The organism is Phycisphaeraceae bacterium (assembly GCA_020851465.1).
Classification (GTDB): domain Bacteria; phylum Planctomycetota; class Phycisphaerae; order Phycisphaerales; family Phycisphaeraceae; genus JADZCR01.
In genome coordinates this window covers 692059-749729 of sequence record JADZCR010000006.1, presented here as the reverse complement: position 1 = coordinate 749729, position 57671 = coordinate 692059, and the positions used below count along the sequence as shown (strand labels likewise).

Here is a 57671-nt window from a genome sequence, read left to right as displayed (position 1 = left end):
GTCTGCTCATCGCAGCCTGTACGACATTCGTCTGCCTTGCGATGACGCTGCCGCTGGCTCTGATTTCGGTGAAGTATGAGTTCCCCGCCAAGGGACTTTTCAGCGGGCTGATTCTCGTGCCGCTGATTCTTCCGCCGTTCGTTGGAGCGATCGGCATGCGTGCGATCTTTGGCCGTATGGGTGCGATCAATGCCGCAATGATGTATCTGGGGCTGCTGCCCGCCGATCAGCCGGGTATCGATTTTCTCGGCGGAGGGCTTGGCGGTCGCTTCTGGGGTGTGTGCATCACCGAAGCCCTGCATCTCTATCCGATCCTCTATCTCAATCTCGTCGCGGCTCTGGCGAACTTGGACCCAGCCCTGGACGAGGCCGCCGACGGTTTGGGAGCCGGGCGTTGGCGGCGGCTCTGGCGCATTACGCTGCCGCTCATCACGCCGGGCATCTTCGCGGGCGGGACGATCGTCTTTATCTGGTCGTTCACCGAGCTGGGCACACCCATGATGTTTGATTTCAACATGGTCACCCCCGTGCAAATTTACGCGGGGGTGCAGGAGGTGGCGAGTAACCCCCGGCCTTACGCGCTGGTCGTCGTGATGCTCGCGACGGCTTTGATCCTCTACGTGCTGGGCAAGGTGGTCTTCGGCGGACGCGCTTACGAAATGCAGGCTAAGGCCTCAATCGCCAGCGGAACGACGCGCCTGCGCGGGCTTAAGGGGATCGCGGCTGCGGCCCCGTTTGCCCTGCTCATCGGCATCGCAATCCTGCCTCACCTGGGGGTGGTGCTCTCGTCCTTCAGCACCGATGGCTCGTGGTACCGCACCATCCTGCCGAGTCACTGGACGACGCAGAACTACATCAACGCACTTTCGCATCCGCTGACGCTGAACTCGATCCGCAACAGCCTCTGGTACGCATCGGGCGCGATGGTCATTTGCGTGATAATGGGTGTAGCGATTTCCTATCTGGTCGCACGGGTGAAAATCCGCGGGGGGTGGCTCATCGACAGCCTGTCGATGCTGCCTCTGGCGGTGCCCGGTCTGGTGATGGCCTTTGGCTATGTGGCGATGTCGCTGTCATGGCCGTTCTACGGCAGGATGCCGGCGTGGATCGCCTGGAGTCTCGACTGGATCATGCCTCACGCCTGGGTGCAGCCCCTCGCCGAGTCCAACACCGCGCCGTTGAGCGGCTGGTTCGATGTGCTCGGCCAGTCGCCCAATCCGGTCCCGTTGCTCATCATCGCCTACGCCATTCGACGGTTGCCCTATGTGGTGCGTTCAGCGTCGGCGGGACTGGAACAGACTTCGGGGCAACTGGAAGAAGCTGCGCTGAATCTCGGAGCTTCAACCACCTATGCGATCCGCCGCGTGGTGCTGCCGTTGATTGCCGCCAACCTTATCGCCGGGGCCATTCTCGCGTTCAGCTTTTCGATGCTGGAAGTGAGCGACTCGCTCATTCTCGCGCAGCGGGAAGAACACTACCCGATCACCAAGGCGATCTTTGATTTCTTCGGGCGGCTGGGTGACGGCCCGTACATCGCCAGCGCGATGGGTGTCTGGGCGATGGTGCTCTTGACGGTGACGCTGGTGGGTGCTGGGATCATGATGGGTAAAAAACTGGGCGCGATCTTTCGAGTGTGACAGATGTGACGGCACGGCGAGACGATATACTGTCGCCCCATGCCACACGACGCTGAACTGGTTGTTTTCACCAACAAGACACTGGGTACTCTCGACGGCGCAATCTGGGGACAGTTCATGGAACTGGCCGGCCGATGCGTCAACGGCGGTATCCATGATCCTAAAAGCTCCACCGCACGTCCCGACGGCACACGCGGGGATGTTTTCGAGATCATCCGCGACCTGCGACCCAGCTACATCCGCTATCCCGGCGGTTGCGCTGCCGCTTACTGGGACTGGCAGGAACTGGTCGGCCCGCGTGAAAAGAGACCGCGCGCCAAGTTCTTCCGTGTGCCCGGTGTTCCGCAGTCGTCCGCCTTTGGCATCCCCGAAGCCTACGAGTACGTGCGCCAGATGGACTCGGAGCTTTATCTGACCATCAACGCCCACACGCAGACGCCCGAAGACGCCGCCAATCTTGTCGAATACCTCAACTCATCCGAGCCGACCAAGTGGGCGGACCTGCGCCGCAGTCACGGTCGTGAGGAGCCTTTCGGCATCAAACTTTTCGGACTGGGGAATGAGATTTACGGCGACTGGCAGCCCGGCGCGAAAACCGCTGAGGAATATGTCGCCTGGTGTAAGGAAGCGATCAACCAGATGAAGCGGGTTGATCCGACGATCAAAATCATCTGTGTCGGCCTGGGCAGGCCGGGGCCGGACTGGGACCGAAAGGTTCTCAAGGGCCTGATCGACCGCATCGACTACATCAGCGTCCACAACTATTTCGGACGGCCTAATTTCAAGGACTGCATGACGGCCGGCCTGATCTTTGAGGAAATGATCCGCTGGGCCAACCTCGCGATCGACGAAGCACTCGACACACTGCTGACCCGCAAGGATCGCCCCGGCCTCTGCTGCGATGAATGGAACGTCTGGTATCGCTCGCAGCATCTCCGCGAGGCGGATGTCGAGGAGATTTTCGATTACGCCGATGCGCTGACCGTCGCCACGCTCTTCCATGCCGTGCTGCGAAACACGCGCACCGTGAAGATGTCCAACATTTCGATGCTCGTTAATACGATGGGGGTGCTGTTTACCCGCAACGATCAGCTCATCAAGCAGACGATCTACTACCCGCACAAACTTTTCCGGGACAAGTTCACGGGCCGGGCGGTCGAGTCGGTTTTCGATGGCCCGACATTCGACGCCAAGCACGAGCGATACTTCTGCGGAATCGTGGACGTGGAAAAGGCCAAGGATGAAAACCTGCCCACGCTGCTGAAGTTCAAGGATGTGCCCGCGATTGATGCGCTGGTCACCATCGACGAGCCGCATCATCGGATGTGCGTGTCGGTGGTGCAGAAGTTGGAGGATCGACCGCTGAACGTGAAACTTGATTTCCACGGCAAGGTCAAGCCGCGAAGCAACCGCGTGAAGGTCCACCGTCTGACCGGCAAGTCGCTCAATGCCAGCAACACCGCGGAACATCCCAACGAGGTCGGTCTGGAGATGCAGGAGCAGAACGTGGGTGATACCTTCACGTTTCCCCCGGCCAGTCTGACGCTGCTGGAGTTTGAGATCTGAGATTTTGCGCCTCGCCGACCTCTGAGCGGGGCATTCGGCCAGTGACATCGCCACGCAACCCTGAAAGGTGCAGAGATGAAATACCGCGCACTCGGAAAGACCGGCGTGAAAGTTTCGGAAGTGGGGCTGGGTACCTGGCAGCTTGGCGGCGGTGGTTGGGGAGACGGCACCTTCGCGGAAGATGAGGCTCTGGCGATCCTGCGCCGCTCCGTCGATCTGGGGATCAACTTCTTCGACACCGCTGATGTTTACGGCGACGGCAAGAGCGAACAGACCATCGGCCGATTCCTCAAGGAAACCAAAGGCAAGGTTCACGTCGCCACCAAGCTCGGCCGCAGAATCTGGGTCGAAAGCGGATGGCCTAAATCCTTCTCCGTCGATCTGGCGCGCCGCTACACGCAGGACTCACTGAAAAAGCTCGGCGTCGAAACCATCTTCCTCCAGCAATGGCATTGCATCCCGACCGAGATGCTCAAAAGCGGTGAAGCCTTCGCTGCGCTTGAGCAACTCAAAAAGGAAGGTCTGATCCAGAACTGGGGTTGCAGCATCGAGTCGGTCGAGGAAGCGATGATCTGCATGAATAATCCCGGCTGCGCGACGCTTCAAGTGATCTTCAATCTTTTCCGTCAAAAGCTGGTGGATGAGCTTCTGCCGCGGGCGAAGGCAGCCAACGTCGGCATCCTCGCGCGCGTGCCGCTGGCCAGCGGACTGCTTTCGGGTAAGTTCAAGTCCGGCCACCGCTTCAACGACAAGGACCACCGCCACTTCAACGCGGACGGCCAGAAATTCAACGTCGGCGAAACTTTCGCCGGAGTGCCCTTTGAACAGGGCGTCGCTTTCGCACGAAAAATGGAGGAAATCCTCAAACCCGACGCTTCCTCCTCGATGGCGCAGAAAGCTCTCCGCTGGGTACTTGACCACGACGCGATTTCCACGGTGATTCCCGGAGCGACGAAGCTGTCACAGGCCGAATCGAACGCCGCTGCCTCCGACCTGGCTCCGCTGGGTGCCGCAACGCATCAGTCGCTGCGCGACCTCTACAAGCGTGAGATCGCCCAGACGATCCGCGGGAAGTATTGATCCGACACGAGCTGCGAAAACCAAATCAACGGGAGCTGTCCCATGTTTGAACATTACGTCATGTTCAAGCTCAAGGAACACAAAGCCTCTGAGCTTCAACCTTTCATCGCCCGACTCAAGCAGCTCAAGGATGACGTGCCGACGATCCGCGAATTGAAGGTGATTCCCAATGAGCGAAAGGGGCGGAAATCTCACGACCTGCTCTACATCGCCCGCTTTGATGATGTCGCCGGTTTCGAGGCGTACATGACTCACCCCCGACACGTGCCGGTGATTCAATACGTGGATGAGATTTGCAGCAGCGTGGCGGACGTCGATTTCACCACGCGGTGAGAGGCTTGCGCCTGAGCGCACCGCGCAGCCGGTTCATTCCGGCTCGATTGTCACCGTCAGATTGCGGCTGGCAAATTGTGTCTGGTACAGCTCCGCCCGTTCCTGGTGTGTCGTCAGCAGAAGGGAAAGCCCGGAGTTGTGCGCTTCAGCTACGCACTGGGTTGCTTTCTTCTTGTCGAGTGTCGTGAGCATCAGCACCGTCTCGATGACGTAGAGAATGTCGTTGACATCGTCGTTGTGAAGGATGACCTTCCAGGGCGGTAGTTGCTTTGGTTTCGGCTTGGATGGCGCAGGCTTGGTCTGCACAGCAGTCCCCGTCTGCGACTCACGCGGCTCGGCTGGGGCGCTCGACTTTTCCGGGGTTTCCGGGGTGTTCGGATTGTTGTCGTTATCAGGCATGGCTCTCTCCCTTTCCAAATAGTTTATTTCGTCGGGAATAGCGGGGCAAGCTGACTCAGTGCGGCTGGTTCTGCGTCAAGCCCAGAGCCGACAGGATCGCCGCTGCCTTATCGAGTGTCTCCTGGTATTCCCGCGCAGGCTGGCTGTCCGCGACGACACCTCCGCCGACAGAAAAATCCAGACGGCCCGCGCCGGTCAGGTCCTGCTCGACCAGAATCGTTCGGATGGCGATGTTCAGGCACGCCTCATCCCGCGACAGGAGACCGATCGCGCCGCAGTAAGGGCCGCGCCGCACGGGTTCGAGTTCGTCGATGATCTGCATGGCTCGCACCTTGGGCGCACCGGTGATGGAACCGCCGGGGATCGTCGCGCGGAGCAGGTCCACGATGTCCTTGCCGGCATGAAGCTGTCCGGTCACGGTGGCGACGCCATGATGTACGGTCGGGTGGCTTTCGATCACGCGCTGCTGAGGTACCTGCACTGAGCCGTAGGTACAGACGCGCCCCAGGTCGTTGCGGAGCAAATCCACGATCATGTTCAGCTCAGCCGTATCTTTTTCGCTGTTGCGGAGTTCTTCAACCGAGGCCGTTGCGGGGCGGGTGCCTTTGATCGGTCTGGTAACGATGCGGCCATGCACATCAAGTTCCAGAAATAATTCGGGCGATGTCGAGAGGATCGCCGGACGCGGCTGCTCTTTCGTACCCCATAGCTCCAGATAAGCACCGTACCACGCGGGAGAAATCCGCATCAGCCGCATGAAAAGGTCGCGCGTGCCCAAGGCAATCTCGCCGCGGATATCAGCCGTGAAGCGCTGCGCGAGGTTGGCCTGAAAAATATCACCGGCAGCGATGTATTCGATCACCCTTGCGACCGACCGCTCGTAAGTTTCACGGCTCACCGCGCTGCGCAGATGGTTGACGCTCAGTGGAGGATGGATGCCGGGAGAGTCGATGAGATCGAGTCGCGGAAACCCGCCGCCTTCCCAGGCGCCGCACGCATGCCATCGCCGTGTCGCCAGGTCATAGGCCAGATAGCCGGGACAAAACGCCAGCTCGATGATCGGCCAGCTTCTGTCCCGGATCGCATGACTGGGGAGATTCTCCACCCAGCGTCCCAGATCGTAGGAAAGGTGGCCGATCCACGGGCCGTCGTTCCAATAGAGCAACTCTCGCAGATCATGAAAGGGCGAGTGCGTGAAGTTGACACCCAGCTCTGCCGGGCCGTCACACCATTCGCTGCGGCTGGAGGTTCCTTCACCTGCGGTAAAGCGATAAGTCCCGCGCGGTTCGGTCAGGATCGACCAACGCGCCCAGCGGGGATGATGTCGCCCGGAGTGCAGCAGTGTCACTCGACGGTCAGCAGGCCAGCGGCGCAGTGCCTCCAGCGGGTCGAAGTTCCAGTTAAGCTCGCAGCCGCGCCCGATCATGCGGGGAATGATAAGGAAAACTGCATCGCCTCATACGGACGAATACGAATACCAGCCAGGATGAACCGTGGAATCGTTACGGATGTTTGCAGAGATCGACGGGAAAATGTCCGCGACAGGAGTCGAACCTGTAACCTTCGGCTTCGGAGGCCAACGCTCTATCCAATTGAGCTACGCGGACGCTGAGGCGATTCTACGAGTGTGACTGACGGCTATCAAGCGAGTCAGCAAACCCCGACGAGCAGCAGAAGTTGTGCAGCGATGATGCAATCCTGCGGGCAGTCCGCTATTTTTCAATGTGGAACACTTCACGGATTTCGACGGATCGCGGGCTGTTATCCGCGTTCGTAGGCATCATGTCCCGCATGTAGGCCCACCATTTACGGCACTCCGGCGTCTGCGCGATCGCGTTCCACTTCGCCTCGTCTTCAATTTCAGCGTAGGCGAATAGCTGGTTCGTCCCTTCGTGCAGAAAGATCGAGTAGCTCGTGACGCCGTGCTTTTTGAGGACAGCTTCGAGTTCAGGCCAGATCGGTCGGTGACGGCGCTCGTATTCGACTTCGCAGCCCTTATTGACCGACATCACGAATGCTTTGCGGATCATCACACGCTCCTGATGGATCAGTTACGAAAATCAAAGATAGCCGTGCTCAACTAAATCCTCATGGAAGAAGTCGAAATCATGAACGCCTTTATCGGTTTTCCATCGACCGACCGCTTCGGGTTTCACGGGGATTTTGCAGAGGGGAAACCCGGTAAACGTCGCGAGCTTGCGGAGTGTCTCATCCTGCTTCAGAACAAAGTCCTCAAACCGCACGGTGTAAAAGTGTTTCGGTCGCGGAGTCGCTTTGACCAGCGCCTGCTGATAGTCCCACGAGATTGCGCGGCGCAGCCGTTCATCGTCGGTCTTGTCATAAGGCACGCCGAAGTCGGCCAAGTCATCCGTGATGTGCGTACCCAGGATGCAGTCGCGCGGGTCACGGATCCAGTAGATGTATTTGATCTCCGGGAACATCCGCACGATCCACGGATAGATCAGCGTTGTCTCCGGCAGCTTCCAGCCGCGGAAGGGCATCCGACTCGACAGCACGGACGCTAGGTATGTTTCGACGAGCCGTGTAAAGGCCGGGTCGATCGGCATCGTGTGCAACTGTGAAAAGTCCCAGTTCAGCCTGCCGAGGTGCTTGACGTATTTGGCCATGACGCGGCAGGCCTCGTAGAGGTTATCCGGCGGAAGCAGATCCCATGACTCGTTGATCTGCGAACCCATGAAGACACCGCTGGCACCGAGCGTCTGCGACATCGCCCGCGTGCCGGAGTGTCCGCGGCCGATGACGGTGAACATGTTCGTAATCGAAGCGTGAGACAAGACGAATACTCCTGTTACCTGCTTTTTTCCTGAAGTCTTGATGCCTGTTTCGGATCGCCGATGTGCATCGTGTTATACGCCTGTTCGCTGGTTTTGAAGGCGCCGACACCAGCATGGCCGTGCCAATCTCCCTGAGTGAGCATGGGGTTTTCGATATTCAGCTCCTTAGTCCGCGCAGCGATCCAATTATCCATCCGTCGGCGCAGATCCGCGACGATTTTCGGGTACTTGCCCGCGACGTTGGTGTTTTCACCCGGATCCTTGATGAGGTTGTAAAGCTCGATCTCCGGCTTGTAGTGGAAATCCGGCTCCAGCGCGACCATCAGCTTCCATTGTGGCGTGCGCCAACCGTGCTTGCGCATCCATGTGCATTCGGTGATGTAGAACTCGCGGTCAAAGCCGCGCGACTTTCCGCGCAGCAGGTTCAGTGCCGAGATGCCGTCGAACTTGAGCTTCGTCTTGATACCCGCCAGTTCGAGGATCGTCGGCACAAGATTTTTGTGTTGCAGATAACCCTTGACACGCCGGCCGGCCGGGACTTTTTTCGGGTAGCGAATAATCAGCGGCACGCGCAGCGTCACGTCGTACAGGCCGTGGTGGTCGTACCAGCACTCGTGATCGTGGAGCGTCTCGCCGTGGTCTGCATTGATGATGACGATTGTGTCATCGAGGATGCCGAGTGTTTCGAGCTTGGTGAAAATCGACTGGATGCACGAGTCCATGTACGCCACCGCGCCGTCATACTGCGCGATGATGTAGTCCTTGTCGGTGCATCCGGGCGGGAACCAGGAGCGGAAGTAGTCGGCGAACGGCTTGAATGCGTACACCGGTTCGAGCGATTTGTTGTTCGGATCGCACTCGTTGCCCTGATAGAACATTCGTTCAAACGGGACGGGCGGCAGGTAGGGCGAGTGCGGGTCCATGTGTCGGAGCATGACGAACCACGGCTTGCCGTCCTTGTGAAGTTCATCAAGATGAGGAAGGAACACGTCGTTGAGGTTCTGAGCCTTAGGGCTGCGGCCTTCGTTCCACGTTCCCCAGCCGGCGTAGTCGAGATATTTATCGAATCCGCGTGAGGCCGGGTTTCCTGTGAAGCCGACGCAGGTTGTCATGTAACCCGCTTCACGGCAGATTTCCGCGAGGGTTTTGACCTTTGGTGTCAGCCCGCCCTTGTGGCGCAGCGCGACAACCTCGGTACCAAAGCAATCGCGGCCGGTGAGCATGGACGAGTAGGCCGGCGTCGTCGGAATGTGGGCTGAGTAAAGCTGCTCAAACAGCGTGCCTCCCTGTGCGAAACGGTCGATGTGCGGCGTGGTCTGCCGGTGGTAGCCGTAGCAGCTCATGTGCGGCGCCAGCAGCGAGTCAATCGCCAGCAGGAGGATGTTGGGTTTGGATGCTTTGCGTTTCTTAGCCATGGTTGGCTCCGTTAGTGTGAGCGTGGCTCACCGTCATTCCCAAGGGGCGGACAGCGTCCACCCTATTTGATCTCACTGAGTAAAACTCGGCGGCCCAGTTGGGCGGCCTGATAGGAAGCCAGCACCATTCGTAATGCGGTGCAGCCTTCCCGCGCGGTGGCGATCGGGTCGCGCAGTCCCCGGAGAAAATCGAGAATCGGTCGCGCCAGATCGGCGATCCGGGCAGCGTGGCCGGCGGGGGAGGGAATCAGGCTGTCAGTCCATTCCTTGCCGGCGTTGGTAATCCATTTGAGGCCAATGGCGTCGGCGGCTCGCGGAAGATTGCAACTGACCGCATCGCCGTAGTTCTGGATGATCGTGCCTTTCTCGCCGACGATTTCGGTCGTGTTTTCGGAAGCCGTCGCGGTAAAGGAGCAAGACACTTCCGCCTGGAGTCCATTGGGGTAGCGAAAGATCGCCACGCCGTTGTCGTCGGGTACTTTCGGGTTGTGGAGTGTGTCGATCTCCGCGATTACGCTCGCCGGTTCGCCGAACATCCAGAGCATCCAATCGATCGGGTGCGCCGCGTCATCCGCCCACATGCCCCGATTGAGCTGCCTGCTGGTGTGCCAGGAGTTTTCAAAACCCGGCCACTGGTGCGTGCTCAGGCAGTGTCTCCGGCGGACCTGATACACCCGGCCCAGAACGCCCTCGGCGATCAGGTTTTTCATTTTCAGGTTCTGCGGATCGACACGCATCTGCCAGGCGATGGTGAACTTTACTCCGGCCTTGTTGACCGCCGCGATGATCCGCTCCGCCTCAGCCAGCGTCAACGCCATCGGCTTCTGGAGGACGATGGCCTTTCCCGCTGCTGCGGCCTTTTCACACAGGTCGGCGTGCATCGAGGTTTCCGCCCCGATGACGACCGCATCGAGATCGCTCCGTGAAAGAATCGCATCGACGGATTCCGTCGCGGACAGATTGAACTTGTCCGCATTCGTTCGCAGACGTGCTGCGTCGTGGTCCCAGCCTGCGATGAGTCGAACCTCATCAGGCCAACGCAACCACTGGTCGGCGTACATGCCGATATGGCCGTGGGCGAAGCCGAGGATGGCGATGGTCAGGGGCATGATCGGATCAGTCGCAAAGTTCGTGGGGTCGATGGTGAGAGGCTGGGTAGTCGGCCGGACTCAATTCTCCGCGATGATCGCTGATCTTTGCATAACCTACCGTGCGCCGCACGCCTGAAGACACGCCTGCATATGACCGCGTGACTCGGCGGCAACCGCGACGCACAGCGGCAGCTCCAGTTGCTTGGCTCCAATGACTTCGAGATTTACCGGCCCCTGATAGCCCGACTGATGCAGCACCCGGATATAGTTAATCAGGTCGATGTCACCGCGTCCGTTGGCCTGAAGAGCCGGCGTGCCCGGACCTTTCTCACGCCCCTTACAGTCGCGGATATGAACATGCTTGATCCGCTTGACGACCGCACTGATCGCCTCGACCGGATTCTCATTGGCGCGGTGAATGTGGCTGGGGTCCATGTCCAGACCGAACGACGGCGACTGAATCGCCTCAAGCAGTCGGAGCGTGGTGGGGGTGTTGTAAACGACGCTGCCGACGTGCGCCTTGACGCACAGTGTGACGCCATGATTCTGCGCCATGTCGGCGAGCTTTTTCAACGACTCGATAACCGGCCCGAAAGTGGACTCGTCATCGGATTTCCCGCCGGGTCCGCAATTGATGATCGGAATGCCGATGGCCTGTGCCGCCTTAAATGCCAGTTCCATCCGAGCGGGATCCTGCGACGGCTGCTCCATCGCGGTGATGGGCAGGTTGTATTTCTGGGACAGGTCCTTAATGGCCGGTGCCTGCTCACGCCACTGGTTGAGATCGATGTGCTGGCTCATGCCGTCGATGGCAGAGAGTTCGATCGCGTCGTATCCGCACGCGGCGGTGTATTTGAAGGCGGTTTCCAGATCGAACCCGCCGAACAGCACGCTGTTGACACCAAGTTTCATGATTGCTCCTGCGAATCTACGAATGATCGGAACTGGCGCGATCGAGTCGGATGAAACTGTCGCGCATCACGGGTGCTGCACTTGCCCGGCTTACTTCACCTCGACGACGGTTCCCTTGTCCCAGGATTCGACAGCCGCTTCGATGACCAGTTGAGCCTTGAGCGCGTCTTCGCCCTTGGCGTCAATCTTGTCGATCGGGGTCTTATTCATGAGGTCGTCGATCCATGCGTTGATGCGAGACGGGAAAGTCTCACCGAAGCTGCGCATGCCGCCGAGGTATCGGTACGTCTCGGTTTCGATGCTCTTTCGCGGCTGGAACTCCAGCACTTCACACGCATCGGTGAGGACGAATCGTGCGTCCTGTCCCATGACTTCGCATCGCTCCAGACTCCACTGGTGGCCTGGACCGCCGCCGTCATAGCTGCCCATGAGGTGACCGATCACGCCCGACTCGAATTGCATGTTCACGTGGACGTTTGACCAGCACTTGCGGCCGGGGCCTTTTTTGAAGAAGGCATGAACCCGTTTCACGTCTCCGCAGAAGTAGCGCATCACGTCGATCGAGTGCGGGTGAAGCGCCCGAATGTGGAAGTGTTCTGCCGTCTCGTTGGGATTGTTGATCCACATGAACATGCTGATCATGTTGATCTCACCGAGCCGTCCGGCCTGCATCCATTCCCTGGCGCGTTTGGACGCGGGTGTGAAGCGGTGATTGAGGTTGATGCCGTAGGGCAGGTTTTTCTTCTTCGCCAGCTCGACCATCTCGCGTGCCTTGGGTACTTCATTGGAGATGGGTTTCTCACCGAGGACGGGAATCCCGGCGGCGAGGAGTTCCATCGTGGGCTGGTAGTGGTCTCCGCCGTTCTCCCGGCCGGCAGTGGTGACACTGGCGGCATCGATCTTCACGCCGCTCTTGAGCATGTCGGCGACGGAGTAAAACGCCTGCGCGTTGTGTGCCGCGGCAGCTTTGTCGGCACGCTCCTTAATGATGTCGCAGACGGCGACGAGCTTGGTGTTGGCGTTCTTCTTGTAGCACTCGGCGTGGTTGTTTCCGATACCACCGAGGCCGACAATCGCGACGTTAAGCATGTTGATCTCCGGTATGCCGGGAATCCCGGCAGTGCTAATCCTTGGTTGTTACCTTAACGACCGTTCCTTTTTCTATCGACTCGATCGCCGCCGCCAGAACCTGTTGCGCCGCCAGTCCGTCGGCACCTGAGCCGTCGATCTGTTCGGGGCTGACGCCGTTGCGGACCTGCTCCACAAAGCGATGGAGGCGGTCAGTGAAGGTGTCTTCAAAATCACGGAACCCGCCGAAAATCGGATTGGTGTAAACGAGCTTCGTCGGATCACCCGCGGGAAAGAGCGTCGCTTCGCGCCACATGTCGTCGATAATCAACCGGCCCTTGGTCCCGGCGACCTCGCATCGCTCCATGGGGTGGCCACGCTCGATGTCGTAGCTGCCGGTGAGGTGGCCGACCGCACCGTTCCGAAATTTCATGTTGAAAGATGCGGTGGACCAGATATTTCTTCCCGGTGCTTTGGTGGCGAAGCAATGAACCTGCTCGATGTCGCCGCAGAAGTACCGCATGATGTCCACGGTGTGCGGATGGAGGGCTTTGATCTGGAACCAGGGCGAGGACTCGTTGGGATTTTTAATCCACATCGCCATATTCATGAACAGCAACGTGCCGAGTCGTCCTTCGGCCTGCCATTGTTTCGCCAGTCGGGCCGCGGGTGTGAAACGGTGATTAAGGTTGATGCCGAAGCAGCGATTCATCGCGCGTGCCTTGGCGACCATCTTCTGAGCTTTGTCGATTTCGTTGCAGATGGGTTTTTCACAAAGGACGTGGGCGCCTGCTTCGAGTGCCTGCATCGTCGGCTCGAAGTGATCGCTGCCGTATTCGACTCCGCCGGTGGCGACGCTCACGATGTCGGGCTTGAGCGCGTCGAGCATTTTTCCGGCATCGAGAAATCCGGGAACACCCAGTGATGCAGCGGCCTTGTCGCAGCGATCCTTGACGCGATCGCAGACGCCGACAAGCTCGGCGAGAGGATCAGCGGCATGTAGCCGCGCGTGGCGGTTACCGATGGGGCCGAGGCCGATCACACAGACGCGCTGTCGAGCCATGGTGTTGGAAACTTAATGGAGGCGGGTGAGGTTCCGAGGTTTAGGTTCGGTCTTCCGTGGCACTGCCGAGCGGTTATTTTGCCGATCCGGGGGCGAGGATCAATCGGGTCGGACATTGCGAGTCTGGAGATCAAACCAGCCCTTGGTCGGGTCGTACACGAATTTAAGCTGGCGTTTCTCGAAAGCCACCGCCCAGTCTTCCCAGTCGAGCAGTTCAAGCTCCTCGGGTTCAGTAAAGGGTGAGCCACCGATGCGGATGCGGTCGGGCTGTCCGGGGAGGCACGCCGGCCAGTAACCGCAGCCTTCACACCAAACGCGAATCTGTTCAGGATTGATCGTTTCGTAAACGGTCATGGTGAGCGGGTACGCCAGGGGGTGAAAGTCGCAGATTGTGGGCTAAAGCGGGGCAAGTCGCAACCGGCAGCACTGCTGATCTTCCTCCACTCGTCTGCCATTCGTCGCATGGGGCGTGGCATGAAATCGCGTTCGATCGCTGGCGGGTGAGCCGGTTTACCGTGGACAGGCTATTGTTGTCACTTTCTCCCGCCGCTAAACTCTGGCCCTCGTCAGGAGACCGCCCGTGATTAAATGTATCAGCTATTGGTCGATGAAAGACGGCTTGTCGAATACGCACCCGGTCGATGATGCCCTGCGCCAGGCGAAAGATGCCGGCTTTGAGGGCATGGAAGTTTCCGTTGGGACCGATGGCGTCCTCAACACGCAGACCAGCCAAAAAGACTGCGAAAAAATCCGCGCCGCTGCCGCCAAGCTGAAGCTGAAGGTGGAAACGGCGGGGGTCGGCATCACCTGGGGCATCAATCCGCTTTCCAACGATGCCTCCACTCGAAAAAAATCCATCGAGTTGCACGCAGCTGCGCTGCAACGCTGTGCCTGGCTGGGCGTCAAGTCGATGCTCATGGTCCCCGGCGTGGTCAAGAGTCCGATCTCGCCCGACCTGGTCCGCTACGACCACGCCTTGTCACGCCTGCGTGACGGCGTGAAAACATTACTCGAAACTGCGGAAAAGGTCGGCGTCGAGCTGTGTCTCGAAAACGTATGGAACGGCCTGTTCTACTCGCCGGTGGAGTTCGCAGCTTTTGTGGATTCGATCAAGAGTGACAAGCTGGGCATTTACTTCGATGTGGGTAATGTGCTCGGTTACCACCAGCACCCGCCTCATTGGATCGAATTGCTGGGCAAGCGGATCAAGCGGATCCATGTCAAGGATTACACGGAAAACTTCAACTGGACCGGCGGGTACTCGTTCTGTGCGCTGGGTGCTGGTCAGGTACCCTGGCCGGAGACGATGGCCGCGATCCGCGCGATCGGCTATGACAAGACGCTGGTGGCGGAACTGCTCCCGTGGGATCCGGCAAACCTTGCCCGTACCAGCGCTGCAATGGATGTCATCATGAAGCTCTGATCGTGCCTTGCTGATTCTGCTTGCCGCCCGCGCTGATCTGCTTAAATCGAAAAGGAAACTCTCATGCTACGAGTCGGAGTCATCGGCCTGGGAATGATGGGGAATACACACCTGGACGTTTACGCCAAGCGCACCGACGTGCAGGTGGTGGCGATCAGCGATGCCAACCCGCGCCGATTGTCGGGTGAGGAACGCGCTGCGGGAAACATCGAGGGACAAGCGAAGGCATCCTTCGACATCAACGCCGTCAAAAAGTACGAGGAAGGGAAGAAACTGATCCGCGACAAGTCGATCGACATCGTGGATATCTGCCTGCCCACGCCGCTGCACGCCCGGTACCTCAAGTACGCACTCAAGGCGGGCAAGCATGTGATGCTCGAAAAGCCCGTAGCTCGGACAGCTAAGGAAGCGTTGCGACTGGTGAAGCTGACGCAGAAGACGGATCGGATGGTGATGGTCGGAATGTGCATGCGTTTCTGGCCCGGTTGGACCTGGCTCAAGGATGCGGTGCAGAATCAAACCTATGGCAAGGTCTATGCGGCTCAATTCCGCCGCGTTGCCAATCATCCCGGCGGGGCGTTTTACAGCGATGGTGAGCAGTGCGGCGGGGCGATCCTCGATCTGCATATCCACGATACCGACTTCATCCAATATCTATTCGGCATGCCTCGTGCGGTGCAGAGCGTCGGTTACACCAAGCTTACCGGCCACACCGATCACGTGATGACGCGATACATCTATGAAGGTCCGAACGCGCCGCCGATGGTCGTCGCCGAGGGCGGCTGGGTCATGTCGCCGGGTTTTGGATTCTCGATGCGCTACACGGTCAACTTTGAAAAAGCGACCGCGATATTCGATCTGGACAGCAAGGATGTGCTGACACTGGTGGAGAACGGCCAGCGTCGCGGTATTCCGCTGGAACAGGCGATGGGCTACGAGAAAGAGATCGACTACTTCATCAACTGTGTAAAGACCGGACAGAAGCCCTCGATCGTGACGGTCGAGTCGGCGGCGAACTCGGTGAAGATCGTCGAAGCGGAAATCAAGAGCGTCCGCAAAAACAAGACGGTGAAAATCAAGTAACACCAGCGTCGATCAGAGGGCACGATGCCTATCAGCATGAGTACCGAAGCTCAACCGCGCTGAGATCGAAATCGCTCAGGCTGATTCTGAGACGGCGGTCATGCGGGAAAAGCGGATCGGTGCCAGCGCAGCTGAGTCGTCTTCCTCAAGCGTCGCTTCGATCAGGTCTTCTTCCTGAGGAGTCGCAGCCTCGGCAGGTTCTTCCACGTAGCTGCCGTAACGCTCGGTCACCTGCACGATCATGTCGCGCCAGAGCGATAAATCCGCCGCTTCAGGATCGACATACTCGGTTGCAATGAAGACCGTCTCGCAGTTGAAGCAGCGAACTTTACGACCTTGATATGTCTGAGGAACTTTGAACTTTTTTTCGCACTTGGTGCAGCGAATCTTCATCTGGCACCCCTTGATCGGATATCCCTCCGGTCATGCCATGGAGACGCATTCATTTCTGCATAACCAGCTTACCAGCGTAACGGAATCAGGAAAAGCTCCAAAACCCGGTAGTGAAAAAAACATTGGCACACGTTACCGCAAAATCAGGATTTGCGAGAGCGGACTGGATTCAGTGCCCGCTGATTCCTGATGCAGAATTAGCAGTCGCGGAGGTTTGATGTTCGTGACGAAGTTGCCCGCACGCAGCTGAGATATCACGACCGCGGCTGGCGCGGATGTGGGTGTTGACCCCTGCCTTGCGGAGGATCGCCTGGAATTGATGGACATCATCTCCGGCCGGCCGGCTGAAGGGCATGCCTTTGACTTCGTTGTAACGGATGAGGTTGATGTTGGCACGAAGCCGCCGGGCGATCTGGGTGAGTTTGTGAGCGTGCTCAGGTTGATCGTTAACGCCACCGAGCAGGATGTATTCCAGAGTGATTTCGCGGCCGGTCTTTGCAAAGTAATAGCCGCACGCCTCGATGAGCTGCGCGATCGTGACATACTCAGCCCAAGGTATGAGCTTTCGTCGCAGATCATCGTCGGGCGCATGGAGCGACAACGCCAGCGTGACCGGCAACTCCAGGTCTGCCAATCGACGGATTTGCGCAGGCAGGCCGACCGTGCTGATGGTGATCCTCCGACCGGAAATCCCCAGTCCCCAATCGGCCATGAGCGTTCTGATCGCCCGTGTGACATTGTCGAAGTTCGCCAGTGGTTCGCCCATGCCCATGAACACGACATTGGAGATGCGCTCCACGCCGTCCAACGCGCCAAGTCGCCAGACCTGCTCGACAATCTGACCAGCCGTAAGATTGCCGTCGAGTCCGCCGATACCCGAAGCGCAAAATCGACAACCAACCGGGCAGCCAACTTGGCTGGAGATGCACGCGGTTCTGCGCTCGGTGCCGGAGTCAGCACTTTCCGCAGGGATCATCACACACTCGGTATGGAGGTTTGAATCGCGTTGCTCGTGATCGATCACTCGCAGCAGGGGAGCGTTTGCGGAAATCAGGTTCGGCTCGACCTTGTCGGAATCCGGCACAACTTCGCGCTGCGGTCGGCTCCAGTCGATCAGGAGTTTTTGTACGCCGTCCGAGGCGACCTGATGGGAGAGCGTGGTTCCCGCGAGAAACCTCATCCGCTCGGAAAGCAAAAGGCGGTCAGAGGCTGAGATGTTGGTCATCTCTGCGGGATTTACGACATGTCGGCGGTAAACCCATTCGAGCACCTGCGTCGAGCGAAACTTGGCCATCCCCCAGCCCTGGAGCAGTTCGGAAAGTGATTCCGGGTCGAGGTTGAAAATATGCGGGCGCGGTTCCATGCGACGATTATCGCCTCAGCAAACAAGTCGCGGATAAAGCCACGGAGTATGATCAGTGTTGACTCAGCCGTCGGCTATTTTCCGCATGGTTCAAAAAGAAAACACTTCGGGCTGCGCTGGGAACAGGCTCCCATCCTGACTGCGTTGCCAGCGGAAATATTTCCGTTCATCACGGAGTGTCGCGTGGATGCAGAGCGTGTAGCCGATGAGGCCTTGTTTGGGATGCAGACGAATGCCGTCTTTACGCAGGCCTTTCGGGTATGCACTGGTGAACAGGTTGACCACATCGGCAAACGTGGGAACTTTTGGCAGATCATTGAGGGCCTGTCTTAATTTCTGCTCGAAGGTAAAGCACATGCTCCAGAAGGCGTTATCCGAGCAATCCTGCCCGATGCCGAATAGCTCGATAGCCTGATCGCGTTTCGCCCGCTGATATTTCCCCTGCGGCGATTGAGGGTCGCGGCAGGACATTCCGCTGATGTAAGACCGGCCGGTCGAATCCGGGTAAAACACCTCGATGAAGTTGAAGCTGCATTTTTCGATGGCGACTGATCGCTTCTTCGAGTCATGGATGAGCAGGTTTCCGCCTCCCCAGAATGATTTGTAGCGTGTGAGAAAATCCACGCTCGAAGGTACGTCGTTGGCGTATTGTCTGAGCATGGTGAGCACCGGCAGCGGGAAAATGTCCTCCGGCTCGTCATCGATGTGCAGTCCGCTGCCCACGCCGTCAGTGACGAAATCTCCACTGAAGGGGATTGGGTTCGGCTGCTTGTCGGATGGTTTCCAGTGCGTGATGGGATCATCCACGTTTTTGATGTGCATGGGACCGCGATCGGTTTCCGGCAGATAGGCGCAGCGGCAGCGTTCATCGACCGACAGCAGCTTGGCCTGCTTATAACCGCGGAAGCTCAGATAGGTGGTGAGACTGCGGAAGATCGCAATCTCGCGGTCGCTCAGATTGGCCAGCCGTTTAAGTTCCGCTTCGTTCTGGAGGGCGAAATCGACCCACGGTTTTGACTCCGGGTATTTCTCGATGGAGGGAATCCTGGTCATGCGCTCGCGGTGAAAATCGGTCAGCCCCGCCAGCAGGTTTTCACGCTCAAAGTAGGGGGCATCCGCCATGACACGATCCACAGGCGTGACCAGCCACTGCTGACGGTTGGAGTTGATACGGTCAGCTTCCTCTTTGGCTAGTACCCGTGGATCAGATAACGCATGGGCCATGGAGTTTTTCCTTTCCTCATTCCAAAACTCGAAACATTATCGCCTATTTTCGATCCGGGACCATCAACCCGGTATGATTCCCCGCGATGACACGATCGACCTCACCATCAGCCTCGACCGATCCAAAGCCCGCGTCTGGGAGCGTGAGCCTTGCGGTGAATCTTGCCGGCCTCGAACTGGCGAACCCGATGATGACGGCTTCGGGTACCTGCGGCTACGGCTACGAATACGCGGACTTCACCGACCTTTCCCGGCTGGGTGCCTTCGTCACCAAGTCGATCACCGCTGAACCACGCAAGGGGAATGAAGCGTTGCGCATCGTTGAGACGCGCGGCGGCATGCTCAACGCCATCGGACTGGCGAATGTCGGTCTTCAGGCATTCCTCGATGAAAAACTGCCGCTACTGCGCAAGCTGCGCCAGAGCGGGCCGAAGATCATCGTCAACGTCGCCGGTCACTGCATGGAGGATTACGTAAGCGTCTGCGGACGGGTCGCTGCTGAGCCTGATGTGGACGCCATCGAGCTCAACGTCTCCTGCCCGAATGTGAAAGACGGCCTGACGTTTGGAACGGACCCGCGATTACTTCAGGAGCTCGTCCGTGAAGTTCGCCGCGCGATGGTCAAGCGGGTGAAACTCATCGTTAAGCTGTCACCCAATGTCGGCGACATCGTGCTGACCGCCCGTGCAGCCGTCGAAGGCGGCACCGATATCCTGAGCATGATCAACACCTACACGGCGATGGCGATCGACATTCACAAGCGACGCCCGCGCATCGCCAACGGTACCGGCGGATTATCCGGCCCGGCGATCAAACCGCTGGCGGTCTATCTGACGCACCGCGTTTACCGCGGCGTGGCACGCGACGCCAGAGTGCCGATCATCGGTATGGGCGGTATTCAATACTGGCAGGATGCGGCGGAGTTCCTGCTCGCCGGTGCGTCGGGCTTGGCTGTCGGCACCGCGATGTTCGTCGATCCTTCCACGCCGTTGAACATCACGCAGGGACTTAGCGAGTACCTCGCACGGCAGGGCTGCCGGTCGATCAGCGAAATCGTCGGTACGCTGCGGCTCCACGGCGAGACATAACACCCGCAGAGCCGCCCAAGGATGGTCAACCGACATGCCGTCCGGTTGGTTTCTGTGGCGGGTCTGAATGTCGGCAAGTGGTGAGACAACATGCTTTCGTCCGCGCAACGCCGACAGTTCGACTCGCTGCTCGATCAGATCATGAGCGAGTTGCCCGGTCATCTCCTGGAACTGATGGAGGAGATTCCGTTGATCGTGGAGGATGAGCCGTCGCGCGTTGTGCTTGATGAGATGGGCATCAACCCGCGCACAACCGATCTCTGCGGTCTGCACTGGGGCATCCCAATCACCCAGCGGAGCGTATCGCAGTCGGGGACGCTGCCCGACCGGATGATGCTTTTCCGCGGGCCGATCATGCGTGTCGCCGGTCGGCGAGGGCAGCAGTTGGAGGGGCAAATCCGCATTACGCTGTTGCACGAGATCGGCCACCACTTCGGCCTCGACGAGGATGACCTAGCGGCTCTCGGCTACGCCTGAAAAATATTTTATTAACTTTTTGACTTTCTAGATGGGCATTGCTAAAATAGTCAGTTAACATCGGCGTCATGGCGGCGGGGAAACGTTCTCGCCTGCCGTCGATACCGGCCACGTCCGCTAATTCTTCAGCCCGCACAGACCGATCTATACATGAGAAACTACAATGGCGACCCTGCTCGCCGAATCCGGTGCATGAAAACACGTATTGCCATCATCTTTTGTTTCCTTGCGGGACTTGCCTTAGTCGGGGGGGTTGCCGCTTTTCGTTCATCCGGTTTGCGGGAAAAGGTCGCCCCTTCGGTGATCCGGCCGGCGGTGGTCCGCTGTGCTCCGCTCCAAGAGAGGCCGTACAGCGTCACCGAGTCGTTTCACGGCCTGATTCAGGCGAATATCCGCATTGACATGGCTTTCCAGATCGCGGGACGGCTGGCGCAGCTAGGCTCCAGCAAGGACAAGACGATCAAGGAAATGGATTCGGTTGAGCCGGGACAGGTTCTCGCTCAGCTTGAGCCGCTTCGGTACGAAGCAGCTTTGCAGGAGGCTAAGGCTCGTGAGCAGGAGGCCAAGGCCGCTCAGGATGCTGCCAACGCCCAGATCGCTGATGCCAAGGCCCGCGCGGAGGATGCCGCCCAGGAGTTGGGCCGCCTGAAAAAAATGGGCGCGGCCGGCGCAGCCAACACATACGAGATCGATAAAGCTCAGACCGCGGTGAAGGTTGCCAATGCCCAGTTGGATGCCGCCCTTGCAAAGCTCGCCGCCGCCACCGCGGTGTACCAGTCCGCCCGTGCGACCGGAAACGTCGCCAACATCAACCTCGATGACGCCACGCTCAAGTCTCCGATCCGAGGGCTGGTCGCGGCGGTACCCGTGGATGTCGGTCAGATGGTCAGCCCGTCTCAGCCGATCATCACCCTCGTCGATTTGAGCAAGGTGAAACTTGTCGTCGGCGTGGTTGAACGAAAACTTCCTCTGCTGAAAAAAGATCAGAAGGTTCAGGTGGAGGTTCAGGCGCTGGCCAGCGATGTGGATGCCGCCAAAGCGCTCAAGGGTGACACCACGATGCGCGAAGGGACGATTGCGATCGTCCCGCCCGCAGCTGATCCGGCGACAGGGCTGTTTAATGTCGAAATCGAATTGGCGAATGCGGATGGCCGTCTAAGGCCCGGCATGATCGGTAAGGCAGTGGTCTGCGTCAGCGAAAAAAAGGCGATTGCGATTCCAGCGGAAGCGGCGTCTCGTGTCGGAGACCAGTATTACGCCTTTTTCATTGGCGATGGTTATCAAACGGGGTTGAATCTCGGGCAGCTCGGCCAAAGCTCGATCAATGTTCCCATGACGGTGGCCCACCGTGTAGCGTTTAAGCCGGTGATGGTTGACCGTGATTTCTACCTGCTGGCGGATCTGCCGCAAGGTTTTGATCGCCTGATCGTCGAGGGTCAGACGAGACTGACGGATGGTCAGACGGTTCGGATCATCGAGCCGATGGCCGCTGGGGAATCCAACCGTTAGTGGTTTGCCGTCCGTCCGGGACGGCTCACGCACAGTCAGCGCCGATAACGTCGGCAATACACATGGACGTAACCGCCAAAGTCATCGCGTATCCGAAGCTGGTGATCCTCGCCACTGTGATCCTCTGCGGTCTGGGCGTAGGTGCGATGTTTACGTTGCCCAAGGAAAAGTCTCCACGGGTCAAGCTGCCCGTGATCACCGTGGCGGTGCCGAACCCCGGCGCGCCGCCTTCCACCAATGAATCGCAGATCATCCGCAAGATCGAGGAGCAGGCCGGCACGCTGCGCGGGTTGAAGGATTCGGGAGCGGTACATTCTCAAGCACTGCATGGCATGGCTCTGGTGCAGTTCGTTTTTGAGGACGATGTTTCGGTTAAGGATGCCAAGGCTGACGTTGAAAGCCTGATAAATCGGATCAAGGGCGAGTTCCCGCCCGAAGCGCAGCAAAATCCAGGGCCGATCATCAACGATGTCGGATTTGAAAATTTCCCGATCATCCAGGTTTTCGTAGCCGGCGGTGCAGATGGACGGCAGAGGCGGCAGATTGCTGAGCGCCTCAAGACGCAGATGGAAAAGGTGGAGGGCGTGGCCGGCGTGGATATCTTCGGCGGGCTTGAGCCGGAGGTTCAGATCGAGCTGGATCCCAACCGCATGTCCATCTACGGCTTCACCTACCAGCAGGTGGAGGGGGCGATTCGTCACGCCAATCACGAAGCTCCATCCGGAGCGATTGAGAGCTCGGATGGCGGCGACCTGCGTGTCCGTACCAGTAGCCGCCTCAAGAACATCGAAGAAATCAAGGAAATCCCCCTGGGGCAGCGACAGGGCAAGCCCGTCATCCTGGCGGATATTGCGACGAAGATTTATGTCGGCCACAAACCTCTGGACAGCATCGCGCGGTATGACGGTAAGGACGCGGCGGTGCTCCTGGCACGACCCAAGACCGATGTGGACGTGCTCGCGGCTGCCAACGCGATTCAGAGCACGGTCGATCGCTTCGTTGCCAACAAGGAAAATCAGGGTACGCAGATCGGCACCGTACGATCACAGGCCCGCGAGATTCATTACATGCTCAACCAGCTCACGAGCAATGCCTGGCAAGGCACTCTGATGGTGGTGATCATGCTCTGGATCGTCTTTGGCTGGCGCAACGCAGCGATCATCAGTACGGCATTTCCCTTCTGCCTTCTGGTCACGTTCGCTCTGATGTGGCTGGCCAAGCACACGATCTACCCCGGTCTGGCGATCAACAACATGGTGCTGTTTGCGATGATCCTCGTCGTGGGCGAGGTGGCGGACGGCAGCATCGTGGTCGGAGAAAATATCTATCGCCACCGCGAGTTGGGCCGCGGCCCGCTGGAGGCGGCGCGACGCGGCATGGCGGAGGTCGGCGTGCCGGTGCTCTTTGCCTATGCCACCACGGTGGCGAGCTTTGCCCCGCTGTTCCTCGTTCGCGGCGTCATGGGCGAGTTTCTGCGGCAGCTTCCGATTGTCACCATCTTCGCGCTGATCGCAGCAGTCCTGGTGGATCACTTCCTGTTGCCGGTGATGAGTGTTTACCTGATGAAGTCGCCGCCCCGCAAGAAGGGAGATTGCGATGCCACGGGCCAACCGGTCGCTGACCTTTCGCAGGATGAAGAAGAAATCGCCAATGCCGAGACGCTTTCCCGCGCTTCGCGGATGTCACGCGGCTACGGCTGGATCATGGATCACCTGATTCCTCACCGTGGGTTGGTGATGACGCTCGCTGCTGTCGCGGTGATCATTCCGATGGGCTTATTTTTTATTGGTGCGGTCGGGTTTGAGTTGTTCCCGGAGGCGGACACGCCGGTGATCGAGGTCAATTTCGAGTTGCCTCTGGGTTCATCGATGGAGAAAAAGAGCGTCGAGGTTGCATCCACGATCGAGGCTGCGGTGAATCGGGCGGTTCGACCGGAGGAGTGGTATCAACCGTCTCCCGGCTCGCCTCGCGTCCGCCCGGTGACGACGATCGGCGAGGCCGGACGGCTTAATACACGGCTCGACGCGCCGGTTGGAACCGGGCCGGAATTCGGCATGGTTTATGTCGAACTGGAACTGGCGGCGGATCGGCAGCGCAGCAACTCGCAGATCCGCAAGGCGATCGAGGATGAGTTGCCCGCCATGCCGGATGTGATCGTACATGTGACTTCCCCCAAGGAAGGCCCGCCCGCCGGTGCTCCGGTGGTGGTTCGGGTGTTGGCGCAGCGGGAGACTTCGCTCGATGAACTGGCCCAACGCTCCAAGTCTCTGGAGCGTCTGCTGCGCACGATCCCCGGCACACGCGATGTAACCAGTGATTTCCGTCGGCGCAACGAATTGAACGCGACGCCGAACCGCGCGGTGGCCGGTCTGTATGACATCGACGCCCAGCAGATCGCCACAAGCGTCAGTTACGCGCTGGAAGGCGTTCGAGTCGGATCGGTGGATTTTGGCGGCGACGAGGAGATCGACCTGCGTCTGCGCAACGCTCCGAGCGACCGCGATCAGGTGGAGGACATCAAAAATCTGCCGCTGCGGAGTCCGACGGGCAAGCAACCGACGCTCGGTGCGGTGGCTGACGTGGACCGCACCATGAGTGCGCATGTAATCCAGCATTACGACCAGAAACGGGTCATCAACATCCGTTGCCAGCTTGATGAGGGGGTTCTGCCCGACGACGTAAAACGCCAGCTCGTCGCCGCTTTACGAACCGACCTGAGTGAGACTCAGCGACACGCGCTCGTGCAGAGTCATAGCAACCGCGTGCTGCTGTCAGATGATGAAGTTGTCGTGGAATTCGGCGGTGAAAATCAGCTCCGTGACGAAGCCTTCATCGATCTGAATCTCGCCATGGCCATCGCGCTGATCGGCAACTTGGTGATTTTCGTGTTTCAATTCAACAACTTCCGCCAACCGTTACTCATTCTCGGCAGCGTGCCCCTGTCGTTTGTCGGCGTGGCGCTGGGACTGCTGCTATGGGGGCTGAACTTCTCCGTCTCGGCGATGATCGGCGTCGTGGCACTCTCCGGTATCGTGGTTGATAACGCGATGGTGCTCGTCGAGTTTGCCAACAAGATGCGGGATCACGGCGTGCCGGTCGAACGGGCCGTGGTCTATGCCGGTCAGCTCCGCATGAGGCCGCTGATCCTTACGACACTGACTAATGTCGTCGGCCTGATACCCGTGGCGTTCAACCTCTCCGGCGGCGGAGAACTCTGGCAACCGCTGGCGGTAGCGATCATGGCGGGACTCGGCTTCAGCACCGTCATCCAGCTTTTTGTGGTGCCTCTGGCGTATGTGATGATCGAGCGGAAACGCAAAGCGAAGGAAGTCAAAGGCCTGCTGCCGGTAACCTCGCTGGCGGTGGCGGAGTGACAGGCGATCCCGCCCGATGCGAAAGCGGGGGGACGTTCCGGGTTATACCCCTCGAATGCCGAACAACGCGATGGCACACCATGCGTTGCCGATGCGCTCGGTGATTTTGAAACCACGAATGGCGGGAGCGGCCACCGGATAGCCGCGGTCGAGACACTTTCGATGCCACGCGAGAATATCGTGCTCCGCGATTTCGCGTGATTCGGTCAGCAACACGAGCAACAGTCCCGCGTGACGAATGATGCTGTCGCTCCAGAGTTTTTTCACGTCATTGGCCACCGGCGCGAGCAGTTCGGCACTGTAACGGCGGAAGGGGCCGGTCTTTTCATGCTGGGCGACGGTCTTGACCTCCAGCCAGTAGGCGTTTTCCGCATCCACCGCTTCGTCGGAATCAAAAAGCGTGTCCTTCAGGCGCGGGTCGCGGATCGCCCGCTTGTCAGGAGTGAGCACGATGTCGCAGCGCATGCCTTCGTTGCGTTTGGCCTTGATCCAGTCGCAGGGGTAGCGTGTCTCCGGCCAGACTCCGTAACCGGCACGGAGGAATGATTCCTGGATCAACGGGTGCAGGCCAAGCTCTGCCAGGGCGTCGAAGCCATAGACCGCCTGCTCAAGATTGTCAGCTTCCGCGCGGGCGAGGAAGCCTTCGTAAACGGCGTCGGCGAGATCAGCGGGGGACCATCGCATGGAGAGTCATACGCGCGGTTGCGGCAGGCCTTCCCACCGATGGGCGCGGATCGCGGCGACGACACGTTCAGCGGCATCCACCGCTGCGTAACCTGCCGTGCCGTCCACCTCCGGCATCCGTCTGCCGCGCACCGCATCCAGAAAACTCGTCAGCTCAGCGGTCAGGGGGTCCTGCTCATCGTCAGGCCCCATGCTCAATTCCTCGATGTTTACCAGTTGTGAATAATCCAATTGTGAAAGGTCCATACCCTCGGCGATCTGAGCGCGGACCTGTTCGAGTGCGGCCATGTTCTGTGCCCGTCTGAGGGCGATGCCGGTGCGTTTGGCGTAGTCGAGGCTGACGTATCCATCTTCGCTGAAGAGTCGTAGTTTCCGCTCGGTCTTGAGTGCCAATCTGCTGGCGGTAAGGTTGGCTACACAACCATTGGCGAAGACGAGACGGGCGTTGGCGATGTCTTCGTGCTGGCCGAGTACGGCGACGCCTGCGGCGTCCACGCGATCGAGCCTTGATGCGGCGAGCATGAGCACGATGTCCAGATCGTGAATCATCATGTCCATGACGACACCCACATCGAGCGAGCGAAAGGTCATCGGGCTGACGCGATCCACCTCGATAAAACGCGGGCGGAGATTCATCGCAACGACAGCCCGCACCGCGGGATTGAAACGCTCCGTGTGGCCGACCTGGAGGACAGCCTTGTGTTTCGTCGCAAGGTCAGCGAGCGAACGGGCTTCGACGACATCAGCGGCCAACGGTTTTTCCACGAGGCAGGCAATGCCGCGATGCAGGAACGGCGTAGCTGCCGGGGTGTGATACTTCGTCGGTACCGCGACGCTGACAGCCGCGAGATTCGGATGGCGGGCCAGCAACTCATCCGCACAGGTGTAGGCGGCACAGCCGTATTCATCAGCGATCGTCGCGGCTCGGTCCTCATCCGCATCCACGACACCGACGAGTTTCGCACCGGATAATTTTTTATACGTCCGCGCATGATGTTTACCCATGCGGCCGACGCCCACGACAGCGACTTCGATCATCGTTCGATTCTCAGCCATGCGGAGATGGTAACAAGCGGACTACGGAATCAGGAGTCGCCGCTTGTGATGGTGCGGGTGGATCATGAAGGGGCGTTCGCGTATAGGATGAATCCATGGCTTCATCGTCTTCCAACCCTCAGCCGCGCCGACCGGTCATCGGCATCACCATGGGCGAGCCTTCAGGCATCGGGCCGGAGGTGGTTGTCAAAGCACTCGCCGATGAGGAAATCCGCAAGCTGGGTCGTTTTGTCATTTACGGTATGAATGAATTGCTCAGCTATGCCGCTGACCTGGCGGAAATCGATCCATTCTGGTGGCGGCTTCAGCACGATTCGCCGCGGGCGGAGTACGACCTGATTCACGATGTGGTGGTGCTTGATTACGACGAGTTTTCGGTGCTGGGATCGGGAAATCCCCGGCCGACAAAGCAGGGCGGGGCCGCCTCACTGAAGTTCCTTGAGGATGCGATTGTCGCAGCCAATCGGCCGGTTGGCGCATCGGGTCGGATTGATGCCATCGTCACCGCGCCAATCTGCAAGGAATCATGGACGCTCGCCGGCTGCAAGTTTCCCGGTCATACCGAGTTGCTGGCCTATCGATGCAAGGTCAAACGCTCGGTAATGATGTTCCACGCTCCGAAGCTCAACGTCGTGCTGGCGACGGTGCATTTGCCGCTGATGGAGATTCGCAACGTGCTGACCATCGGTGCGGTGTTCGACCCGATCGACTTGGGGCATGAGGCGTGCAGACGGCTGGGGATCGCCAAGCCGCGCATCGCGGTCTGCGGTCTCAACCCGCATGCCTCCGAGAACGGTCAATTCGGTGATGAGGAGTCACGCATCATCACGCCGGCCATTCAGATGGCCCAGCACAAGGGAATCGACGTTCACGGGCCGTTCCCCGGCGACACCATTTTCCTCGACGCGCTGGCGGGCAAATATGATCTGGTCGTGGCGATGTACCACGATCAAGGGTTGATCCCCGTCAAGCTCATCGGCTGGGATGTCGCGGTGAATGTGACACTGGGCCTGCCGATCATCCGCACAAGCGTTGACCACGGCACCGCATTCAACATCGTCGGACAAAATAAGGCGAATGCCGGCAGCATGAAGGCGGCAATCAAGCTGGCGGCAAAAATGGCATCAGCGACGTAATCGCCCGCAGAACCTGCGCTATTTTTTCAGCGCGTGTTCCAGCGCAAGTACAGCAAATGCCGTGGTGAGGTTGGGATCACCTTCCATCCAGCGGTCGGCGGAGTTCACCCACGAGCCGTCTTCTTTTTGCAGCGACGCCAGCTTGTCCACCAGGTCGTTACCCCAGTCACGCTTGGTGCCATCCGCCAGGGTGATCTGCTTCTGCCCCCATGCGTCGAAAGCACGCGAGAAAGTTAGAAAATAGTAGTAGTGGCCCTGCAGCCGCTCATCGACGGGCGTGTCGGATTTGTCCTGAAGGCCGGGGTTGAAGTCCAGCGTGTAGTGCCGCGTGATCCAGCCCAGCGCATCCTTGACGCGAGGATCATTGCGATCGAGTTGTGCATAGAGGTAGCTCTTGAAACCGGCGTATGTCATTGAACCGTAAGTCCGCATGCGGTTTTGCTGGCCTTGTCCGGGGATGTCCACGGTTTCCATGCCGGCCTTCGACTCAAGCTGGCCGACTTTGTCTCGGCTCTGGCTGGTTGCATAAATGAAGCCGCCATCGGGTGCGATTTTGTCGCCGAATTCCTTGTTCACCGCCGTACCCTGACAACGTGTGATGAAGACCAGTGCCCGTTTGAACGCCGGATCGTTGCAGTCCAGCCCGGAGTCGTACAAGCCTTCGAGCATAATCTGCGTGTTCGACATATCCGGGCGGCCTTCTCGTCCATAGCCCGCGCCGCCGTAGAACGGATGCGCTTCGGTGATCTTGACGCCGTTAGGATCGACCTGATCCGACCACTGAAGCCCGCGAAGATAGTCCTGAGCCTTCTTGATTATTTCCGCCACCCCTGGCTGGTCGTTGATTCTCGCCAGGGCGGAGAGACAGATAGCCGTGTTGTAGTTTTCGAGTTTTCCGTCGTGGATACCGCCGTCTTCCTTAACCATGCTGAGGATGTAGGCGACTGCTTTCTTGACTGCGGGGTCATCAGCTTTGATGTCCGGCTGATCGAGCATGCCGCGCACGACCAGTGCGGTGATTCCGGGGCCTGCCTTGGGTGTCCAACTGCCATCCGCGCCTTGCGTGGCACGCAGATAGGCGATGGCCTTTTTAATCGCTTCGTCACCCTGTTTGAAATGCGCATCATCGACCGCCAGAAGCGGCGACGAGATCACCAGCATCATCAGCGCGACAAGAATGGTGGAAAGGAATTTCATGACTGGCTCCCATTAGCAGGGGAAATTAAGAAGTACGCAAAAAGCATTGTACGCTGACAAGTTTGGGAACAGCAGATATTGCCGGCGGTTTCAGGTCTGCTCGACGCGGATGCCGGGCATGGCGTTCAGCTCCGCCAATGCTTCATCCATCAACCGCCGCTGTGATTTAATCATGTCGGATTCGATCCAGACGCAAAAGGCGTTGGCGACGATTGCAACGATCGCGGCGAACATATGCACCTCGCCGGGCCACCACGGCCTGACGGTCGGGTCCGCGGCTGCGCCGGCGAACATCGCCAGCATGGTCAGCAGGATGGCGGTCATGGCGACCCGCATGGCGCGGCGTTTGGCTCCATAAGCGGGGGCGGCGAAGCGGTCCATGGGAAAGTTGGCCTTGTCGGAGGCGGCGGCGAGCCACTTCGTCGTAGCCATGAAATAGGTGTAGAACGCCAGATGCGTCAGCAGCACCATCATCCCCGACGCGAACGCCAGCGAGATGTGATACGAGTAAACCCCGGTGGTCTTGTGCTGCGCGTCAGTGGCGAACAAGCCAAGTCCAAAGACGGTAGCCAGCAGGATGAGATTGGCGATGCTCAGGCCAAGAAAAAGCGGAATCATCCTTGGATTATAGGGGAGACGAGGCAGAGTTGATCTGCTCACGGTTTCGATGCGCACAGATCAGCAGACGGTTCGGCTTCATTCGGCCGACGTTCGTGAATCAGTCACATCATTGTCGCGTTATTGCACCGGCACAGTGCGCAGCACACTTCGAGTAGGGTCAAGAGCATGGAGCCGCGCGGCTACGTCGTCGGCCATGCGCCCCAGATGCCCGACAAACCACCCGCACAGGCTGGGGTGGGCGGAAAGGCGATCGACCTGATCGACCACGCCTTCCTCCGGCTTGCCTGCGGGATCAATCGGCACGCACTGAATCAGCAGGATTCCCGCGCGATCCGCAGCCTCGTACAAAACATCCGGCCCGTAATGATCGCGCACGATCAACAGCGAGTGCCCCGCGATCGGCAGGAGTCGCCGCTCATGGATCAGATCAATCGGCATCACTGCGTCGATCGGGCAGACCTGGCCATTGACCAGCAGTTCAGCCCGACTGGCGCACGGCCTGCGGTGATCCAGACGAACCGAGGTAAAGCCGACAGTGACCGTCCGCATGTCGGTCGCTTCACCCTGATGCACCAGCGTTACCTTGAAGCAATAGAGTGACTGCTCGCCCATGCCCGCCGGCCACCAACGCTCAGGATGAACGATCTCCATCCGCACGTTGCCTTCCAGACCGCGCAGGTCAACTCGGCTGCGCTGCTCATCGAAAAAACCGTCCGCTCCAACCATTTCGACGAGGACTTCAACGGCACCGAGCGGCAGCGCAGGCTCCTCATGGGTGGGGACCATCGGCAGCAGGGTGAAGTGAATGTCGATGACAGCCTGGCTTTCGTCCACATAGCGGACGAGCGGCCGCACCGAAGAGAGACGTGGCAGAGCCATGACATTGGTTCTCATCGTCACTAACCACTACGTCCCTTGAGAAGCGCGGTTCAACGGCTGGTGTTTGAACATCAGCATGTGAAACGACTCAGATCGCTTTATGGAACCGGCCCGGTATGATTCATCGAACCTGATCGAGAAATCACCATTTTCATCACCCAAAGGGGACCTCCATGCGGCGGTGCTACACAGTTATAGCGGCGGCAACGTGTCTGCTTTTAATGACGATTGTGCGGGCACCAGCGGTCACGCTGCCAACGGAGGTCAACAGCCCGGATGTGGTGGCGGTCGTATTGCTCGACATGACAAAGATCAGCGCGTCCGATCTCAAAGCGGTAACGAAGGCGATCATGGGTGACGCAGCGGAGGAGTTTCAGGACGGACTGCCTGAATATGACGAAAAGCACAAGAAGTTCATCGCAGCGGGCGGGCAGACGATCGGGTATGTGATGAAACAGCCGGCCAGCGGCGCCATGGAGGAGCCGGTAGCGCTGATCAAGTTAAGCGACGCCTCCAAAGCTGATGCGATGAAGGCTCTGATCCTGGAACTGGCGCCCAAAGGCACCGAGCCGGTGGTAGGACAACTCAAGGACGGTTGGCTCCAGGTGACGAACAAACGTAACTCTCCGCTGGTTGGCGGCGGTGATGAGGCTGCGGGCAAGACGCTCGCGGCGGCGCTGTCGCTGGCAGGTGATGCTCCCATTCGAATTGCGGTTAAACCCAACGAACAGCTCCGCGCCAAGATCGCCCAAGCGCAGCAAAACGCTCTGCCTGCGGTCCAGCAACTCCTGGCCGACCTGTCGGCAGCCGAGTGGACGAGCGGACAGATATTTCTCGGCGATTCGCCGAATGTTCGCCTGGTGATTCAATCCGCCGATGATGCCGGCGCGACTTCTCTGTCGAACTCGCTCAATGCTGCGATCCTCCAGGCGCAACAGCAGATGGCTCCGCTCAAAGCGGCGATGGCCAAGGGCATGACGGTGTCTCCCCGGATGACCATGATGGTCGGCCCGATGCTGCTGCTCGACGGCATGAAAGCCGACGCCAAGGGATCACAGGTCGCCATTGCGTTATCGACGGAAAAACTCAAGGAAGTCGGCACAGTGATTGGGCCGGCCATCCGTAACGCTCGTGCGGCTGCCAAGGCTACTAGCTCGATGTCGAACATGCGTCAGTTATCCGTGGCGATCCAGACCTATATGGCAGACAACGACGGCGCATATCCGGCCAAGCTCGACGACCTCTCAAAATATGTCAACGGACAAGAGGGGTTGAAGGCTCTGCTGACCAATCCGCGCACGGGTGAATATCCCGGCTACGGTTATGCGCAGCCGCCCGATCCAAAGACAGCCGATGCGACCACGGTGTTGCTGTGGGAGCTTAAGGGCGGGAAGGCGGACCCCGATGGCGCCAAGGCCTACGCTGATGGCCGGGTGGTTCGACCCGCCCCGAAGCCTGCGGACGCCGGAGCGACCAAATAATCGGCGCATGACAAGACGGCCGTGTCCGTGAAGAGGTGCGGCAGCATGTCTCGTGGAGAGGTTTCTTAGTTACTTGCCGGTAAAGAACGCTTTGACGGCGTGGATGGTTGTCTGACGGCCGACTTCGCCGATGGCCTCGGTCAGCGGCAACTCCTTCGGGCAGACTTTGACGCAGTTCTGTGCGTTGCCGCAGTCGGCGATTCCACCGGCTTCCTCCATGACCTCAAGCCGGTCGTCTTTGTGGACCTTGCCGGTCTTGTGCATGTTGAAGTAGGTCACCTGGCCGAAGATCTGCGCACCGACGAACTCGTTATCAATCGTGAACTGCGGGCACGCCTCAAGGCAGCAGCCGCAGGACATACAGCGGGACAGCGCGTAGCGGCGGTCCTGTTCGGCGGGCGTCTCCTTCGGGCCGGCCCCCAGCGCATGGGTGCCGTCGATGGGCACCCAACCTTTGATTCGTTTGAGATTCTCAAACATCCGTTGCCGCTCGACGCACAAGTCGCGGACGACCGGAAACTTCTGCATCGGTTCGAGCACGATGACATCCTGTCCCGTCTCAGCGACGAGGTGGTCGATCAATGCGGAACATGCCTGCCGTGCCCGTCCGTTGATATTTACCGTGCATGAGCCGCAGACTTCTTCCAGACAGGCTGCGTCCCACGTCACGACCGTGGACTCATGGCCGGCAGTGGTCACGGGATGCTCCGCAATCCAGTTGAGGCAACTGATGACGTTGAGATTGGGCTTGTAGGGCACCGCGTACTCTTCCCAGTAGGGCGGATCGTTCGGCCCCTTCTGGCGTTTGATTTTGAAGAGGATGGTGCGGACGTCGGCGTTCGGGGCAGTCATGGTTTTCCTCGTGGGGTGGACGACGCCACCGTGGGTTCAACATAAGGTGGGAATTTCCACCTGAGAAATACATCCTAGGCAGGTCTTCCCCGCCTACTTTTGAGGCCAGCGAATCTCGAAATTAAACGGGGCACGCTCGCGCGCCCAGTGGACGAACGCTAGGGCTTCGGTCTGGTCTGCCAGGAAATATCGGTCGATCAGTGCCATCGATTCTCCCTCGCTATCCAGCAGCAGCAGGCCTGCTCGTTCGGGAGGTTCCTCATGCCATTCGGCACGGCTGATCTCATCGAGTGCGATGCAGCTCGTCTGGCTGCCTGTCTCGATGATGAGGGCGTCGTCTTCGATGGAAAGCTGTCGCCCGCGTGAGCGATGGAGGTCCGTGATGATCGACGACGCGATGATCCAGGCGGTCATCAAAATCAATCCGATCGCCACGATTCGCATCACAGGGTTCGACCATTGAAGAAAAAGCCATCCGGAAAAGATGACGCCTACCAGTACGCCGCCGACGACCTTAGCCCACTGATAACGCCGCATCCGCTCAGGCGGAAGCCAGCGGTGAATGGAAGGAACCGGGTTGGCGGCTGTGTCGATCATGGGACGTGGGGTGGGGTTTGGTTACCGGCCGGGCACCTCCAACAGGCGGGTGTAATGCTTCAGAACATGGATCATGATGTAAAGGAAGACGCTGGGAGCCAGCAGGGAAATCCACATCGGCTCCAGTTCGAGGACATTTTCGACCACCACATCGGAGATCACTTCCAGCGTCGTCATGCCGACAATGATCAACATGAAGGTATTGTTCTCCCGTCGCAGCACCGTGCGCCAGGAGAAACGGAGGTCGGGTGCCACCCAAAGACGGAAGTTGGGGATGATGGCGGGAGTTTTGGCTGCCCAGGACTCAAACTGATCCCCGAAACTTTCGCGCAGAAACTGTTCCTCCGCCATGGCGATCCGTTCGTAGTACACGAGGTAAATCAGAGCCGCGGTGATAAACAGCAGGGCGTCATGAAAGAACAGAATCATCCCCATCCAGATCAGGAAATTACCCAGGTAGAGCGGATGACGGACGACGGAATACATGCCGGTTGTATTGAGCCGGGATGCTTTCTGCGTGGTTGTGTTGCGGCCGGAAGTTCCGCGAGGAACGAATCCCACCGTCAGCACACGTACCAGCAGACCGACGAAACAAATCCCCAGGCAGGTGATTTCCAGTACCACGTCAGCACGGGAGCTGTTAAGGGGAAAACGATAGGACAGGAATCCCCAGACGAAGAGTCCCACCGTCAGCAGGGGCAGGTAGCTGCGCCAGCGGAAAAGTCTGGCACCGAGCTTGACCATGTGATCGTGTAGCTGCATAGGTGAATCCCTGGGTTCAGATTCCAACCGATCAGTGGACTGCGACTGTTTCCTTTACCTTACGCAAGATCGGATCACTTTATTTAGATTCAACTTTGCCGTAGTTTCGGACGCGAGGCTGAATCAGCGGAACCGGGACATCTTCAAACGCCAGACTCGTCTTCGCCGTTGCCGGGTCGTACTTGGCGATGGTTGTTTTCAGGAAATTCGCATCGTTACGATCGGGAAAATCGCTGCGGAAGTGCGCGCCGCGCGACTCACGACGTTCCAGCGCGCCCATCACGATGGCTTCGGCGTAAATCAACATATCACCCAGTGCCCGCGTGAAGCTCAGGTTCTGGTTGGTCCACATGCTCGTATCTGTCAGCCGTACGCCTCGATACTGCTCTCGCATCTGCCGGACGTTTTCCAGGGCTGCCTTGAGACGGCCTTCCTCCCTCACGACGGTACAGGAGTCAGTCATCTCATCACCCAGCCGGGCGTGAAGCGAGTAAGGATTGACCTGGCCTTGTGAGGAGATCAGCCGCCGGACTTTGTCTTCCTCCTGTTTCACCGCAGCGGTGAAGGGAGCTTCGGCCGCCTCGTTGGCGGAACTCTTAACGACATCCTTGACATAGGTGACGACGGACATGCCGTTGTAGAGGCCGTCGAAGATGCAGTTCAGCAGGGCGTTGGCACCCAGGCGGTTAGCCCCGTGATAGGCGTAATTGACCTCACCAAAGGCGTAAAGTCCCGGCACGTTAGTCATCATGTTCGCCGGATCGCCGAAGATCATGCCCTTGTTGTCGGGCTTGGCTGCGTATTTCGTGTAAAGCCCGCCCATGGAATAGTGGACGGCGGGGAAAATCTTCATGGGCACGTGACGAGGATCCTCACCGACGAATTTTTCGTAAATCTCCAGAATACCCGCGAGCTTTTTCTTGTTGGCGTCGGGCAGGTGGGTGACATCGAGATAAACCATGCGCCCGCCGCCGATACCGAACCCTTCCTGGCAGCGGAAGAAGATTTCACGGGTGGCGATATCGCGTGAGACGAGGTTGCCGTACTTGGGGTACAGCTCATCCATGAAATACCAGCGTTCGGACTCAGGCAGCTCGTTGGGATGTTTGCCCGACTGAGGATGAGGCTTCCAGTTAGCGCGGGGATCCGGGCCGTTACCGACGCGGATACCGGGCACCCACAGGCGGCCGCCCTCACCACGGGCTGATTCGCTCATGAGACGGCACTTATCCTCGCCGGGGATGGCGGTGGGATGGACCTGGATCATTTCCGGGTTACCCAGCCAGGCACCGGCCTGGTAACAGCGGGCAGCCGCGCCTCCGGTGCAGATCACCGACATCGTGCTCTTGCCGTACACCATCCCGCATCCGCCGGTCGCCATCACGACCGCGTCAGCACGGAACGGCTGGATCTTCATCGTCCGCATATCCTGCGCGACGATGCCCTTGCAGGTGCCGGTTTCATCGAGCACCGGCCAGAGGAACTCCCAGAACTCATACTTTTTGACTTTGCCTTCCGCCTCGAAACGGCGGGTTTGCTCATCGAGTGCGTAGAGAAGCTGCTGGCCGGTTGTCGCGCCGGCAAAGTGGGTGCGTTTGAAGAGTGATCCGCCGAACATCCGCAGATCGCGCTCTCCTTCAGGCGTGCGATTGAAAGGCACACCCATGCGGTCGAGCAGATCGATGATTTTGGGCGCGTAGTACGCCATCTCATAGACGGGCGGCTGGTGATTGAGGAAGTCGCCGCCGTACACGGTCTCATCAAAGTGCATGTATTCGGAGTAGCCCTGTTGACGGGCGACTTCATTGCAGGCATTGATACCGCCTTGCGCACAAACGCTGTGTGAGCGTTTGACGGGGACCATGGAGAAGAGATCCACGCTCACGCCTGCTTCCGCACAGCGAACTGATGCCGCGAGGCCGGCGAGGCCTCCGCCGACGATGATGACTCTGGGTTTAGTGTTAGCCATATTCCTTACTCGTGATCGTCCTTGCCCAGGTCGGGGGTTTGCGTCTTGGGCGACGCATCCAAGGAAACGCTCGTGTTCAGAGGCGATTGATGAACGGGTGATGCGTCGAGGGCATGCCCGCCCGACTTATGGATGACCTGTCCTTTTTCCTGATAAGCCTTGATGGCTGCTTCGATGCCCTGTCGCTGCTGCGGGGTGATCTCGTAACGCATCGCTCCGAGGATGGCCCCGCCGGCGAAGATCGTCAGGATGACCGCCAGCCCTGCGCAGACGTAACGCCAGCGTTCCATGGACGCGACGCTGACCGTCAGCCCCCAGGAGATCGCCGCCGTCCAAAGCCCGTTGCACCAGTGATAAATCACGCTCAGGACGCCGACGATATAGAGCACCAGCACGAGAGTGCTTCCTTGCAGAGCAGCGGCTGTCGTTGCGGAGACCAGCGGCTGGCCGTCGGGAGCTGCCACGAAGAACGGCGTGAACCATCCTCCAAAGCTCCAGCGCCAACGCAGTGTCGCCACGTGGAGGAAGATGAAAATCAGGGCGATCACGCCGGTGATGCGCTGGAACGTGTAACGCCAGGAGTCTCGGTATTTGTAGTGCTTCGATTCGGTGATGCCGAAGTCCGGCTTGTCGGCAAAGGTGTAAACCAGCCCCAATGCCGCGTGAAAGCCGATTCCCAGCCAGATGCCGATTTCGGCGACGGTCAGCGCGGGCAGGCCGTGGATGAACTCAACCTCATGCTGAAAGTCGCCGGAGATGATCTGAAAGTTCGTGAACAAGTGCATGATCACGAACAGACCGACCGGCACGATTCCTGAGAGCGAGTGCAGACGGCGCAACAGGAAATAGTGCTTCTGATAAAAGGTTCGAGGTTTGGCGGCAGCGGGGGAGGCGTGGGCGGTTTCAGACACGGTGGAATGTCCTTTCACCGCGGAAAATCGTCCGCGGTCGGAAGGTGAAAGATTGTAGAGAGCTGCGCGAAGGGGGGCAAAGCCCTCAACCTGATACGGCGAAGATCAGTCAGGATATCGCTGCGATGCGGTCTCAAGTAGAACGCTCGCTGCTCGATCATCACGGCTTCACCCACCCCGGGCAGCACTGAGCAGTTGAATATATCGCGTGCGCAGCTCGTACACCGCGGACGAAATCAGGTTGGTTTCGTCTTCGGTGAGGTTGCCCTTGGTCTTCTCTTCGAGCACACCCAGGAGGTCGATCTGGTAGCGGGCGTGGTCGAGGTTCTGCATCCGCTGGCCGGTGCGCGGGTCGGGAATTGCGCCCATCGCAAAGAGTGCCTGCGTGACCATGGTGCTGATGAGCGTCTCGAACGAAGCTGGAGGCAGCCCGCCCGCTCCGCCGCTTCCGCCGGCCCCCGCCTTGGGTGCGGTTTTACTTTTCTCAGCAAGTTTTGCCTTCTCCGCCTGAGCCTGCGCTTTCCAGTCGCTGTCAATGTGAATCTTGGGTCCGTCTTCTGCCATGGTTTTGTCCTTATCCGGTGCGAAAGGAAAGTATAGGACGGTTAGGGACTTTCCGCGCAGCAGGGTTTATTTACCGACGCAGAACGTCGCGAAGATGCGGCCGATTACGTCATCTGGTGACATCTGCCCGCCGATGCACGCCATCGCATCGAGAGCCCGCCGCAGGTCACCGGCGATCAGTTCCATGTGCGGTAGCGCAGCATGGTCAAGGCAGCCGACCAGCCTCTCGCGGGCGGACTGGATGAAAGTTATTGCGTCACGCAGAGCTGATTCATGACGAGGATTCAGAGCAAGCGTTTCTCCCGACAGCGTGGGTGATGCGTCAGCAAACCGTGACGCCAGTTCTGATTTCAGTTCACTTAAACCCTCACATCGCCACGCGCTCACAGTCAGATCGTTCGCATGACGAGACGGTTCCAGATCACTTTTGGTGCGTACACGCAGGATCGGTTTACCCGCAGGCAACGGCGGAAGGGGCGCAGTACCGTCGTCGATTGCCATGATTAGATCCGCCTCTTGTATCACTCGCGATGCCGCAGCCTGTACATGGCGGTCGAGCATTCCGGACGGCGTGTCGATACCCGCAATATCGACGAGCAACACTTCGATTTCTCCGCCGGAGGGAGAGGTTATTTTCAAAGGCTCCGCGAGAATATCCCGCGTCGTCCCCGGCATTTCACTGATTACCGCTCGCTCCTGCCCCAGCAACGCGTTAAACAGTGTGCTCTTGCCCGTACTTGGTGCACCGACCAGTACCACGCGGGGCAGAGCTTCAAGCGAACCCCAGGTACGGCTGTTTGCGAGTAGATTTGATAAACGACTTTCGAGAGCGGCCAGACGCTCGTCAAGCATGCGTGGTCCAATCGGCACAACGTCGTCCTGATCGACAAAGTCGATGCCCGCCTCGACCAGTGCCAACTGTGTCGCTATGTCGCTGACCAGCTCCGCAGCGAAACGGCCAAGTTTGCCTTCCCTCAGATGGGTCGCGGCCCGGAGCTGCGCATCACTCGTGGCTGCGATGGTTCCGGCGATTCCCTCAGCCTGAGTCAGATCGAGCTTGCCCGCCAGAAAGGCACGAAAGGTGAACTCCCCCGGTTCTGCGAGTCTGGCTCCGGCGGCGATGATCCGCTGCACGATCCTTTCGAGCAACGCGGGATTCCCCGGACATTGCAACTCAACGAGATCCTGCCCCGTAAAACTGGCCGGCCCACGGTACACAGACAGAAATACCGGCAGCAGCGCATGACTGTTATCCGTCAGACGCAGCTTCACGGCTTGCAGCATCCGAGGCGGGTGGAAATCAATGCAGGGTTCAAGTAACGACAATACACAGGCTGTCGCAGTCGGCCCGGTAATCCGAATCAACCCACGGGCAGAACGACCTGGAGGAGAACTGACCGCAACAATGACGTCATCAACCATTTCGTCCCATCAGCACTTGAAAACGGTCCCTGTTGCAATATAGCGGCGCATAGATCGTGATGAGCTAGAAACACGAAAATGGTGCCTCACTCCCATCCTTGCTCCGCATACGTCCTCTGATTTAGCGCCGCAGCTTGCAGCGAGTGGAGTGCGCATAAAGTCGCAGCATGATTAACGAGCATACTCCACCCGTCCTGCGACTTCATCGCTGATTATCACAACGGATTGATCTGACAAGCTTTCAGCGTTTTCGTTTGTTCTGACGCTCCATCATCGCGCGTTGCCGTGTTTCGGCAACCTTCATCAGGCGATCCTTCCATCCGCCGGGTTTCGGACCTTTTGTCGGCTTGGCGGTGAAGAGACGGCCTTCTTCCTCTTCGCGCTTGATGTGTCGCTTGACGATGACGCTGTCCACGATGCCCGCTCCGGTGGACGCGAGGATGTAGAGCGTCAGACCGCTGGGTGACGAATAGAGCATGATCGGAAAAAGCAGCGTCATGTACTTCATGATCTTCTGCTGTTGAGCCGCCTGGTCATCGGCGGGCGGCGGCGACATCAGCTTTTGTTGAAAGTAAAAGACGACTGCAAGGAGGAACGGCAGGAGATTGATGGCCGTTACATGGATTCCGATCAGAGGAATCGTGAACTGTGCCCCTGCGGGCAGCAGGATGAAATTGTCCGCACGCGCCAGATCGCCAAGGAACTCCCACCGTCCGCCGGTGATTTTCTGAAAGATGCCGTAAAACGCGGGCTGCTGCCTCAACTCGATAGCACCGTAAAGCATGGCGTAAAGGGCTGCCCAGATCGGCGTCTGGAGAAACATCGGTGCGCAACCGAGCATGTTGGCGGGATTGACGCCTTTTTCCCGGTAGAGGGTCATGGTCTCACGGTTGATTGCCTGCTGATCGCCGCTGTACTTCTTTTTGATCCTCTCGATTTCCGGCTTGAGCGTGGACATTTGCTTGCCCAGCCGTGTCATATTGATCTGCGCCCGTTTGGTGATCGGGTGCAGGATGAGCCGTACCATCATCACCAGCACGATAATCGCCACGCCCCAGTCAAAGGTGATGAAATGGAAGATCTTCAGCAGCCATAACAGCCAGCGGGCGATATGCTGGGAAGTAAACCACGTGCAGCCCATCACGTAAACAATCAGATTCTGGAAATCGAGCGAGACATAGGGCTGCTTGCTGAATAGGTCACTCTCGCGAGGGCCTGCGAACAGGCCGTTTTCCAAAACCAATGTCGCACCTGGCGCCAGGTCAAACGGTTGGGATACCAGAGTGAACATCGCCCGTCGCTGATCGAGCAAGGGGTCTTTATTCCACTGCCCGATGATCTCCAGTCCCAGAGAGTCGAGGTTCCCTTTTTCAATACCCGGCTCAAACCATCTTGGGAAGTCCGCCGCGTTGCCGGGAGGCGATTTGAGAGGTGTCGGATGTACCACCAGGGCGAAGTAGCGGTTCAGCGAGGCCACCCACGCCAATTCGCATTTAGGATTCAGATCGGGGTTTGGCCAGAAGACCCGGCTTTTGTCGCGGTAGTAATCGAGCACGGAAGTGCGGGGCAGCATGGATTTGTCGGTGTAGATATGGTGCCGTTGCGGGTCGTAGTCGAGTTTGAAGTATCCAGCCGCGTAAGAGCGATCGTCGCCATGGAAAATGTCATCAGGCGTTGCATCACCCTGCGCATTCTGTTCCCAGACGACCCGCAGCGATTGATCGGTTTTGTTATCGGTTTCAAGGAGGTTCCGGAATTCCTGCCGCATGGTCAGGTCGTAGCTGCCCTGAGCCAGCGAGTAGGTGCGGGTGACTTCGAGCACTTTTTTGTCGGCGGAACTGCCGATGACGAGTCGATAAATCGCAGTGCTGGCGTCGGCCTTGACGAGGCTCCACGCGGCGGCATAAAGGTCGATGGTGTGCTCGTTGATTGTGATTCGCCGCGCGCCGAAGGGATAGCGCACGTCGCCAGCGACGGAGATCATGTCCGCCAGAACGTACCGCTCTTTCCCACGCGCGACCTTGGCGTAGTTGGCCAGGGTGATTCGCTTGATACCCGCACCCCAGTAGGTCAGGTCGATCTTGAGACGGTACGGCCCTTTATCTGCATCGGAACCAAGGGTCACTGATGTAGAAGCTCCCATGTCGAGTGGATGAAATCCATCGGCAGAGATCGCAGGCAGTTTGGGTGTGGTGCCGGCTTGCTGAATCGCAGGCGCTGCGGACGGCGCAGACGGTTGGGATGCAGGTTGCGTCGTCGCCGCGGTGGGGGAGTTCGGGGTTCCCGGACGGCCGCTGGTGTAAAAAATTGCGAAGGCGAACACCGCTCCAATGACGATCGCCACAATCAGTCCCGTAAGTTTCACGCTCTACTGCCTCATTCGTTAGGAAATCGAAGGAGCAAGTATAGAGGGAAAACACGGCTGACGCAGCAACCCCTGATCCATCTTCTGCACGCAACGGATGAGCGGGTTCGGCGCGTTAATGATGAAGGTCCGAGTTACCCGACGAGCCGGGCTACATCGTGATAGGTGATGTAGAGGAACAGGCTCAGAATCAGAGCCAGGCCGGCATAGGTGACCGCTACTTGGATTTTCGGACTGACCGGGCTGCCTTTGATCTTCTCGATAATGAGCATCACCATCAGCCCGCCATCAACTACGGGGATCGGCAGGAAATTGATGACGGCAAGGTTGGCACTGATGAGGCCGAGGAACCAGAAAAGATACGACAGCCCTTCGTTGGTGATCTGCGTGCCCTTGTGAGCGATGCCGACCGGACCGGACATCTGGTTTAACGGCACACGTCCGCGGATCAGCGCGCTGACGGTCAGATAAGTCTGCACGATGAAGTTGCCGGTCTTATGGATCCCGATGCTTGCCGCTTCGAGAGGGCTTGTCGCTTTGATTTCATCGAGTCGGGTTTTGAAGACAAAAGCAGGAAGCGGCTGCCGCCATTGTGCCTGAGCCAGTTCGCTGACCATTTCGGGAGGGATAGTGACAGCAGCTGTGGACGGTTGCTGATCCGCGACAGCCAAACGGTAGCCGATGGTGACGGAAGATGGAGCAGGTTGTGTCGAAGGTGGTACGGCGGACAATTTGGCAGAGACAGCCGCAGCCAACAGCCGCTGCATGTCGCCATAATTGTGAACCGCCTCGCCATTGATCGAAAGCACTTCGGTGCCCGGATTGATCTGAAGTGTCGCTGCGGGTGAACCGGGTAAAACGTCTCCGACGCGGTTGATCTCCAGTGCGTATCCGGGACGCACGCCAATGCGTCCGTCTCGTCCGGGAGTCACTGTGAGAGTGACCAGCTCTTTGCCGCGAAGCACCTGAACATCGAGTTTCTTCCCTTTGGAAGCGGATACCACATCGATAAAACGGCTGATCGTGGGCCACTGAACCGCTCCGACACGAGCGATCACGTCACCTTCGAGAAAACCGGCCGCCATCGCTGCCGATTGGGGCATCGGTTCCTCGACCTTCATCACCGGCAAGAAGCCGATCATGTGTTGCATATAGATAGGGGACTGATTATTTGTCGCCGACGTGATTTCCTGCATCAATAGATCGGGTTCGGCGCAGAGAGTCACCTGACGGGCCTCATCCTTACGGGCGGGGTCGTCGAAACCAAAAGTCACCTGTGCGGGGTTGCCCTGCCTGGCACTGACAAGGCTGTCAAAATGCGGATAGTCCTTGATCTTGACCGGTTGGCCGTCCACCGCGAGAACCCGCATGCCCTTAGTTACGCCTGCCTGCCTGAGTATGGTCGGCAGATCTTCGGCATCGAGCTTGGGGTTCAATAACGTGTCTGAGACGGGCGAGATACCCAGGGAGTAGAGCTGCATCTGGGCGTCGCGCTGTGATTCCATCACGTAGGTGAGTCGTTCGCCCGTACCGTCTGGGGTATCACGTTGGACGACGGCTGTGATGGGATTATTTGCCAGGGCGACATTGACTCGCATGTCGGCAAAGTCGCTGACCGCTTCGCCGTTGATTGACAGCACCTTGTCGCCGGGTTTGAGACCTTTGTATTTGGGATCGCCTTCGTGACCTTGCGCATAGGCTTTGGAGGCCGGACTATCTAACTGGACATCGCCGACGATCGAGGGGTTGAAGCCGACACCCATCATGAAGGCGATGATGAAAAACACCACGCCGAAGATCAGATTCATGATGACGCCCGCTGAGATGACCGTCGCGCGAGCCCAGATGGGCTTGCGGTTAAAGGCCCGCTCGTCATCGCTGACAGCCGAGGGGTCCATGTCCTCCTGCCCGAGCATTTTTACGTAGCCGCCGAGAGGAAACCAGTTGAGGCGGTATTCGGTTTCACTCATCGCCACAGGGTGATGAGATTCGGCTGTCTGAGTGTTGCTGTCGCTTGCCGTTTGAGCCTGAAGCCGTTTGGCATATTCCTCTTCGGTGGAGCCGAAACGGAAGCCGATGCCTTTGCGAAACGAAAAAATCGAAGGTCCAAACCCGATTGCAAACTGCGTGACCTTGATGCCTACGGCTTTGGCGGCAAGGAAATGACCTAACTCGTGAACAAAAATGACAAATCCGAAACCCAGCACCAAAAGGATAAATGAGCGGAGCTGGTGCAGCGTATCAAGGAGCGTTCCGTGCATGGGTGTTTCCAGAAAAGCCGTCAGCAGGAATATGTCACACGCAGTGTTGGTTGGCCTCTTACGGTGGTGACATTTTTTTTACTGTCGGCAGATTTGATCCTTTACAAACTCTCTTGCTTCACGATCCGCGGCCAGCACTGTCTCCAGCGAGTCCACTTCGCGGACTGTCAGGCTCGTCAGGGCTTGCCTCACCAGTTCCGTGATACGGCCGAAACGGACCTTGCGTTCGAGGAAAGCTGCGACCGCTGCCTCGTTGGCAGCATTGAAGATCGCCCCAGCCGTTCCGCCTTTGCGGATGACATCATAGGCCAGCCGTAACGCCCCAAACCGCTCGTGGTCCGGTTCTTCAAAGTCCAACCTGTTTAATTTCGACCAATCCAGAGCGGCACTACAGCCCGCGGACCGGTGCGGGTAGGTCAATGCGTACTGAATAGGCGTTTTCATATCCGGTGGGCCAAGCTGAGCGAGAATCGAGTTGTCCGTGAATTCCACAAAGGAGTGGATCATCGACTGCGGGTGAATGATGACCTCGATCTTTTCTGCTGGGAGATCAAAGAGCCAATGGGCCTCGATCACCTCAAGCGCTTTGTTCATGAGCGTGGCAGAGTCGATGGTGATCTTCGGCCCCATAACCCATGTCGGATGCTTTAGTGCCTGTTCAACGGTGGCGTTTTCAACAGTCTCTTTTGACGCAGTGCGGAAGGGGCCGCCCGATGCGGTCAGCACAATACGCTTGATGGAGCTGTGCTCCTGCGGTCCGTCAGTTTGACCGACCCTTGTACCCTGCGATTTACGTCCCTGACCTTCGATGCATTGAAAAATGGCGGAGTGTTCACTATCCACCGGTATCAACCGTGCGCCATGTTTTTTGATGATCGGGGTAATCAAGGAGCCGGCGGCGACGAGAGTTTCCTTATTCGCCAGCCCGATCGACATTCCCTTGCGGGCAGCAACAATGGCTGCGGGAAGTCCCGCGCTGCCAACCACAGCCGCGATGCAATCGGTCGCGTCAGCGTGTTCCATCAACTCCAGTGCTGAATCGTCACCTGCAAAAATCCGTGTCCGTGGCAAGCGAGTCGCCATCTCTTGTGCCTGTTGCGGATCAGCGATAGCAACTGCCGGCACATGGAACTTGCGGGTCTGTTCCACGAGCACATCAGCCTTGCGTCCCGCTGCAAGTCCGACGACATCGAATGAAGAGTTGCCATTTTCGTCGGCCAGCGCGTTGAGATGCTCGACGACGTTGAGCGTATTGACACCGATGCTTCCGGTGGAACCGAGTACGACGAGCCGGCGGCGGGTGGAGTTGGTGGCCATGGAGTGAATTTAACTCGACTCAATCCAGCGACGAGCAGGATCTCGTTTAACTCTGGTGAACTGTGCAGATCAGGGATTAGGAGTACCGTTATCTCCCGACGGTGCGGAGCTGGTCGCGTCAGGGTTAGGGCGTGGACGATTACTGCGATAACCGCGATAACCTGTACTGATGGCAGCCGGTCGTGGTGCGGTTCGAGTTACGGGCATGGGAACCGCTTCTGTCGCCGGCTGCGTCGGAATCTGCGCTACGACACGCACGTCGGGCATCCGCTGCGGCGGAATCACGATCGGTTCAGGTGTCGATCCACGCTCAACAGGCTGTGTGCGTGGAGGATGCTGCTGTGGTCGGTGTCCTCGTTGTTGATTCTGCGGTTGCCGTTGCTGCTGACGCTGCTGCTGCGAACCATTGCTTCCAGCACTCGTTGAGGAGTGTTGTCCTGCGGGGCGCGGTTGGCTGTCCAGAGATTGACGGTTTTTATTTCTACCGCGTCCGCCGCGGCGGCGCCGTCGTCGCCGCCCGCCTCCTTGACCTTGCTGACCGTTATTTCCGGCGTGCCCCTGGGGTGCGCCGCCGACGGGTTGTGGCGCCACGAGATTGCCGTTGATATCACCCGGCTCGTGGTCGGAATCATCTTCCAATCCATGGTGAACGGAGTCATCAGCCGAGGGCATCAAACCAGGCCTCTCAATGTCGTCCATATCTGCGTCAGCGTCGTCGTATGACGGCGCATTGGATGCAATCGATTGCGCATTCACCACGTCATCACTTGTTGAGTCGGGGTTGGCGGAGACTGCCGCTTCACCATCAAAGAGGGAATCACCATTGTTGATGGGTGCTCCAGCTGGTACGGATTCGTCATTTCTCGACGCCGTCTCGTTTTGCGTGGTATTGGTGTTGCCGTTATGTCGTCGCCTTCCACGGCCTCCGCGTCGCCGTCTTCGCCGTCGGCCTCCGGGTTGTCCTTCCTCGTTCACGGGTACATCCGTCTGAGGGGGAAGGTCGTCCGTTGAAACCAGTCCATCACCGAGTTCTGTTGCGGTTTCGTCTTCGCTGCTGATTTCGTCTGCGGATTCGTTTGCGCTTTCCTCTTCGGTTTCAGCCGAAACTTCGATTTCCTCGAACACATCATCCATTGGAGTGCTGGACGTAATCAGTTCGAGGGAAGGTTCCTTCATAGCCCCCAGCGACTCGGCTTCCACCTCGCCGCCGCGTGCGTCGAATGCCGCCAGAGACACATAATCCAGCGACCCGGCTCCATTGACGCGCACCAAAACAGACTTTCCGTGTGTCTGTTCGATGGCGACAAGCTGTGATCGTTTGCGGTTGAGCAGTTGGAATGCCACATCCGGGCTGACGGTCAGCTCGACTCGTATGACGACATCCCGCTGAAGGACTGCGGCCAGACGGCGCATGACATCGAGCACGACGCTCTCAGGACTCTTGACAAGAGCAGCCCCGTGACAGGCGGGGCAGTCCATATAGATTGATTTCTTGAGGGAAGGCCGCATGCGCTGTCGTGTCATCTCAAGAATACCGAACTGGCTGATCGGCAGCGTGCGCGTTCGGGCGCGATCCTTTTTGAGGTTATCCTTAAAGCGATTCTCGATCTCGCGTCGATGTTTGAGGTTCCGCATATCGATGAGATCGTTGACGATCACACCGCCCAGATCGCGGAGGCGAAGTTGTCGGCAAATCTCATCGACCGCTTCGAGATTGACCTTGTAGGCGGTCATCTCTGCATCGCGGTTATCGCGGTATTTTCCGCTGTTGACATCAATCGCCACGAGAGCTTCGGTCGAGTCGATCACCAGCGAACCACCGCTGGGAAGCGGTACGGTGCGGGCGTGGATTGTTTCGATCTGCTTTTCGATTTCGTAGCGATGAAAAAGCGGTACGGATTCGTTGTAAACGTACACATTCGAGCCTGAGCGAGGGTTTGAGATGGTAAGGAAATCGAGAGCCCGTCGCGCAGCCGTGGAATCATCCACCACAATCCGGGTGATGTCGGGTGTGTAAACATCGCGGATGGTTCGGATGACCAGATCGCTCTCAGCGAAAAGCTCACCGATCCGTGTCGTCGTCATTTTGCGGTCGATCGTTTTCCAGAGCCGTTGAAGGTAGGCAAGGTCGCGTTTGAGATCGGTTTTAGAACGCCCGATCCCCGCCGTGCGGATAATGAAACCAAACCCCGGCGGGGGGTTGAGGGCGTTGAGGATCTCGCGGCTTTCGCGCCGCGCTTCATCGTCATCGACTTTGCGGGAAACGCCGAGTTTCTCCATGTGAGGCATCATCACCAGATAGCGGCCGGGGATGGAGAGATAGCTCGTGAGCGTGGGGCCTTTGGTACCGATGCCTTCCTTGAGCACCTGTACGAGTACTTCCTGGCCGCGGCGAAGGCAGCGTTGGATGGGCGGGCGATCGCGGCGCGGCGTCTTGAGGCCGACCTGTTCGGTCTCCTCTTTGGCATCGCCGGGAAAATACATCGGGTGCAGATCGGAAATATGTAAAAAGCCGTTGCGCTCGAGGCCAAAGTCGATGAATGCCGCCTGGATCGACGGCTCGACGTTGACCACCTTGCCCTTGTAAATATTTCCGACGTGTGATTCGTTGCTTGCTCGCTCCTGATAGAGCTCGTCAAGCCGTCCGTCCTCAATGATGGCGATGCGGCATTCCTCGCCGGGGACGTAGTTGATCAGCATTTCTCGTTTCGACATGTTCTTCTTCTATCCATTTACGGCCTCGCAAGACGAGTCGGTTGCGACCCAAGCCTTCGCGGCAACATGCGGACGAACTCCAGCGTCGGCGCAGAGCGCGGGGCGCGAGATCGAGCAATGATGCCTGATCGGGATGACTGGGGACCTTGAACATCGGGATGCGGGCAGATTCGTTGTCCCGTTCAGGTCTCGATGGAACGTCCATCGGACTCATCGGGAATGATTTTTCTTAACTCCTCACGGAGGTAATTCATCACCTCACGGTCGGAGTCAAAAGCCATGATTTTCTTTGCGATTCGCGTACACTGGCCGATGCTCACCGAGCGGATAATCCGTTTAACCTCGGGCACAGCAGGCGGCGTAATCGACAGGCTTCTCAAGCCTAAACCAAGCAATAGCATAACAAACTCAGGCTCGCCGCCCATTTCACCGCAAAGGCTTACCTCAATCTTAGCGCTCTTGGCGGCTTTGACCACTTCACGAACCAATTGAATTACTGCCGGATGAGCCGCAGAGTAAAGGCTGGCGATACGCTCGTTTCCACGGTCCACCGCCACGGTGTATTGGATCAGGTCATTGGTCCCGATGCTGAAAAACTGACATTCGTGGGCCAAAGCCTTGGCCTGCAACGCAGCGGAAGGTACCTCGATCATGATTCCGACCGGAATATCACGGCGGAACGGAATTCCTTCGTCTTCGAGATCCTCACGGACATCGTTGAGGATCATTTTTGCCTGACGCAACTCCCGGATATTGCTGATGAGCGGGAACATGATCCGTACCGGCCCTTCGACGCTGGCCCGCAGGATCGCACGAAGCTGGGTCTTAAAAAGCGGCAGATCCTGGAGACACAGGCGGATCGATCGGCAACCTAAAAACGGGTTACGTTCGATGTGGTCAGCATTTTCGTCGCCCAGCAATTTATCCGCGCCCAGATCGAGGGTGCGGATCGTGAGCATTTTCCCGCCCAGCGCGAGGATGGCCTGCTTGTACGCTTCGTACTGTTGATCCTCGCTGGGCTCCGCACCAGCGGTGAGGAACAGGAACTCCGTGCGGTAGAGTCCGACGCCGTTCGCCCCTTTTTGCACGGCTGCGGCGATCTCGTCAGGAAACTCGATATTGGCCAGGAGTGTGATTTCCGTTCCGTCTGTCGTGATAGCCGGAAGACGCGAAAGTTCATCAAGGGATGCGTCGAAGGCTGCGCGGCGTTCGAGGTCCTGACGATACTCCATCAGTTGAGAGGCATCCGGGTCGATGATGACCAGGCCGCGATTACCGTCGATGATGACGGTTTGGCCGACAGAGGCGGCACTGGTGATATCCTCCAGGCCGACGATCGCCGGGATCCCCAGTGCGTGCGCCATGATGGCAGTGTGACTGGTGCGACCACCAAGATCGGTGGCAAGCCCTCGAATTTTTCGCTTATCAAATGATGCGGTTTGGCTGGGTGTCAGATCGTGAGCGATGACGATCGCTTCGCCACGCATCTGGGTTAGATCCGCGCGTGTCGTACCGATCAGGTGGCCGACCAGCCGCCGTTCCAAGTCCCAGATATCCGCATCGCGGTCACGAAAGTGTTTGCTTTCGAGTGACTGAAATCGTCTGGCCCACTCGCGCATCACCGAGTAAACCGCATATTCCGCCGTGACGCGCTCTCGAGTGATGAGACCTCTGATTTCACCAGTGATCGCTTTGTCCTGGAGCATGCCCAGGTGTGCAGAGAAAAGTTTGGCCAGTTCGGGGCCGAGCGTAGCCGTGGCTCGCTCACGCAGGCTTTCGATTTCTTTGATGCTCGTGACCAATGCCCGGTCAAGCCGCTCCAACTCCACCCTCGTCTGGCTGCTGGGCACCAGACGGCGTGGAATCGGAGAGTGCTCGGCGTCGATGACCACTGCTTCGCAGATTGCGACGCCGGGTGAAACCGGGATGCCTTTTTTGATTTGCATGGACAGATTAGTAGAGGGTCGCAGGACTACCTACTTAATCGACCAAATGGAACTGGATCCGAAGTCCAGCCCTGATCCGGCAGTCTAGTCCTTCACCTCTCGCTCATCACCAGGTTTAGAAACCTGCACCCTTTGCCAGTTCCTTCGCCAGGTCCGTCTTTTCCCATGAAAAGCCGGGGCGACCAAAGTGGCCGTGACGTGCGGTTTCTTCATAGATCGGGCGACGGAGATCGAGGTGCTTGATGATGCCTTTAGGCGTCAGCGGGAAGCACTTCTTCACCAATTCCTGAATCTTCGCCTCGTCGATGTGGTTGGTGCTTTGTGTATCTACGAGGACGCTGATGGGGTCAGCAACGCCGATTGCATAGGCGAGCTGAACTTCGCACACGTCGGCCAGGCCAGCGGCAACGACGTTCTTGGCGATGTAGCGCCCCATATAGCTGGCCGAGCGGTCAACCTTGGTCGGATCTTTGCCCGAAAACGCGCCACCGCCATGGCAGCCGCGTCCGCCGTACGTGTCCACGATGATTTTGCGACCGGTAAGTCCAGTGTCGCCGTGAGGGCCGCCGATCTCGAATTGCCCGGTCGGATTGACGTGGATCACCACGTTCCGCGGATCGTAAAGCTTCTTGGGCATGACCGGTTCAATGATGTGCTTGATGACCTGTTTCTTCAGCTCAGCCTGCTTTTTCTTGCCGTTCCACTCAGGCGTATGCTGCGTCGAGAGGACGACGGTGTGGATACGCAGCGGATCCTTACCCTTGTACTCAACGGTTACCTGACTCTTGGCGTCAGGACGCAGGCCCCTGATGAGATTTTTTTCACGCACGTATGCCTGTCGTTCGACGAGTCGGTGCGAAAGATAAATCGGCAGCGGCATCAGTTCCGGCGTCTCACGGCAGGCGAATCCAAACATCAAGCCTTGATCGCCTGCGCCTTCGCGATCCACACCCATGGCAATGTCGGCTGACTGACCATGCAACGTGCGGATGACTGCACAGGACTCAGCGTCAAACTTCATGGCCGGGTCGGTATAGCCAATGCGACGGAGTGTGTTGCGCACGGTTTGCTCAACTCTGTCGAGCGCCTTGATACCCGCGTCGTTATGAACGGTGACTTCACCAGCCACGACAACCAGGCCGGTTGTGCAGAGGGTTTCACATGCACAACGAGCATATGGATCAGCGGCGATCAGGCTGTCGAGTACCGCATCTGAAATCTGGTCAGCCACCTTGTCGGGGTGGCCCATCGAAACCGATTCGCTGGTGAATAGATGAATACCGTTGTTGTAGTTTGCGGCCATGAGTGAAATTCCCTGTGAAGTTCCTCGCACCTGCGGGGAATTCAGTATTTCTACTGGAAAGGAAGGATTGCGGCAAATATGTAAGTCACATTGACTAAGGATAGCCCGACTGACCTTGAGAAAACGTGCATGCACTATCGACTTTAAGCAACCGTAGCTAAAGGTCAGGTGAGGACGGGTTATTGGATGAACCAAGCCTCAATCGCAGAGATGAACAGCATAAAAACTGCTTCTCCAGTGCTGATCGCGGCAAAAATATAGTTTTCAGGATGATTTTCTCGCCGAGAGATTGGTTCGACAATTGTGGAAAAATTGTTCTCCTCCTGTCACTCCATCAATCCTGTTTGACCCTGCAGAAATTTTTCGCTTTGATTAACGTACGGTATGTCTGGAGCTTAGAGCACAGCGGATGGTAACATCCACAATATTTGGTAAAGAATTCGGTTGCGACCACAAGATATAGTGGTAGGATGCCCATCGCGTCACAAGTGTTCGATTTTCGCAACTGGCGGAACGAACACTCTGACAGTCGGGTGGAACGGGATCAAAAAAGGCTCCGTTCCAGACCCTCGGAATCCGCTGCGTCTTGACAGTCTGTAACAGGTAAGTGGTCAGGTGAGTTCCGAGTGCCCGACAGTGCGGCGATGGATGGTGAATATGCGTTGCTTCTAAGTCAACGCGATGGTGGTCCGGGTGCCCAGTGTGTTCGGATCAGACGTGCTCGGATCAGAGTTGGTTCGGTAGGTTTTTGAGAATGGGCGACTCAGGGTCTTCATAGGCGGGTCTGGTCAACAATGGAATGTGATGCAGCGGCCGATACCCGATCGTGACGGGATGGTTGTGGTGTTTGATGTGATGGGTTTTTGTTCCGTCGGAGATTTGGGACTTGAATGCGTCGCTCGAGGCAAGGAGGCTGAGCGCTGATCGACGTCACGCAATGGTGGATACGAGCCGTCAGGAGTAGGTGAACCAAGAGGGAGGTTTCAGATGCCGGTTCTTTGTGACAGCCAGATTCGTGAGCTTGTATCAATCGAGCCGTTCGAAGAAAACATCAAGCGTCCCGGCAAAGTGTCGTTTGGTGTTTCGTCTTATGGTTACGACGTTCGCGTCGGTACGCTTTTTAAGATCTTCACGAACGTGCCGGCTCATGGCGGAACATCCGTCGTTGATCCCAAACATTTTGATGACGATTCATTTGTCACGGTGAACACGATTGATACCGGCCGGGATCACGTCATCATCCCGCCGAACTCATTCGCGCTGGCTGAGACAGTCGAGACGTTTACGATCCCGCGAGATGTGCTGGCGATATGCGTGGGTAAATCAACCTATGCTCGCTGCGGCATCATCGTGAACGTGACACCCTTGGAACCCGAATGGCGCGGCAAGGTCACAATCGAAATCAGCAATACCACGCCGTTGCCGGCAAAGATCTACGCCAATGAGGGCATCGCGCAGATGATTTTCCTTAAGGCAGACCGGGTCTGCGCCGTGAGCTACGCGGACAAGAAAGGTAAATATCAGGATCAGCAGGGATTGGTGCTACCGAAGGTGGATTGACATGACTCGCGACGAACATCGGACTTTTCCAAATGTCGAACTAGAGTGCAACGAGGCCGTGTAACAAGCTGTGCAGGCCTGATACCAGACGGCGACACTGCCAACCATGCGAGTTGAAATGAATCGACGTCAACAGGTAGAACGCGAGCTTGAGCTGTTTGAGATCAAACTCAACGAACATAAATCATCCTGTGCGAATTGCTGGGCAGGAAAGTTTTGCGATGCGGGGAAATCCATCATCGGTGTGCTGGACGGACTTGCGAAGGAACTCTTCGCTTTTGATGACGTAAAGGAGAACACCAGGCGACTCGTCCGAAGCGCGGATGCTTCGAAACGAGGCAGGCGAAGTTAACTCCGCTTGCATGAGTCAATCGAGCAGCGGACGGCAATGGCCACACGCAGAATAGATTTGTTGAACTTGGCTGGGAGCAGGGATCGGGTTCAAGGTTGAAATTATTTCGCTGGTACGGATGCCGGCGATTCATTCATAAACGGCTAGACGCGGGGTAGTGCAGCATGAAAATCACACGCAAGTTCACCAAGGCTGGAAAGGACGTTTACCAGAGTGTCGAGTGGACGACGCGGTCGAGCAAAATTTCAAATCTCGACGGCTCAACGGTATTCAAGATGAACGACGCGCAGGTTCCCGCGTCGTGGTCGCAGCTTGCGACTGACATCATGGTCTCAAAATACTTCCGTAAAGCCGGTGTCCCGCAGGTGGATGCGCAGGGCAAGCCGATGCTTGACGAGAAGGGCAGGCCGGTGACCGGCCCGGAAAAATCCGCGCGTCAGGTCATCCATCGGCTGGCGGGATGCTGGCGTCAGTGGGGTGAAAAGCACGGCTACTTTGATACCCGCGAGGATGCGCAGGCATTCTATGATGAGTTGGCGTACATGATGCTCACGCAGATGTGTGCGCCTAATAGTCCTCAGTGGTTCAATACCGGCCTTCACTTTGCTTACGGCATTACCGGGCCGGCTCAGGGGCACTGGATCGTCGATCCGAACACGGGCGAGGTAAAGCTGGCGGACGACGCCTACTCGCATCCGCAGCCGCATGCCTGCTTCATTCAGAGCATCGACGATGACCTTGTGAACCCCGGCGGGATCATGGACCTCTGGGTGCGCGAGGCACGCTTGTTCAAATACGGTTCGGGGACCGGTACTAATTTCTCCAAGCTCCGAGGAGAAGACGAACCGCTTAGCGGCGGGGGAAAAAGTTCCGGACTCATGAGCTGGTTGAAGATCGGTGATCGTGCCGCCGGAGCCATCAAATCCGGCGGCACGACTCGCCGAGCCGCCAAAATGGTCTGCCTTGATATGGATCACCCGGACATCGAGGCATTCATCAACTGGAAAGTCCGCGAGGAAATCAAGGTTGCCGCTTTGGTTGAGGGTGCCAAGCACCTTTCTCCGGAACAAAAAGAGACTGCTAACCGCCTTGGGTTGCATCTGGACTATGACTTTAATGGCGAAAGCTATCTGACCGTCAGCGGTCAGAACTCAAACAATTCGATACGTATCAGCAACGAGTTTTTCAAACGGCTCGATGAAGGTGGTGACTGGGAACTGATCCGGCGAATCGACGGCAAGACTGCCCGAACCATCCCAGCGCGTTATCTGTGGGAACAAATCGGTTATGCCGCGTGGCGCTGCGCCGATCCGGGCGTGCAGTACGACACCACGATCAACGAATGGCACACCTGCCCCGCGAGCGGCCGCATCAACGCGAGCAATCCGTGCAGCGAGTACATGTTCCTCGATAACACAGCCTGTAATCTCGCGTCGTTCAACTTGCTGACGTTCTATGACGCCAAGACACGGATGTTCGATGTTGATGCTTACGAACACGCCATCCGACTGTGGACGATCGTGCTGGAAATCAGCGTGCTGATGGCAGCGTTTCCTTCTAAGGAAATCGCGCGTCTCAGCTACGAATTCCGCACTCTGGGTCTGGGCTATGCCAATATCGGTGCCATGCTGATGCAGGCTGGTATTCCCTATAACAGTGAAGAAGCGAGGGCGATCTGCGGTGCTCTGACTGCCATCCTCACCGGACGCAGCTACGCGACCAGTGCGGAAATGGCTGCGGAGCTTGGGCCGTTCCCCGGTTATTACAAGAACCGCGAGCACATGCTCCGTGTGATGCGGAATCACCGCCGTGCCGCGTATGGCGTCTCGCGCGATTCCGATATCGCCAAGCACCATAACCTCGGCGATTACGAGGGGCTGGAAATCAAGCCCGTACCGATTGAAGCAGAATACCTCGAAAAGCAGGCGGGTATCGGCGGCCATCTGGCCAACCAGTCGGATTTACTCCGTCGTTGCCGCGCTTCATGGGATGACGCTCTGGCGCAGGGTACTCATCACGGCTACCGCAATGCCCAGACGACCGTCATCGCGCCTACAGGCACGATCGGCTTACTCATGGATTGTGATACGACTGGTGTCGAACCTGATTTCGCACTGGTGAAGTTCAAAAAGCTTGCCGGTGGCGGGTACTTCAAAATTGCAAACCAGTCAGTCGAACCAGCATTGGTGACGCTGGGTTACAGCGATAGCCAGGTCCGCGACATCATGCGGTATCTTCTGGGTTCGTTGTCGCTTGAGACACCCATGCCGGATGAGCATGGCACATTCAGCTCATCACGAACGGGGGCAGAAAAGACCGGACAATCATTCGCGTCTTTCCTCAAGTCTAAAGGTCTCGATAATGATGACCTGAAAAAGCTCACAGATGCGCTGCCGACCGTGTTCGAGTTGCCGCATGCGTTTACAAAGTGGACGCTGGGCGATCCAACCATCGCGCGACTTGGCCTGACTGCGGCATCAAATAAGCCTGGCTTCAGCTTGCTCCGCTCACTGGGGATGAAGAAAAAGCAGATCGCAGCTCTTAACCGAGTCATCTGCGGAACACAGACGGTCGAGGGAGCGCCTCATCTCAAGGAAGAGCACATTCCGGTCTTCGACTGCGCGAATACGTGCGGCCCGTTGGGTAAGCGGTTCATCCCAGCCGATGGCCACATCAGGATGATGGCTGCTGCCCAGCCGTTCATCAGCGGCGCGATCAGTAAGACGATCAACCTGCCTAATTCGGCGAGTGTGGACGACATCAAGGCTGCGTATCGTCTGTCCTGGGAGTTGGCGCTCAAAGCCAACGCGCTCTACCGAGACGGCTGCAAACTCAGTCAGCCACTTAACTCCAAAGCTGATTCGGATGACGAGGAGGAAGATTCCGTACAAATCGAGGAAGCCAAGGAAGAAGTGGCATCGCAAGTTGCCCACCTTGGCGGGGTACTGTCGAGTTCTCCTGCGGCAACGCTGGCAGTTTCGCAGGAGCCGGAACGAATTGTTGAGAGGATCGTTGAGCGGCCGCTGCGTCGCCGTTTACCCGACACACGGCGCAGCTTGACGCATAAGTTCAACGTCGCGGGTCATGAGGGCTATCTGACCGTTGGCTTGTATGACGATCACCGTCCCGGTGAGTTGTTCATCACCATGGCCAAGGAAGGCTCAACGATCGGCGGACTGATGGACTCACTGGGTACCGCGATCAGCGTGGCACTCCAGTATGGCGTGCCGATTGAGTCACTGGTGAATAAGTTCACCCACCAGCGCTTTGATCCGGCTGGTATGACGCACAATCCTGAGATTCCATTCGCCAAGAGTCTCGTCGATTACATCTTCCGTTGGATGGGGATGGAGTTCATCCCCGGCTATCGCGAGGCGAATGCGCCGCAGCGTACGCCTAAGCGAACGGGTAGCCCTGTTGAGTCGGATAATTCAGAAGCGAAACTCAAAGCTGAGGCTATTACTCAATCATCGAATCCACCAGCGGTGAAGCCTGACCTTGACTCTCGACACGCGGCTAAGGTGGCGGGGGGCCTCCCCGAAGTCAGCTCAGATCGTGGTGTGGACCCGCCGCGACGGATTGTGATTGATGATCCGTCCACACTGACCAATGCCAAAGGTGTTTCCACCAAAGTTGAGTCAGTAGGCAGTGAGACGCCAGCCAAAGCCGGCGGAACCAACAGTGCCGCATTGATCACCGCTATGAAAGAGATGCAGGCTGATGCTCCCGCCTGTGACGTGTGCGGAACCATCACGGTGCGTAGCGGCACCTGCTACAAGTGTCTTAATTGCGGGAACTCCATGGGTTGTTCGTAAACCGGAAACCAATACCGAGCGAAACGTATGCGGGCGGTAAATCGCTCGGATTTCTGAAACAGCATTGGTAACAAACTACTGATGCCCTGAACCGCCTGAGGAAGGCAAGCGCCACGGATGAGTTGAACGTTATGGAGGACATGCCAGCCTCGCCCCGGAGCGGGAGTAAAGCAAGGCTGGTGGCAAAGGACTGATCCGCGATCCGCGGACACGGGTCTGGACGATCCGATCAACAACGCTTCCTTCCCCCTCCTCCCCCTCGGCCCCCACCAACCGAGGGGGATTTTTTTGCGCAACAGGTAACGTGCCGAACCTCTGTGCAGAAGAGGATCTCGAACCTCCAGCCATCGAAGCATGTCAGGTAGATTAGACTCTACCTATGCCAGCAATTCGGCAAGATTTAACAGACACTCCACCCTCGCGGATGCACGCGTTGGTCGAACATGGTCTGTCCGCAGTTACGTTGGCGACACTTGCGATTGTTTTTATACAGTCACTGATTTCGATCTCACCCGATCTTTACTGGGCCAGTGATCCACGCAGCGAGCTTTCTCAGACTTCGATCACCGAGCTTGGGCCTACGACAATCATGTGGCTTAACGTCACTTCAGTC

47 protein-coding genes and 1 tRNA gene (2 of these 48 only partly in view) are annotated in these 57671 nt (G+C 58.0%); 16 read left to right on the top strand and 32 right to left on the bottom strand.

The annotated features are described in order from the left end of the window. The 4 genes from IT444_09725 to IT444_09710 form a co-directional block, all read left to right on the top strand. Positions 1–1637 carry the 3' portion of an iron ABC transporter permease gene (locus IT444_09725; GenBank protein ID MCC7193044.1) on the top strand. 217 nt of this gene lie to the left of the window's left edge, so only the last 1637 of its 1854 coding nucleotides appear in the window; its start codon lies beyond the left edge, outside the window; its stop codon occupies positions 1635–1637. 39 nt (positions 1638–1676) lie between these two features. Next, positions 1677–3203: a hypothetical protein gene (locus IT444_09720; GenBank protein ID MCC7193043.1), complete on the top strand. Its 1527-nt coding sequence runs from the start codon at positions 1677–1679 to the stop codon at positions 3201–3203. Positions 3204–3278: 75 nt separating this feature from the next. After that, the gene (locus IT444_09715; protein ID MCC7193042.1) at positions 3279–4283 is read left to right on the top strand and encodes an aldo/keto reductase; all 1005 of its coding nucleotides are present in this window, start codon (positions 3279–3281) and stop codon (positions 4281–4283) included. Between the two features lie 42 nt (positions 4284–4325). After that, the gene (locus tag IT444_09710) at positions 4326–4616 is read left to right on the top strand and encodes a Dabb family protein (GenBank protein ID MCC7193041.1); all 291 of its coding nucleotides are present in this window, start codon (positions 4326–4328) and stop codon (positions 4614–4616) included. A 33-nt stretch (positions 4617–4649) separates the two neighbouring features. Here the strand turns inward: IT444_09710 and IT444_09705 are convergent, their stop codons facing one another. The 11 genes from IT444_09705 to IT444_09655 all read right to left on the bottom strand — a co-directional run bounded on the left by IT444_09705 (position 4650) and on the right by IT444_09655 (position 13713). Further along, positions 4650–5015: an ATP-dependent Clp protease adaptor ClpS gene (locus IT444_09705; GenBank protein ID MCC7193040.1), complete on the bottom strand. Its 366-nt coding sequence runs from the start codon at positions 5013–5015 to the stop codon at positions 4650–4652. Positions 5016–5070: 55 nt separating this feature from the next. Beyond that, the gene (locus tag IT444_09700; protein MCC7193039.1) at positions 5071–6441 is read right to left on the bottom strand and encodes an anthranilate synthase component I family protein; all 1371 of its coding nucleotides are present in this window, start codon (positions 6439–6441) and stop codon (positions 5071–5073) included. Positions 6442–6548: 107 nt separating this feature from the next. After that, positions 6549–6622: transfer RNA gene (locus IT444_09695), tRNA-Arg, on the bottom strand. A 105-nt stretch (positions 6623–6727) separates the two neighbouring features. Then, positions 6728–7045 (bottom strand): L-rhamnose mutarotase, encoded by a 318-nt coding sequence (gene rhaM, locus IT444_09690; protein ID MCC7193038.1) that lies wholly within the window; start codon positions 7043–7045, stop codon positions 6728–6730. A 30-nt stretch (positions 7046–7075) separates the two neighbouring features. Next, positions 7076–7810 (bottom strand): sulfotransferase, encoded by a 735-nt coding sequence (locus IT444_09685; protein ID MCC7193037.1) that lies wholly within the window; start codon positions 7808–7810, stop codon positions 7076–7078. 14 nt (positions 7811–7824) lie between these two features. Next, positions 7825–9225, bottom strand: a complete 1401-nt coding sequence (locus IT444_09680; protein ID MCC7193036.1) for a sulfatase — start codon at positions 9223–9225, stop codon at positions 7825–7827. 62 nt (positions 9226–9287) lie between these two features. Continuing rightward, positions 9288–10334 carry a Gfo/Idh/MocA family oxidoreductase gene (locus IT444_09675; protein ID MCC7193035.1) on the bottom strand — a complete coding sequence of 349 codons (1047 nt, stop codon included), beginning with the start codon at positions 10332–10334 and terminating at the stop codon, positions 9288–9290. A gap of 96 nt (positions 10335–10430) precedes the next feature. After that, positions 10431–11228: a sugar phosphate isomerase/epimerase gene (locus IT444_09670; protein MCC7193034.1), complete on the bottom strand. Its 798-nt coding sequence runs from the start codon at positions 11226–11228 to the stop codon at positions 10431–10433. A gap of 90 nt (positions 11229–11318) precedes the next feature. Beyond that, complete coding sequence (locus tag IT444_09665) at positions 11319–12317, bottom strand: Gfo/Idh/MocA family oxidoreductase (protein MCC7193033.1); 999 nt, start codon at positions 12315–12317, stop codon at positions 11319–11321. Between the two features lie 34 nt (positions 12318–12351). After that, positions 12352–13359, bottom strand: coding sequence for a Gfo/Idh/MocA family oxidoreductase (locus tag IT444_09660; protein MCC7193032.1), 1008 nt, complete (start codon positions 13357–13359; stop codon positions 12352–12354). 99 nt (positions 13360–13458) lie between these two features. Continuing rightward, a complete protein-coding gene (locus tag IT444_09655; GenBank protein ID MCC7193031.1) occupies positions 13459–13713 on the bottom strand; it encodes a hypothetical protein in 255 nt (84 codons plus the stop codon). Between the two features lie 226 nt (positions 13714–13939). Between IT444_09655 and IT444_09650 the strand changes: the two genes are divergently transcribed. Continuing rightward, positions 13940–14782 (top strand): sugar phosphate isomerase/epimerase, encoded by an 843-nt coding sequence (locus tag IT444_09650; protein MCC7193030.1) that lies wholly within the window; start codon positions 13940–13942, stop codon positions 14780–14782. A gap of 63 nt (positions 14783–14845) precedes the next feature. Then, positions 14846–15865, top strand: a complete 1020-nt coding sequence (locus IT444_09645) for a Gfo/Idh/MocA family oxidoreductase (protein ID MCC7193029.1) — start codon at positions 14846–14848, stop codon at positions 15863–15865. A 75-nt stretch (positions 15866–15940) separates the two neighbouring features. Here the strand turns inward: IT444_09645 and IT444_09640 are convergent, their stop codons facing one another. The 3 genes from IT444_09640 to IT444_09630 form a co-directional block, all read right to left on the bottom strand. Further along, a complete protein-coding gene (locus IT444_09640) occupies positions 15941–16258 on the bottom strand; it encodes a hypothetical protein (protein MCC7193028.1) in 318 nt (105 codons plus the stop codon). A 169-nt stretch (positions 16259–16427) separates the two neighbouring features. Continuing rightward, a complete protein-coding gene (gene rlmN, locus IT444_09635; GenBank protein MCC7193027.1) occupies positions 16428–17621 on the bottom strand; it encodes a 23S rRNA (adenine(2503)-C(2))-methyltransferase RlmN in 1194 nt (397 codons plus the stop codon). Between the two features lie 90 nt (positions 17622–17711). After that, on the bottom strand, positions 17712–18845 hold the full coding sequence (locus IT444_09630; GenBank protein ID MCC7193026.1) for a hypothetical protein: 1134 nt from the start codon (positions 18843–18845) through the stop codon (positions 17712–17714). Between the two features lie 86 nt (positions 18846–18931). On the opposite strand from IT444_09630, the gene IT444_09625 reads away from it, so the two are divergent. The 4 genes from IT444_09625 to IT444_09610 all read left to right on the top strand — a co-directional run bounded on the left by IT444_09625 (position 18932) and on the right by IT444_09610 (position 25293). Then, positions 18932–19933, top strand: coding sequence for a dihydroorotate dehydrogenase (locus tag IT444_09625; protein ID MCC7193025.1), 1002 nt, complete (start codon positions 18932–18934; stop codon positions 19931–19933). A gap of 90 nt (positions 19934–20023) precedes the next feature. Beyond that, the gene (locus IT444_09620; protein ID MCC7193024.1) at positions 20024–20410 is read left to right on the top strand and encodes a metallopeptidase family protein; all 387 of its coding nucleotides are present in this window, start codon (positions 20024–20026) and stop codon (positions 20408–20410) included. 192 nt (positions 20411–20602) lie between these two features. Next, complete coding sequence (locus IT444_09615) at positions 20603–21919, top strand: efflux RND transporter periplasmic adaptor subunit (GenBank protein ID MCC7193023.1); 1317 nt, start codon at positions 20603–20605, stop codon at positions 21917–21919. A 62-nt stretch (positions 21920–21981) separates the two neighbouring features. Continuing rightward, positions 21982–25293 carry an efflux RND transporter permease subunit gene (locus tag IT444_09610; GenBank protein MCC7193022.1) on the top strand — a complete coding sequence of 1104 codons (3312 nt, stop codon included), beginning with the start codon at positions 21982–21984 and terminating at the stop codon, positions 25291–25293. A gap of 42 nt (positions 25294–25335) precedes the next feature. On the opposite strand, the gene IT444_09605 is transcribed toward IT444_09610, so the two are convergent. Both IT444_09605 and IT444_09600 read right to left on the bottom strand, forming a co-directional pair. Next, a complete protein-coding gene (locus tag IT444_09605) occupies positions 25336–25977 on the bottom strand; it encodes a hypothetical protein (GenBank protein MCC7193021.1) in 642 nt (213 codons plus the stop codon). A gap of 6 nt (positions 25978–25983) precedes the next feature. After that, complete coding sequence (locus IT444_09600; protein MCC7193020.1) at positions 25984–27033, bottom strand: Gfo/Idh/MocA family oxidoreductase; 1050 nt, start codon at positions 27031–27033, stop codon at positions 25984–25986. 95 nt (positions 27034–27128) lie between these two features. Between IT444_09600 and pdxA the strand changes: the two genes are divergently transcribed. Further along, positions 27129–28169 (top strand): 4-hydroxythreonine-4-phosphate dehydrogenase PdxA, encoded by a 1041-nt coding sequence (pdxA, locus tag IT444_09595; protein MCC7193019.1) that lies wholly within the window; start codon positions 27129–27131, stop codon positions 28167–28169. Between the two features lie 18 nt (positions 28170–28187). Here the strand turns inward: pdxA and IT444_09590 are convergent, their stop codons facing one another. The 3 genes from IT444_09590 to IT444_09580 form a co-directional block, all read right to left on the bottom strand. Continuing rightward, on the bottom strand, positions 28188–29366 hold the full coding sequence (locus tag IT444_09590) for a terpene cyclase/mutase family protein (GenBank protein MCC7193018.1): 1179 nt from the start codon (positions 29364–29366) through the stop codon (positions 28188–28190). A 90-nt stretch (positions 29367–29456) separates the two neighbouring features. Beyond that, positions 29457–29984 (bottom strand): hypothetical protein, encoded by a 528-nt coding sequence (locus tag IT444_09585; protein ID MCC7193017.1) that lies wholly within the window; start codon positions 29982–29984, stop codon positions 29457–29459. 120 nt (positions 29985–30104) lie between these two features. Continuing rightward, positions 30105–30866, bottom strand: a complete 762-nt coding sequence (locus tag IT444_09580) for a hypothetical protein (GenBank protein ID MCC7193016.1) — start codon at positions 30864–30866, stop codon at positions 30105–30107. A gap of 173 nt (positions 30867–31039) precedes the next feature. Between IT444_09580 and IT444_09575 the strand changes: the two genes are divergently transcribed. Beyond that, on the top strand, positions 31040–32347 hold the full coding sequence (locus IT444_09575; protein ID MCC7193015.1) for a hypothetical protein: 1308 nt from the start codon (positions 31040–31042) through the stop codon (positions 32345–32347). A gap of 69 nt (positions 32348–32416) precedes the next feature. Here the strand turns inward: IT444_09575 and sdhB are convergent, their stop codons facing one another. The 13 genes from sdhB to IT444_09510 form a co-directional block, all read right to left on the bottom strand. Next, a complete protein-coding gene (gene sdhB, locus IT444_09570; GenBank protein ID MCC7193014.1) occupies positions 32417–33199 on the bottom strand; it encodes a succinate dehydrogenase iron-sulfur subunit in 783 nt (260 codons plus the stop codon). A gap of 93 nt (positions 33200–33292) precedes the next feature. After that, positions 33293–33796, bottom strand: a complete 504-nt coding sequence (locus IT444_09565; protein ID MCC7193013.1) for a hypothetical protein — start codon at positions 33794–33796, stop codon at positions 33293–33295. Positions 33797–33817: 21 nt separating this feature from the next. Further along, the gene (locus IT444_09560; protein MCC7193012.1) at positions 33818–34558 is read right to left on the bottom strand and encodes a DUF1295 domain-containing protein; all 741 of its coding nucleotides are present in this window, start codon (positions 34556–34558) and stop codon (positions 33818–33820) included. 79 nt (positions 34559–34637) lie between these two features. Beyond that, positions 34638–36527, bottom strand: a complete 1890-nt coding sequence (gene sdhA, locus IT444_09555; protein MCC7193011.1) for a succinate dehydrogenase flavoprotein subunit — start codon at positions 36525–36527, stop codon at positions 34638–34640. Between the two features lie 5 nt (positions 36528–36532). Beyond that, the gene (locus IT444_09550; protein MCC7193010.1) at positions 36533–37438 is read right to left on the bottom strand and encodes a hypothetical protein; all 906 of its coding nucleotides are present in this window, start codon (positions 37436–37438) and stop codon (positions 36533–36535) included. Between the two features lie 168 nt (positions 37439–37606). Further along, positions 37607–38002: a DUF1844 domain-containing protein gene (locus IT444_09545; protein MCC7193009.1), complete on the bottom strand. Its 396-nt coding sequence runs from the start codon at positions 38000–38002 to the stop codon at positions 37607–37609. A gap of 66 nt (positions 38003–38068) precedes the next feature. Then, positions 38069–39424, bottom strand: a complete 1356-nt coding sequence (locus tag IT444_09540) for a tRNA modification GTPase (GenBank protein ID MCC7193008.1) — start codon at positions 39422–39424, stop codon at positions 38069–38071. 241 nt (positions 39425–39665) lie between these two features. Then, complete coding sequence (locus IT444_09535) at positions 39666–41789, bottom strand: YidC/Oxa1 family insertase periplasmic-domain containing protein (protein ID MCC7193007.1); 2124 nt, start codon at positions 41787–41789, stop codon at positions 39666–39668. 134 nt (positions 41790–41923) lie between these two features. Then, complete coding sequence (locus IT444_09530; GenBank protein ID MCC7193006.1) at positions 41924–44050, bottom strand: site-2 protease family protein; 2127 nt, start codon at positions 44048–44050, stop codon at positions 41924–41926. Between the two features lie 78 nt (positions 44051–44128). Further along, positions 44129–45367: a 1-deoxy-D-xylulose-5-phosphate reductoisomerase gene (locus IT444_09525; protein MCC7193005.1), complete on the bottom strand. Its 1239-nt coding sequence runs from the start codon at positions 45365–45367 to the stop codon at positions 44129–44131. Positions 45368–45436: 69 nt separating this feature from the next. After that, positions 45437–48082: an Rne/Rng family ribonuclease gene (locus IT444_09520; protein ID MCC7193004.1), complete on the bottom strand. Its 2646-nt coding sequence runs from the start codon at positions 48080–48082 to the stop codon at positions 45437–45439. 182 nt (positions 48083–48264) lie between these two features. Then, the gene (gene ptsP, locus IT444_09515) at positions 48265–50028 is read right to left on the bottom strand and encodes a phosphoenolpyruvate--protein phosphotransferase (GenBank protein MCC7193003.1); all 1764 of its coding nucleotides are present in this window, start codon (positions 50026–50028) and stop codon (positions 48265–48267) included. 115 nt (positions 50029–50143) lie between these two features. Next, on the bottom strand, positions 50144–51331 hold the full coding sequence (locus IT444_09510; GenBank protein MCC7193002.1) for a methionine adenosyltransferase: 1188 nt from the start codon (positions 51329–51331) through the stop codon (positions 50144–50146). Between the two features lie 987 nt (positions 51332–52318). On the opposite strand from IT444_09510, the gene IT444_09505 reads away from it, so the two are divergent. The 4 genes from IT444_09505 to IT444_09490 form a co-directional block, all read left to right on the top strand. Beyond that, positions 52319–52891 (top strand): dCTP deaminase, encoded by a 573-nt coding sequence (locus IT444_09505; GenBank protein ID MCC7193001.1) that lies wholly within the window; start codon positions 52319–52321, stop codon positions 52889–52891. Between the two features lie 118 nt (positions 52892–53009). Beyond that, positions 53010–53243 carry a hypothetical protein gene (locus IT444_09500; protein MCC7193000.1) on the top strand — a complete coding sequence of 78 codons (234 nt, stop codon included), beginning with the start codon at positions 53010–53012 and terminating at the stop codon, positions 53241–53243. Positions 53244–53407: 164 nt separating this feature from the next. Continuing rightward, a complete protein-coding gene (locus IT444_09495; protein ID MCC7192999.1) occupies positions 53408–57058 on the top strand; it encodes an adenosylcobalamin-dependent ribonucleoside-diphosphate reductase in 3651 nt (1216 codons plus the stop codon). 379 nt (positions 57059–57437) lie between these two features. Further along, positions 57438–57671: the 5' portion of a hypothetical protein gene (locus IT444_09490; protein ID MCC7192998.1), read on the top strand. Its footprint extends 2010 nt past the window's final position; only the first 234 of its 2244 coding nucleotides appear in the window; the start codon lies at positions 57438–57440; the stop codon falls past the right edge of the window.

Coding starts and splice junctions, on each gene's coding strand:
- IT444_09720 (MCC7193043.1), top strand. CDS start 1,677: ATGCCACACGACGCTGAACTGGTTGTTTTCACCAACAAGACACTGGGT.
- IT444_09715 (MCC7193042.1), top strand. CDS start 3,279: ATGAAATACCGCGCACTCGGAAAGACCGGCGTGAAAGTTTCGGAAGTG.
- IT444_09710 (MCC7193041.1), top strand. CDS start 4,326: ATGTTTGAACATTACGTCATGTTCAAGCTCAAGGAACACAAAGCCTCT.
- IT444_09705 (MCC7193040.1), bottom strand. CDS start 5,015: ATGCCTGATAACGACAACAATCCGAACACCCCGGAAACCCCGGAAAAG.
- IT444_09700 (MCC7193039.1), bottom strand. CDS start 6,441: ATGATCGGGCGCGGCTGCGAGCTTAACTGGAACTTCGACCCGCTGGAG.
- rhaM (MCC7193038.1), bottom strand. CDS start 7,045: ATGATCCGCAAAGCATTCGTGATGTCGGTCAATAAGGGCTGCGAAGTC.
- IT444_09680 (MCC7193036.1), bottom strand. CDS start 9,225: ATGGCTAAGAAACGCAAAGCATCCAAACCCAACATCCTCCTGCTGGCG.
- IT444_09675 (MCC7193035.1), bottom strand. CDS start 10,334: ATGCCCCTGACCATCGCCATCCTCGGCTTCGCCCACGGCCATATCGGC.
- IT444_09670 (MCC7193034.1), bottom strand. CDS start 11,228: ATGAAACTTGGTGTCAACAGCGTGCTGTTCGGCGGGTTCGATCTGGAA.
- IT444_09665 (MCC7193033.1), bottom strand. CDS start 12,317: ATGCTTAACGTCGCGATTGTCGGCCTCGGTGGTATCGGAAACAACCAC.
- IT444_09660 (MCC7193032.1), bottom strand. CDS start 13,359: ATGGCTCGACAGCGCGTCTGTGTGATCGGCCTCGGCCCCATCGGTAAC.
- IT444_09655 (MCC7193031.1), bottom strand. CDS start 13,713: ATGACCGTTTACGAAACGATCAATCCTGAACAGATTCGCGTTTGGTGT.
- IT444_09645 (MCC7193029.1), top strand. CDS start 14,846: ATGCTACGAGTCGGAGTCATCGGCCTGGGAATGATGGGGAATACACAC.
- IT444_09640 (MCC7193028.1), bottom strand. CDS start 16,258: ATGAAGATTCGCTGCACCAAGTGCGAAAAAAAGTTCAAAGTTCCTCAG.
- rlmN (MCC7193027.1), bottom strand. CDS start 17,621: ATGGAACCGCGCCCGCATATTTTCAACCTCGACCCGGAATCACTTTCC.
- IT444_09630 (MCC7193026.1), bottom strand. CDS start 18,845: ATGGCCCATGCGTTATCTGATCCACGGGTACTAGCCAAAGAGGAAGCT.
- IT444_09625 (MCC7193025.1), top strand. CDS start 18,932: ATGACACGATCGACCTCACCATCAGCCTCGACCGATCCAAAGCCCGCG.
- IT444_09620 (MCC7193024.1), top strand. CDS start 20,024: ATGCTTTCGTCCGCGCAACGCCGACAGTTCGACTCGCTGCTCGATCAG.
- IT444_09615 (MCC7193023.1), top strand. CDS start 20,603: ATGAAAACACGTATTGCCATCATCTTTTGTTTCCTTGCGGGACTTGCC.
- IT444_09610 (MCC7193022.1), top strand. CDS start 21,982: ATGGACGTAACCGCCAAAGTCATCGCGTATCCGAAGCTGGTGATCCTC.
- IT444_09605 (MCC7193021.1), bottom strand. CDS start 25,977: ATGCGATGGTCCCCCGCTGATCTCGCCGACGCCGTTTACGAAGGCTTC.
- IT444_09600 (MCC7193020.1), bottom strand. CDS start 27,033: ATGGCTGAGAATCGAACGATGATCGAAGTCGCTGTCGTGGGCGTCGGC.
- pdxA (MCC7193019.1), top strand. CDS start 27,129: ATGGCTTCATCGTCTTCCAACCCTCAGCCGCGCCGACCGGTCATCGGC.
- IT444_09590 (MCC7193018.1), bottom strand. CDS start 29,366: ATGAAATTCCTTTCCACCATTCTTGTCGCGCTGATGATGCTGGTGATC.
- IT444_09585 (MCC7193017.1), bottom strand. CDS start 29,984: ATGATTCCGCTTTTTCTTGGCCTGAGCATCGCCAATCTCATCCTGCTG.
- IT444_09580 (MCC7193016.1), bottom strand. CDS start 30,866: ATGGCTCTGCCACGTCTCTCTTCGGTGCGGCCGCTCGTCCGCTATGTG.
- IT444_09575 (MCC7193015.1), top strand. CDS start 31,040: ATGCGGCGGTGCTACACAGTTATAGCGGCGGCAACGTGTCTGCTTTTA.
- sdhB (MCC7193014.1), bottom strand. CDS start 33,199: ATGACTGCCCCGAACGCCGACGTCCGCACCATCCTCTTCAAAATCAAA.
- IT444_09565 (MCC7193013.1), bottom strand. CDS start 33,796: ATGATCGACACAGCCGCCAACCCGGTTCCTTCCATTCACCGCTGGCTT.
- IT444_09560 (MCC7193012.1), bottom strand. CDS start 34,558: ATGCAGCTACACGATCACATGGTCAAGCTCGGTGCCAGACTTTTCCGC.
- sdhA (MCC7193011.1), bottom strand. CDS start 36,527: ATGGCTAACACTAAACCCAGAGTCATCATCGTCGGCGGAGGCCTCGCC.
- IT444_09545 (MCC7193009.1), bottom strand. CDS start 38,002: ATGGCAGAAGACGGACCCAAGATTCACATTGACAGCGACTGGAAAGCG.
- IT444_09540 (MCC7193008.1), bottom strand. CDS start 39,424: ATGGTTGATGACGTCATTGTTGCGGTCAGTTCTCCTCCAGGTCGTTCT.
- IT444_09530 (MCC7193006.1), bottom strand. CDS start 44,050: ATGCACGGAACGCTCCTTGATACGCTGCACCAGCTCCGCTCATTTATC.
- IT444_09525 (MCC7193005.1), bottom strand. CDS start 45,367: ATGGCCACCAACTCCACCCGCCGCCGGCTCGTCGTACTCGGTTCCACC.
- IT444_09520 (MCC7193004.1), bottom strand. CDS start 48,082: ATGTCGAAACGAGAAATGCTGATCAACTACGTCCCCGGCGAGGAATGC.
- ptsP (MCC7193003.1), bottom strand. CDS start 50,028: ATGCAAATCAAAAAAGGCATCCCGGTTTCACCCGGCGTCGCAATCTGC.
- IT444_09510 (MCC7193002.1), bottom strand. CDS start 51,331: ATGGCCGCAAACTACAACAACGGTATTCATCTATTCACCAGCGAATCG.
- IT444_09505 (MCC7193001.1), top strand. CDS start 52,319: ATGCCGGTTCTTTGTGACAGCCAGATTCGTGAGCTTGTATCAATCGAG.
- IT444_09500 (MCC7193000.1), top strand. CDS start 53,010: ATGAATCGACGTCAACAGGTAGAACGCGAGCTTGAGCTGTTTGAGATC.
- IT444_09495 (MCC7192999.1), top strand. CDS start 53,408: ATGAAAATCACACGCAAGTTCACCAAGGCTGGAAAGGACGTTTACCAG.